Consider the following 57,671-nt stretch of genomic DNA (forward strand, 5'->3'; position numbering starts at 1 on the left):
ATGAAAAGAAACAACTATACCTGTCTGACCATTTAATAGCTCTGATACTTTTGTACTTAATGGAAAGCCTACAAAACCGTCGGTATCATCATCACAAACCTGTAGCGCTGAGACAGGAATTAGTGTTGGTAAAGCGTTTATGATTAAATCAAAACTTGTAGTACTGTAACAATCTGGATATATTGGATTTTCTACACGTACATAAATCGTCTCTTGATTTGGTGTCGTATTGGTGTAACTTGATGGCAAAGCATCTACATTAGCATCTGCTGCTGCTTGTGTACTATGAAATGTTACGGTATAAATTGTCGGATCTTGAGAACCTAATATAGAGGCTTCTTGACTACTTAAATCAAATGTAGCAAAACCGTCATTGCTAGGGTCGTCACAGACAACCATATCTTCTGGTGTTGTTGCTATTGCTCTTGTATTTACAACTAAATTAAAAACTGCTGTAGCTGAAGCATTATAACAATCTGAATCCCCTGAGTTTTCTACCCTTACAAAAATAGGCTGAGAATTTTCAGTGTTCGTGTAAGACATTGGTAAAGCGTCTTCACCTAAATCTGCAGCTTCAAAACTTAAATGATAACTAACATTGAAATCATCAGATGGTTGAGATCCTAATATAACTGCTGTTTGAACGCTTAAATCAAACTGTTCAAAACCATCATTACTTAAATCATCACATAATTCTAAATCTAGTGCTGGGTTGATGGTTGGTTGGCCGGCTACATTTAAAGAGAATGGTAATATTTCATAACACCCAGAATTTAGATATTCTACTCTAATAAATATAATTTCCTCATCTGTTCCCGAATAATTACTCAAATCAGCTATAGCATTAACATCAGCTTCAGCATCAATAAGTGAATTATGGTAGGTAACTATTAACTCACTAGGGTTAGGTGCGCTTGCTAGAACTACTGGAGTATTAGAATCTAATTCAAAAATATAAGGAGGAGCACCAGTATCACAAACAAATAAATCATCAGGCGCTTCCGTAATTACCTCTGGTAATACCTCAACACAAACTTCCTGCGTATATTCACAACCAAAATCATCTGTAACTCTATAAGTATAACAATACAAACCAGCTGTTGGTGGCTGAACTGTTATTATGTTTCCTGCAGTACCTGTTATTGTAGCATCTGCATCCCATGCTTCAGTCTCAATTACAGGTGTAAAAGAAAGCTCTGGTGGTTGTAAATTAGGATCAAACTCAATACTCCAAGCAAAAATATGTCCGTTATCTGCTCCAATATTATCAACAACTCTAATCGTCCAATCTCCATTTAAAGGCGAACCAAGAAGCCCCTCTAAAGAGTTTATAGAACTATAAGTTCCTGCTGGAACATAAGAATCATTGTAAGTTCCAGGCCCATCTCCGTTAGGAAACGTACCGCCAGTTTGAATACCTCCAACCAAAGTTGGAAATCCACCAACAGGTACAAAACAATACTGACGACCTTCTCCGGGTGTTGTATTATTACTATTTCCATCAACTGTTCCCGTTGCCCATGGAATACCTAAATTTGCAGTAGAACCACCTTGATCATGCATTCTAACAACTTGTCCGTTAGGCGATATTATCTCTATATCTAAATCTCCTAAATACGAATGCTCCATGGTTACACAAATACTAATCAATTGACTAATATCTGTTAAAGCTTGTGCAGAATCATAACAATCTACAGTTATAGATGTCTCGTAAACCGCTCCACTTCCATCTGGTAAAAATGTAATACCACTCACAGGAGGTGTACAGTTATTAATAAATTCAACAGCTTCAACTTCACCTGTTATATCAGTACTCTCTCCATAACAAAGCACAGAGTTTGCTGCGCCTGTTCCTGAAAAATCAGGTTCAGTAGCAACTTGAATAACTTGGTTAATTAAATTGTTATTATCACATCCAAGTGGATCAATTGAAGTATTTGCATCACGTATATTTAGATTTACAATATATACGCCTGGATCAGGATACGAAAAAGTTACGCTTTGGCCAGATGCTGTATTACCATCACCTAAATCCCACTCATAAGTAGCACCAGCTCCATCAACAGAAAACACACCACTTCCATTTAAAGTAATATCTTCATTAGGACATACTCTTATATAGCCATCTCCGTTTGGAGCAGGAGATGTAGAATCAATCTGAGAATTAATAGTTTGGCATGGTGTTAAACAAGCGATATTCGCTTCCCAACCATTTATATTACCAGCTGCATTTGAAACGAATTGAATTGTTATACACCCCGAAGTATTATCCTCAGTAGGCTGTACTAAACCAGGACTATTAGAACCTGAAAAATCACCAAAAGAGGTTGCCGCAACACTATCTCCATCAAAAATAGACATAATATCTTGGTTTACCTGTGTTACAAATTCGGTAAAATTTAATTGTATTTTCTGACCTGGATTTTCAGGACATATGGTTAAGATAAAATTTTCACCATCTCCATAGTTGCCAAATTCACCTCCTGAATCGTAAAAAACCCCACCACATTGACTAACTGTTGCTGTTTGCATATTTACATCCTGAGCCAACATTAGCGATGTAAATAATATAGAAATTATAGTAATTATATACTTCATGTTTATAATTTTATTGATATTGAGACTTAATAATGATATAATAATTTGTACCATCTACCTGATACATCGCTGCTGCTCTAGAATGAAATTCAAAATTATACTTTAGTGGATTAAAAGTATTAGGATTAAAGTTTTCATCTCGTTTTAGTTCCGAAACAAAACCATCAAAAACGGACACCTCAGATAATTTAGGACACGCTTTTTTGTTTTTTTCATCAGTTACTAATTTAATCTCTACTCTATTTCTAAGAATATGTTTAATACTCCTAAGTCTATGTGGATTGTTAAAAACATATTTATCAGCAAATTCACCATAAACCTCTATAATCTGAGCACGCTCATTAGCTGTTAATGGCAACTTTACATTGTCATTAAATTTTGCCAAAGGAACTGGATTTTTTTGTTTGGACTGCTGGCTAAACATACATAAAGGCATGAGTATCAGAGTAAGAATAATCATTAGTTTTTTCATTGTTCAAATGGATTTTTTAAAGTTTCGAAAATTAAGAAAATTTTAATAAAACCTATGTTAATTCACCAAGGATAATGACATTTTAACGGTTTTTATTATATAACAGTTATATAATTAATTTCCCTACCTATATGATGCTATTTTTATTGCTTATCTTTGCCACTTGCTTTTAAAAACTGAAAACCAATTTATTTTACAATGAAAATCAATAGTGATTTTAACGATATAGATGCTTTAGGTGATAATCACATAGGATCATCTAGCGACACACCATTAAGAGCTGATGCTTTTAAACTTTCTAACAATGACAAAATTGACATTATTAAAAGTGATGTTAAACATATTTTAGAAACTCTAGGTTTAGATTTAAATGATGATAGTCTTAAAGGCACTCCAAACAGAGTTGCCAAAATGTTTGTTAATGAGATTTTTGGAGGTCTAAATCCGGATAAAAAACCAAACGCCTCAACATTTGACAATAAGTATAAATACGGCGAAATGCTTGTTGAAAAAAACATCACAGTTTACTCAACCTGCGAACACCACCTATTACCTATTGTTGGACGAGCACATGTTGCGTATATATCTAACGGGACTGTTGTTGGCTTATCTAAAATGAACAGAATAGTAGATTATTTTGCCAAACGACCACAGGTACAAGAGCGACTAACGATTCAAATTGTTAAAGAGCTTCAAAGTGTTTTAAATACAGAAGATGTGGCTTGTGTTATTGACGCAAAACATTTATGTGTTAATTCTCGTGGCATAAGAGATATTGAAAGTAGCACTGTTACTTCAGAATTTGGAGGTCAATTTAAATCTAAAGAAACAAGACGAGAGTTTTTAGACTACATTAAATTAGACACACAATTTTAATTTTTTCACTCAACACACTAATTCAATTTATTGATTCATTTTTCAAAATCGCATCATGTCATTATATAATACAAATCAAATAAAATTATACAATACACTTTCTGGTGAAAAAGAAATTCTTCAACCTATAACTGATGGCTATGTTGGAATGTATGTTTGCGGTCCAACAGTATACAGTAATGTGCATTTAGGTAATGTGAGAACATTTATGTCTTTCGATATGATTTTTCGCTACCTTAAACATTTAGGTTATAAAGTGCGTTATGTTCGAAACATCACAGATGCTGGTCATTTAGAAAATGATGCAGATGTAGGTGAAGATAAAATTACAAAAAAAGCCAGATTAGAAGCTATTGAACCTATGGAAATAGTACAGCGTTATACTGTAGATTTTCATAATGTACTCAACACTTTTAACTTTTTACCTCCAAGTATTGAACCTACTGCTACAGGTCACATTATTGAACAGATAGAGTTAATTCAATCTATAATTGATAATGGTTTTGGCTATGTTGTTAATGGTTCGGTTTATTTTGATGTGCATAAATACAATGAATCTAATGAATATGGTATTTTAAGCAAACGTAAATTAGAAGACTTAATACATAACACCCGAGCACTTGACGGTCAGAGCGATAAGAAAAACCCACAAGACTTTGCCCTTTGGAAAAAAGCAGAACCAACACATATAATGCGCTGGCCTTCACCTTGGAGTGATGGTTTTCCTGGTTGGCATTTAGAATGTACTGCTATGAGTACTAAATATCTTGGTGAGTATTTTGATATTCATGGAGGCGGAATGGATTTAAAGTTTCCGCATCACGAATGTGAAATTGCCCAAAATCAAGCCGCAAAAGGTCAAGATCCCGTAAAATATTGGATGCATGCCAATATGCTTGAATTGAATGGAGCTCGTATGAGTAAATCTACTGGAAATTATATAAATCCAGCTGAATTACTTTCAGGAGACAATGATATTATGTCTAAAGCATACAATCCAAGCGTCATTCGATTTTTTATGATGCAAGCATCTTACAGAAGTATTTTAGATTTAACAGATGATGGTTTGGCAGCTGCCGAAAAAGGATTTCACAGACTTATGGATGCGATTTCCTTAATTGATAATTTAAAAACAAGTTCTACATCTTCATTTAATGTTGCTGAATGGAAGCAAAAATGCTACGATGCGATGAATGATGATTTTAATACTCCTATTTTAATTGCCACACTTTTTGAAGCTGTAAAATTTATTAATCAAATTAAAGATGGAAGTGCTAGCATAACATCTACAGATTTAGAATCTTTAAAAAGCACCATTAACATTTTTGTGTTTGACGTGCTTGGCTTGGTAAATATTTCTAAAACAAATACTGGTAGCGACAAACTAGCGAGTGCAGTAGAAATTCTAATTAACCTTAGAAAAGAAGCCCGATTAAACAAAGATTTTGCACTGTCTGATAAAATTAGAGACGAATTGGCTGAAGCAGGTATTAAACTTAATGATAGTAGAGAAGGCACAACTTTTACGACAAACTAATCGTGAAGAAACTTTTAACATATCCTTTTTTATTACTGATTAAATTATACCAAATATTTATTTCACCAATGACTCCTGCGACTTGCAGGTACCAACCAACATGTTCTCACTATGCAAAAGAAGCACTTGAAGTACATGGTTTTTTTAAAGGCGGTTGGTTGGCTTTAAAACGGATTTTTAGTTGTCATCCCTGGGGAGGTAGTGGTTTTGATCCAGTTCCGAGAAAGGATGACAACTAAAAATTCGCCAACGCGCCTGCTCGCCCGTTCTCTAAAAATGTACCCCGTACATTTTTTTTACGTTCCGTCGCCCTGGGGAGGTAGTGGTTTTGATCCAGTTCCGAAAAAAGATGACAACTAAAAACTTATCTAGAACTACAGTTATCTCAATCACTAAAAAAGATGCTTCATCTATTTTTTACCCACTACAATCTTTGATAAAAAGAGGATTTATTCAAGTTCCTTCAAAAGAAGACTAATTTTACGTTAATCTCATTTTCAATCCCTTTCAAAATATTATCTTTACCTCATAAAATAGAATATTTATGTTTTTATTACAAATTGATTGGGATCCTATTAAGTTTATAGATTTAGGATTTTTTAAACTTCACTTTTATAGTCTTATGTGGATTACAGCCTTTATTTTAGGCTTTCAAATCACTAAGCGTATCTATAAAAACGAAGGTCAATCTGAGGAATCATTAGACTCCTTATTTATTTATTCTGTTTTAGGAATTATGCTTGGTGCAAGATTAGGCCACGTTATATTTTACCAACCAGAACTCATTACAGAAGATTTCTTTAGCATCTTTTTACCTTTTAAATTTAAAGGAGGATTTGAGTTTACTGGCTTTCAAGGCTTAGCTAGTCATGGCGCAGCAATTGCAATGATTATTTCTATGTACTTATACAATAAAAAAGTATTACACAAAACAGTACTTTGGATTTTAGATCGCGTGGTAATCCCTGTTGCTTTAGGAGCTGTATTTGTTAGAATTGGGAACTTTATTAATTCTGAAATTATAGGTAAATATACCGGAAGTGATTTTGGAGTTGTGTTTAAACAATTAGGCGAAACACAACCTAGACATCCGGCACAATTGTATGAAGCATTCTGTTATGTTTTTGTATTTCTAATTCTCTTTTACTTCTATTGGAAAACAAAAAAATCTGAACAACAAGGCTTTTTATTTGGCTTGTTTTTAGTCTTATTATGGACTGTAAGATTCTTTGTAGAGTTTGTAAAAGAAGCTCAAAATCCAGAACGTGCAGATTGGCTTCTTAATACAGGACAGTTGTTAAGTATTCCGTTTGTATTAATTGGACTATACTTCATGTTTATCTATAAACCAAAAACCAAATTGAGCTAATGAAAGTTCAACTCTATTTAAAATCTGTATTTATTGTTTTAATTTGTACTTTGTTTGCATCTTGTAAAGAAGAAAAGACAACCAAATCTGAAGACAAAGTTGTTGTGAGTTTCAAAAAAGAAGGTGTTTTAATGCTAAAAAAAGCAGATTCCGACTCTGTAATAAAGACCTTAGATATTGAAATTGCAGATGACGAATATACCACCCAAACAGGCTTAATGTATAGAACGAAACTTGAAACCAATCAAGGTATGTTATTTGTATTTCCTAATATGCAAATGCGAAGTTTCTATATGAAAAACACTAAAATCCCTTTAGATATTATTTATATAGATGACGATTTATCTATCGTTAGTTTTCAAAAAAATGCAAAGCCTATGGATGAAACCTCTCTTCCATCAGAAGCTCCTGCTAAATATGTTTTAGAAATTAATGCTGGGCTTTCTGACGCATGGCAATTGGCTATTGGTGACAAAATAAGTTTTACCTCAACAAACGAGTAACACAATAGATTACTTATACATCAACATATCTTTAGGGTATAATAAAAGAGAACAAATTCTCAAAACAGGTTAAACCTATTCATCAGTAAACTTTCTGATATCTATACACGCAACTATATTATAGCTAATGATAGCCAAGTTTAGTCACGACTAAAACAACACAAAACATTGCTATTATTGCATACAATAATCTCAATTTAATATTGTTGCACAAAAACAAGCCAGAAATGGCAAGCAGGGCCATAAAACCTGTTTCTAATCGCGTACAAAGTATACCTATAATCATCATTATAAAAAGCAAATGCGTCCACCTACTTTTAGGTTTCCATAAAATAGCAATTGCAACAATAAATTCCATAGCAATAGTCAGGATTGCAAATACTTGACTAATTACACCAAGATTTGGAAATACATCTTTTAAAACAATGCTTTCACCAATATTGGGATCTGTAGCTTGCAAGGCTATTAAACTTTCCGTATTGCTTTTTGTTACCTCTGAAATTTCAGGAAAAAATCCTAAAAAAGGGTCAAACAGAAAACCTCTATTCAACATATAATAATAGAAGTTTCCACTTATAAACTGATTAGATATTAGTTTTTGCAAAACCGACGCCAATATAACAATAACCAAAAGTATCTGAATGTTTTTTAAAAGTATATCACTGCGTTTATGATAGCGATAACATAAAACAGAAAGCGTCATAAATGTTAACACAAAATGATGATTTGCCACTCTCAAATACATGAGATAAAGATCAAAAACCAGTAGTGCAGAAAAGACCATCCAAATAATAGGATGCTTTGTCTTGTGACGAAAGAAAAACCAACAAAATAAGCCTAGAAAAAGCACTGGAGTTTTCCATATACCATATTTTTCAGACATAATAGAAATATAGATTCCAAGCATTAAAAGCAGCAACTGACTTGCAAGCTCAATGTGATTATTTAATTTCTCTTTTATACCTATCCAATATATCACAGGCTTGTTTTTTTAAAATAGATCTCATTGACCAAAGCTCTCGAATAGACACCATTTTTTGAATTAACGGATGGTTTCCATATCTGAATATGAATACTGTCTTTGTGAGTTTTTTTTACTACAAATTCTGCAGCGCTCATTAAATTATCATCATTAGGCATTAGTTTTAAATGCTTAAAAACCCTTTCCATTTCATTATTATTTGCAATCAGAGAATCCACTGACATGCCTGGAATATATATCTGATTGTAGTAATAATGGATTCCTGTGTACATACCATAACCTCCACCTTTCCATTTATTAAGACTTTGTGTATTTACAAAAAAGAACTGCACAGCAATTACTATAACAGCAAGGCTAGGAATTCCGTACTTCAACAAAAGCACTTTTATTGTGTTAGACATGAATTACAATTGGATTATAAAATAAATATATGCTATTAAAGATTTAGAAACAAAAAAATGCCTCTCTATTAAGAAAGGCATTTTTTAAACTCTGAATTAATTCAGAATATTATTTGTTGTAAGCTTAAGCTTCTTCAACGTCTTCTTTCACTTTGTTTTTAAGTGCATCAGTTACGTTACCTTTTTTAGCTGTATCATACATAATTGGTGTTGCAATAAATACTGAAGAATATGTACCAACAATTACACCAACGATTAATGCAAATAATAAATCTTTAAGTGAATCTGCACCAAATAAGAACATTGCTAATAACACCACTAATGTTGTTAACGAGGTATTTAATGTTCTACTAATAGTACTGTTTATAGATTTGTTAATAGTTGTATCAAAATTCCAACCTAAGTTTTCATTAAAGTACTCTCTAATTCTATCAAATACTACAACCGTATCATTTAAAGAGTAACCAATTACTGTTAAGATTGCCGCAATAAACGTTTGGTCAATCTCCATACTAAATGGCATAAATCTCCATGTTAATGAATAGATACCTAACAAGATTAAAACATCATGGAAAACAGCAGCTACAGCTCCAAGAGAGAATTGCCATTTCTTAAATCTTAATAAGATGTATAAGAAAACCACTACTAAAGATCCTAAAATAGCCCAAATAGACGATTTCTTAATATCATCGGCAATTGTTGGACTTACTTTACTAGATAACATTTTACCTATTTTCTTATCTCCTGATCCATCTAAAAATTCTTCATATGTAATTCCTTCTGGAAGGTATTTTTGAAGCGCAGTAAACAACATAGATTGTACTTTTTCATCGGCTTCAACAGACGTATCTTCTACTAAATATTTGGTAGAAATCTTTAATTGATTTGGTCCACCAATGGTTTTTACTTCTGCACTTTCAAATACATTATGTAGGTCGTTTTTCACTTCCTCAACACTCATATCCTGATCAAAACGTATTTGATAAGTTCTACCTCCAACAAAGTCAATACCTTGATCTAATCCTGTTGTAAAAAGAGACCCTAAACTAGCTACAATAAATACCGCAGAAATAGCATATGCAATCTTACGTTTCTTTAAGAAATCAATATTTACATTGGTAAATAAGTTCTTCGTTAAACCAGTAGAGAAATCTAATTTACCACCTCTATTTATATACCAGTCTACTAATAGACGAGTTATAAAAATCGCTGTAAATAAAGACGTTAAAATACCAATGATTAATGTTGTTGCAAATCCTTTAATTGGACCAGTACCAAATACAAATAATATTAAAGCGGTTAAACCGGTTGTAATATTCGCATCTAAAATTGAAGATAAGGCGTTAGAGAAACCATCTTTAATAGATTCTTTTTGCGATTTACCTTTTGCTAATTCTTCTCGTATCCTTTCAAAAATAAGCACGTTTGCATCGACCGAAATACCAATAGTTAATACAATACCTGCAATACCCGGTAAAGTTAATACAGCTCCTAAACTTGCTAATACACCAAAGATTAATAAGATGTTTAATAATAAAGCGATATCTGCAAAACCACCTGCTTTACCATAGTAAAATAACATCCAAAGTAAAACAAATGCTAAAGCGATAACGAATGACTTCATACCACTGTCAATAGCCTCTTGACCTAATGAAGGTCCAACCTCATCTGCTTGTACAATTTGAGCAGAAGCAGGTAATTTACCAGCTCTTAAAACGTTAGCTAAATCGACAGCTTCTGTTAGCGAAAATGCTCCAGAAATTTGTGAATTACCACCTGCAATTGGACCTGTAGATACACTTGGCGCAGAATACACAATATTATCTAAAACAATAGCAATATAACCTTGAGTTTCGTATGCTTTTTTGGTCATTTCTTCCCAAATCTTAGCCCCTTTAGCATTCATCTGCATACTTACAGCTGGTCTGCTTACTTGGTCATAGTCTTGTCTAGCATCTGTAATTACAGCACCACTTAATTCTGGTACACCATCTCTGTTTCCTTTAATTGCATAAAGTTCTGAATACTCAGAATCTTCTGTTTGTATTCCCCAAACAAATTTTACATAACGCATTTCTGCAGGAAGTGAAGCTCTATTTTTTGGTGCATTTAAATGCGCCATAACTTTTTCTTTGTCCTTAGCTAAGAACATACCAACTACAGAGCCACCATTTCCGTACCCCTGAATACCTAATGGGTTTAAATCGGCTACATTAGTTGAGTCTGATTCTATCTGACCCGTTAAGTCATCAATAGCGCTTGAAGTTGAATCTTGATCTACTGTTGTTTCTGCAATAGCATCGTTTTTAGATTCTTTTGCTTCTTTTGCCTTATTTTCTTCAACCAAAGTTTGGTTAACCTGCATTAAATAAGGTAAAACTTCTTGAGTCTTATACGTCTCCCAAAACTGTAATTGTGCTGTCTTAGTTACTAAATCTTTAACACGCTCAATATCTTTAGCTCCTGGTAATTCTAAAAGAATACGACCTGAGTTCCCTAAACGTTGAATATTTGGAGATGTTACACCAAACTTATCAATACGCTTACGTAATACTTCGAAAGCAGAAACGATAGACTCATCAATTTTTGTTTCAATGATACTTTTAACTTCGTTATCTGACATATCGAATTTAATCTCATCACTTAACGTACGATTTGCAAAAATGTCTGGAGATGCTAATTTAGTATCACCTTTAATAGCATCAAATGCTCTAAAGAAAGATTCTAAGTAAGATTCTTGTGCATCTTTTTGTAACTCTTCTGCATCATCTAAAGCTTTATTAAAAATAGGGTCTTTACTATTATTAGCTAATCCCTTTAAAATGTCTCTAACCGAAATTTGAAGGATAACATTAATACCACCTTTAAGGTCTAAACCAAGGTTCATGGCATTATTTTCAACTTCAGTATATGAATATTTTGCAAACCCTAAATTATAAACTTCAATAGGTTCAAACTTATCACCTACCTTAATTTTAGTGGTTTTTAATGAATCTAAATAGCGAACCTCTTCTATGTTCCTTTTAGATTGGTAATCGTCTTCTGTGTCTGCGATTTTAGCAATTGCGGCTTCTTTTGCAGTATCTTCTAGCTGGTTTGCTTTGAATGTAAATGATAATTGGTAAATACTTACCAAACCAAATAAAAGCGCAAAAAGCTTAATTATTCCTTTGTTTTGCATTGTAATTATTTATTTAATGTCGAATTTTTTGAACGCGCAAATATAGAGTATACACTATAATTCAACAATGTTTTTTATGATTTTGATTTTTAGTCTTTTCTATTGAATAAGAAAGACTTGGAATGAAGTAAAAATTCTTTTAGAAAGAACAGTTTTTTAAACGGTTGGCCCTGCTCTAACCTCTGGAATTTTATAGGATATATTATCTATTGCATTGGCAATAGCCGTATTTACTATAACAGCAACATTAATAGTGTTGTTACTTTGTTTTGTATTATTCAGTTCGCTTGAATAATTAACTTTTAGTGGTTTGGAGTGGTCTGTCTTTTGATTTATCTCTGCAACTTGAGTTCCTTCAAAACTCCAATCAATATCACTACCTGTCTTAATTTCAGAAATATTAAGCTCATAGTTTTTTGCACCTTTCTTCTCTGGAAAATTATTTGAATGGTTTTGAGAGGAATTGTAAGCTAACTTTAACTCTTCAACGTTAAAAAGTGTCTTCTGAATATAAGCCACATTTGCATCACTATGATAGGTAATTCTAAGCTGACCTTTATTATTTTGACCAATCTGAATTTGAGTAACACCAATACTTTGTAATTTGCCTTGAATGGCTTCAATAGCATTTTCAGTATCTTCAGCTGTAATAGACGTATCTGAAAACTGAATTACAATCTGTTGATTTGGTAGCGTTGTATGCTCTATAAACGTTCCTAAAAACGCTAAGAGTAAAGCTAATATTCCAAATTTTAGTTTGGTTTTCATGCGCCAAATATAGACAAAAAAATAAAGACTGTATTTCTACCGTCTTTATTCTAAATATTTTGAAATTTATGACCTACAAACCTTCTATTTTGGTCACATCTTCGGGTGAAATCTCATAAACTTACCTTAATTAAAACAAAAACCTCACCAACTGATGAGTTAGCAAGGTTATTGTGAAATAATTAATCTATTGATATAATTAAAGTTCTAATAATCCATTAGTCTTTTTTACACCTTCTGCACTTTCTACCATATGTGCTTTTTCAGCAGCACTTAAAGGTACGTCTACAATCTTTTCAATTCCTTTTCTACCTAAAATTACTGGTACACCAATACATAAATCGCTTAAACCATATTCACCATCTAACAAGGCTGAACATGGAAATATTTTCTTTTGGTCACAAGCAATAGCCTGAACTAAGCCACTTACTGCAGCACCTGGAGCATACCAAGCTGAAGTACCTAATAATTTTGTTAGTGTTGCTCCGCCAACTTTAGTATCTTCTTTCACTTGGTTTAAGCGTTCTTCTGATAAAAATTCAGAAACTTTAATACTGTTTCTAGTTGCATGAGACGTTAATGGTACCATACCTTTATCACTATGACCACCGATTACCATACCATCTACATCACTAATAGGTGCTTCTAATGCTTCAGCTAATCTGTATTTAAAACGTGCAGAATCTAACGCTCCACCCATTCCTATAATTCTGTGTTTTGGTAAACCTGTAGTTTTGTGTACCAAATACGTCATTGTATCCATTGGATTACTTACAACAATAATAATTGTATTTGGAGAATGCTCTACTAAACTTGTTGATACTGTTTTTACAATACCTGCATTAATACCTATTAATTCTTCACGTGTCATACCTGGTTTACGAGGAATACCAGAAGTAATTACACAAATATCACTATTTGCTGTTTTAGAATAATCGTTTGTACTTCCTGTAATTTTAGTATCAAACCCATTTAAAGATGCACATTGCATTAAGTCCATTGCCTTACCTTCTGCATAGCCTTCTTTAATATCTAAAATTACAACTTCTGAAGCAAAGTTTTTAATTGCAATATACTCTGCACAACTTGCCCCTACAGCTCCTGCGCCAACTACGGTTACTTTCATTTGTTTTATATGTTTTATTATGTGAAACTAATTGTTTTAAATGATTGTAAAATTACGAATAAAATTGCTTTAAACGAAGAAAGCACAAGAGTAAATCTTGTGCTTTAGTCTCTTGTTTTAAGATCTAATCTTATCTGAAGCTCAACGCTATACCAACTGTAGCTGTATTATATTTTTGAAACGTATAATCGCCAAATATTTTAAAGAATCCTAAATTTAATCTTGTGCCTAATGTTGCTCTCATTCCATTTGCCTCAAAATTCAAATTTATAGGGTCGCTTATCTCTTCTTGAACCGTCCCCATTTGGTTTCCATTACTATCTTCTACATCGTAAGTTAGTGTATAATCCCCTTTCATTTTAGCTGTTGTCTTCCCGTTGTTATAACCAAGACTTCCGTAGAATGTAATTAATTTAAAATCTAAAGAAGCTAATGCCTGAACCGTCCATGTATTCATTTTAAATTCTGCTTCGCCATTTGTAACAAAAACGTTATCAGAATTATCGGTATCTGACATTGCATAAGTGACACTCATACTCGTAAATGCACCTAAAACAGATACACTAAGTGGCAATTTATCTAAGGGGCCTAAATATTGTGTTAAGTCGTGCTGCAATCCAAAACCAAGCAGCTTAGCTTCAACATCATCATAATTTTGAGTTGGCACAAAACGCGCCTTAATATCTGTTTTAAATGGTAATCCAAACCCAATTTGCACTGTTGGAGCAGGCACTGCATTTACAGGTAAATCTTCAGTAATACCTCCAGGCATATCAAAACTTATTACTCTAGAGGTGCCATCTCCATTTGGTATTGAAACATCTATAGTCGCTTCTGTATCATCCTCGCTCATTACGGTTGGTAACTTGTTTTGCCCACTAGCTACAGATAAAAAAGGGTAATCTGCTGGATTAAATGCAAATGTTTTAGCTGCATCTGGTACAAAAGAGGCATTAACACCAATAGTAATATCAAAGCCAAACTTTTTATGAACTTTTGCTGTTGTTGCCCAACCACCATTCATACTATACATTAATCCCACCATTGCTGGATTTAAATAATTCTGCGTAAGCAAACTAGCATCCTCTGATGCAAGCAAAATAGTTTCTAAATCTTGGGCTTTAGTTAATTGCACACTAGCAATAACAATAATTAAAGTGATAAATTTTCTCATAGCAATAGTGGTTTTTACATAGGCCTAATTTATAAAAATAATCACAGAAATGGTTTATTTTCATCACATACATGGATAATTAGCCTCCGAACCTTTTACTAAATAAGCTTAAAAGCAATGATTTTTTATTACTTGATATTATAAAAATCAAAAAAATAAAGGCACAAAAAAACACCCAAAAATGGGTGTTTTTTTTTTATATATTAAATCATTAATACTTAGGCGTCAATATTTGCATAAATAGCATTTTTCTCTATAAATTCTCTACGAGGTGGTACTTCGTCGCCCATTAACATAGAGAACACTCTATCAGCTTCTACACCATTTTCTATATGAATTTGACGCAAAGTTCTAAACTCAGGATTCATAGTTGTATCCCAAAGTTGACTTGCGTTCATTTCTCCAAGACCTTTATAACGCTGAATTTTTGCTCCATCACCATAGCGCTCCATCAAAGCTAAACGCTCTTCATCATTCCATGCATACTCCTTTTTTGCTCCTTTTTTCACTAAAAATAAAGGTGGAGTTGCGATATAAATGTGTCCATTTTCAATCAATTCTCTCATGTAACGGAAGAAGAACGTTAAAATTAGTGTTTCAATATGTGAACCATCAATATCGGCATCACACATAATCACAATTTTATGATATCTTAATTTTGAAAGGTTTAATGCTTTACTATCTTCCTCTGTTCCAATGGTTACACCTAAAGCTGTAAAGATATTTTTAATTTCTTCGTTTTCGAAAACCTTATGTGTCATTGCTTTTTCAACATTAAGAATCTTACCTCTTAATGGTAAAATGGCTTGAAATGCTCTATCACGACCCATTTTTGCTGTTCCACCTGCAGAATCTCCCTCTACTAAGTAGATTTCACATACTTCTGGATTTTGCTCAGAACAATCTGATAATTTACCAGGTAAACCTCCAATACTCATTACGGTTTTACGCTGCACCATTTCACGTGCCTTTTGAGCTGCGTGACGTGCTTGAGCTGCAAGAATTACTTTTTGAACAATCGTTTTTGCATCATCTGGATTTTCTTCTAAATAGTCTGTAAGCATTTCTGAAACAGCTTGAGAAACAGATGCAGAAACTTCACGGTTTCCTAATTTGGTTTTTGTTTGTCCTTCAAATTGAGGTTCTTGTACTTTTACAGATACAATTGCCGTTAAACCTTCACGAAAATCATCACCTGCGATATCAAACTTTAACTTGTCTAACATCCCTGATTCATCGGCGTACTTTTTAAGCGTATGTGTAAGTCCACGACGGAACCCAGAAAGGTGTGTTCCTCCTTCGTGTGTATTAATATTATTTACATATGAGTGTAAGTTTTCAGCATAAGAAGTATTATATACCATTGCTACTTCAACAGGCACTCCATTTTTTTCACCTTCAAAAGCAATAACATCTTTCATTAAAGGCTCACGATTTCCGTCTAAGAATTTAATAAATTCACTTAATCCTTCTTTAGAGTGAAATGTTTCTCCTTCAAACTCACCATCTTCTTTTTTATGACGTCTATCAACTAAATGAATGGTAATACCTTTATTAAGATATGCTAATTCTCGTAAACGACTTGCTAACGTATCATAACTATATTCTAAAGTTTGTGTAAAAATTGTTGGATCTGGTTTAAAAGTTACAATCGTACCTCTTTTTTCAGTTTCACCAACTCTTTTTACAGGATACGTAGCCTTACCTCTTTCGTACTCTTGCTCCCAAATTTCTCCTTTTCTGTAAACGGTTGCCTTAAGATGCTCAGATAGCGCATTTACACAACTTACACCAACACCATGCAATCCACCAGACACTTTATAAGAGTCTTTATCGAATTTACCACCTGCACCAATTTTAGTCATAACAACCTCTAATGCAGAAACTCCTTCTTTTTTATGTAAATCTACAGGAATACCACGACCATCATCTTCTGTGGTAATAGAATTATCCTCGTTGATAATTACAGTAATATTATCACAATGACCAGCTAAAGCCTCATCAATAGAGTTATCAACTACCTCATAAACTAAATGGTGTAAACCACGGACACCTACATCTCCAATATACATGGATGGACGCATACGTACATGCTCCATACCTTCTAAAGCCTGAATACTATCTGCAGAATAATTATCCTTATTAAATTCTTCTCTTTTCTCGCTCATTATTTTGAATAAATTTTAGTTCGAATCTTTATTAAAAAAGTTCCGTTTATTTTTTTAAACGGAAGCAATCCAGCTATCCTAATTTCCTTCAATTTCATTTTAAAAATTAAGACCGCTTTGACATAAAAAAAATGACACAGTTGTATCATTTTTGAATACTAACAAATATACGATTTTAAAACACTTTATAAAAGCTTTTTATGGATTGAAACCGATAATTATCAACATTTGTTAATTACTTAATAATGCCTTAAAAAGGCTAAAAAGCGCCTTAAATTTGATTTAACTAATTTTAAGGCTAACTCAGAATCGCCAAAAACCAAAAAGGCTTTACAAGTCGAATTTCGAAGTTTGAATGAGCGTTAAAATTGATGAATTTCTTCGTTTTTAAGTGCGACATCCTGACAAATTTATCGTACAAAAGGAGAAAAAGTCAGCTTTAAAACTGACTTTTTATAAATCGATTTATAAAAAATAGATTAGACTTCAACCTCATCTATTAAGGTTTCCATTTTTTTGTCTGGCATTAACCAAATTAAAGCTACAATCGCATAACAGACAATAGCGAGCCACGTGTACACAAAAGCTAAAGGAATAGCTATAATATACAATGCTGTGGAGACATAATCTTTTACTTTATATATAATTAAACGCGCCAATAAATAATCTTTATCGTGATTTTTAATTAGCGTACGTTCTAAAATAAAGTAAGCTACAGCACTCATCAATAACACAAAACCGTAAGTGGCTACTGGTAACGCTTCATAATAATGTTCATTTTCTCCCAACCAACTTGTAGTAAAAGGAATTAAAGACAACCAAAACAGCAAATGTAAGTTTGCCCAAAGAACGCTTCCGTTTACCTTATGAGAAATCTGAAATAAGTGATGATGGTTGTTCCAATAAATTCCGATGTAAATAAAACTTAACACATAGCTTATAAATACTGGTGCCACAGATAATAAACTTTGAAAAGTAGTGTCTTCTGGAGCTTTCAGTTCTAAAACCATAATGGTAATTACAATAGCTAAAACACCATCGCTAAACGCTTCTAATCTTCCTGTTCTCATAACTTAATTTTAATCAATGTGATTCTACTAAATTCTAAATTAACCACCAAAGCGTTTTGGAGTTGGTAATGGAATACGTACAGTCTCATTAATCACTTTTGGGAATTTATCAGCTTTCCAATCGTTTTTAGCTTTCGCAATAAGAGCTTTATCTGATGCGACAAAGTTCCATTCTATAAACCGTTCTTCGGGGAATGCATTTCCGCCAAAAATATAAATAGTTGAATTGGCTTCAATTTCAAACGCACATAAAGTACTGTCTTTAGCCACTAATAACTGTTTTGTTTCGTAAGTATATCCATCACTTTTAATACTACCTTCTAAAATATATAATGCGCTTTCACCAAATAAATGTTCGCCTATTGAAATGGTTTTCGTTTCGCTTGATTTTATTTCTATAAAATAAAGAGGACTATATACTGGAACAGGAGATTGCTTTCCAAAGGCTTTTCCTGCTATGAGTTTAAAATGCACATTGTTATCTTCCCAACTCGGAACTTCATCTGCAGAAACATGTGTAAACGACGGATCGCATTGCTCGTCTGCTTTGGGCAAGGCCACCCATATTTGTAAGCCATGAAGCATTTTTTTTGAGTGACGTAAATATTCTGGTGTACGCTCTGTATGCACAACACCTTTTCCTGCTGTCATCCAATTTACCGCTCCTGGTTTTATTTCTACTTCTGTTCCTAAGCTATCGCGATGCATAATAGCTCCTTCAAACAAATATGTTAAAGTAGACAAACCAATATGCGGATGCATTGCAATATCCAAGTTTTCAGCATCACTTAGACAAGCAGGTCCCATATGGTCTATAAAAATAAATGGTCCCACCATACGTTTTTGTCGAAATGGCAACAAGCGACCTACCATAAAATTGCCAATATTGGCAGCGCGTTCCTCTATAATTAATTTTGTATTTGACATATTTATAATTTATCGTAACCGTTAAAACTTGGATCCACTAAGGATTTATATTCTGGATGCTTCTTTATATATGCGAAAACATAAGGACAAAATGGTAATAGTCTCTTGCCTTGGATTTCAATATAATTTAGCGTTTTCTCAACCACAGCACTTGCAGCTCCTTTACCACTTAAAGCAGATTGAACTTCCGTATGAATTAAAGCTATTTGATCGCTCATCTCCTTATATTGGATAAAAGCAAAACTATCATCGATTTCTATTTCGAAACACTTTTTATCTTCGTTTTTACGAAGTGGAATATTTTTAAACTCGTCCCTCATGTCTTAAAGATATAAAAAAGTAGTTCAAAAAAATGAACTACTTTTTAAAATTACTAATCCTCTAAATAACCGAATTTTCCGGTATTAAAATCCTGAAATGCTTCAATGAGTTCCTCTTGTGTATTCATCACAAAAGGTCCATGCGCTGCAATTGGTTCATTAATTGGCTCACCACTTAGCACTAAAATTATAGCATCATTTAAGGCTTCTACGATAAACGACTCTCCATCGTTGCTAAACATCACAAAATGGTCTTGCGGCGCATCTGTATTTTCGTTTACTATTGCATCACCTTCAACCATTAAAAGTGCTGTTGTATAGTTTGCTGGAAACGACAATTGCGTTTTAGCTCCTTTTTTTAATTTCAAATTAAACATATTCACTGGCGAAAATGTAGAGGCAGCACCTTTGTGCCCTTGATAATCGCCTGCTATTACCTCTATTTCTCCTGCTTTATTTGGCAAGTCAATTTTTGTAATTTCAGAATTAGAGATAGCCTGATATTTTGGAGTACTCATTTTATCCTTTGCAGGTAAATTCACCCAAAGTTGTACCATTTGAAACTCACCTCCTGTTTTACTCCATTCGGTTTCATGAAACTCTTTGTGTAAAACACCAGAAGCAGCTGTCATCCATTGCACGTCTCCTTCACCAATTACGCCTCCACCACCCGCACTATCACTATGTTCTACACATCCTTTATAGGCGATGGTTACCGTTTCAAAACCTCTGTGAGGATGCACTCCTACACCTTTTGGCTTATTTGTTGCAGGAAAATTATACTTGGAATTATAATCTAACATTATAAAGGGATCCATACGTTGCATGGTTGATGTCCCTGGAATAAAATTGTGAACTCTAAATCCATCACCTACAAAATGAGGTGTTCCTGGTTGGGTTACTTTTTCTATACGTCTTAGTTTATTAGTTTTCATGTTATTTTATTTGTTTAAGTTGATACGGTTTGCCAATGTAATTTCAAATGAATTGTCTAAATAATTGCTTTGACTACTTGGCTTGTTTGCTCTCCAATAGGCCGCTTTTACGGTTTCTGCTAAAATTTTATTATCAGTATACTCTACTAAAATTGCATTGTCATACAATACCGATACAACCTGACTTAACTTGACTTTGTCTGTTAGATTAAATTTGTTAGAAATAGCAACGACATTATAAGGTCGCTGTTGTATTTTTTCTATAGCCATCTCTATAGTATCTACTGTAGAAACCTTCCAATTTAAGATTCTTGGAATTGTAGTGTCTTTACTGACAACTAATACTTCTAAATGTCTCATAATATATTTCCTTTCTTTTATTACTGTAAAATTACAGGAACAAAAAAAGGTGTGCATTGACATTTGATAAGAAGCAAAAAACTAGACATTAATAGGATTAAAATATCACTTGAGTTTAAAATTTTCTTTAGCTAATGCTTTTCGCACTCTACTTAAACTCTCTGGAGTAATACCCAAATAAGAAGCAATCATCCATTGTGGTACACGCAACATGATATCTGGATACATATTGACAAATTCTAGGTATCTTACTTTTGCAGAAGCTCCTATTAACAAACTGATACGTTTGTATAAATGTCGAATGTGATTCTGTAATAGTTTTTCGTTTTGAATTCTAAAATTTGAATTGACTTTGACCACCTCATTAACAAATTCTTCATCTAACATTACAGTTAATGTATCCTCAATAGCATCTATATAGTAAGTTGAAGGCTCTTGAAAAAAAACACTTCCACGATCACTAAGAATCCAATTTTCGGTCGCAAACTGAAGGACGTGTTCTTTACCTTCTTCATTTAAGGCATAAAATCGAAGCACACCTTGTTCTACAAAAAAAGAATGCGAACAAACCTCGCCTGATTTTAATAAGAACTCGTGATTAGCAACTCTTTTCGTTTTTATAAAAGGGGTTATTTGGGCGAATTCCTCTTCAGATAATCCGCCTTTTTCAATAAGAAATTTTTTAAAATTTGGTAATAACATTGTTACAATTAAGATTATGAAATTACAACAATGCTACATATAAAAAAAGACCAATCTTTTTTGATTGGTCTTTTTACTTCGTTATTTAATTCCTATTTAAGCTTTGACATAAGAATCTGAATGCACCTTAGCTACTGCTCTACCCGATGGGTCATTCATGTTTTTAAAGGCTTCATCCCATTCTAAAGCTGTTGCTGTACTACAGGCCACACTTGCCTCTTGTGGCACACTTAATGCAGCGGCATCACTTGGAAAATGTCCTTCAAAAATAGTTCTGTAGTAATATTCTTCTTTGTTTAAAGGTGTGTTTATTGGAAAACGGAATGATGCATTTTCTATTTGTTCATCTGTAATTTCATTTTCAACAAGTGCTTTCAAGGTATCAATCCAACTGTAACCTACTCCATCAGAAAATTGTTCTTTTTGTCTCCAAGCTACGCTTTCTGGAATCATATCTTCAAACGCTTTACGAACGACCCATTTTTCCATACGTTCTCCATTAATCATTTTATCACTTGGGTTAATGCGCATAGCTACATCCATAAATTCTTTATCTAAAAATGGTACACGACCTTCTATTCCCCAAGCGGCCAAACTTTTGTTTGCTCTTAAACAATCATACATGTGCAATTTATCTAATTTACGAACCGTTTCTTCATGAAATTCTTGTGCACTTGGTGCTTTATGAAAATATAAATACCCTCCAAATAACTCATCTGCTCCTTCACCAGATAATACCATTTTAATTCCCATCGATTTAATCACTCTTGCCATTAAATACATTGGTGTAGATGAACGTATTGTAGTAATATCGTATGTTTCAATATTGTAAATCACATCTTTAATTGCATCTAAACCTTCTTGGATGGTGAATTTAATTTCGTGATGCACAGTTCCTATATGGTCTGCCACTTTTTTAGCTGCCGCCAAATCAGGTGAACCTTCTAATCCAACTGAAAACGAATGTAATTGAGGGTACCATGCTTTTTCTTTATCATCCGCTTCGATACGTCTTTCTGAATATTTTTTAGCAATAGCAGAGGTTACCGATGAATCCAAACCACCAGACAACAATACACCATACGGCACATCACTCATTAGTTGTCTATGTACAGCATCTTCTAAGGCCTGCTTTACTTCTTCTATACTTGTTTCGTTATCTTTTACAGCATCATAATCCGTCCAATCGCGTTTATACCATTTTACAAATTCGCCATCTTTACTAGACATGTAGTGTCCTGGAGGAAATAGTTCAATTTTAGTACAAATACCTTCTAGTGCTTTTAATTCTGAAGCGACATAAAAAGTTCCGTTTTTATCCCAACCTATATATAAAGGAATAATTCCCATATGATCTCTAGCGATAAAATACTCATCTTTTTCTACGTCGTATATAGCAAAACCAAAGATACCGTTCATTTCATCTACGAAATCCACTCCTTTTTCTTGGTATAAAGCTAAAATCACTTCACAATCACTTTGAGTTTGGAAATCGTATTTTCCTTCAAATTGTTGTCGCAAAGCTCTATGGTTATATATTTCTCCATTAGCTGCAAGAATTAGTTTTTGGTCAGGACTCAACAAAGGTTGCTTCCCTGAGGCTGGATCAACAATGGCTAAACGTTCGTGTGCCATGATCACTTTATCATCACTATAAATTCCACTCCAGTCTGGTCCACGATGACGAATGGTTTTTGCCATTTCTAAAACCTGAGGTCTTAAATCTTCAACTTTCTGTTTTATATCGAACGCACATACTATTCCGCACATAACTTTTACTTTTTATTTGAATTTGGCTTCAATTAAGCTTAGCCCTTATATTATTAATTATAGGACAAATATGAAATTAAACTTTCATATTTAAAACGCAATACAACTAAATGGCTTCAATTTAAAACTTTAAATACATAATAGATGTTGTTTTAAAACTAACTCATCTCGAAATTATTAGTTTTACTATGAATATGTAAATTTTAATATTTAATTGCGACTATTCATAGAATTAAAAACTATTTTTAACAAAATCTAAAACACAGTATTACTTATGAAAAAATCAAATTTAATGACTTCAATCGCTTTTGCGTTTTTAATGTTATTTACATTTAATGTTGATGCACAAGAATTTAAAGGCTTAGATAAGAGTCCTATGGATGTTGCAGCTTTCCCTTCTAATTACAAAGATTCAAACAAAATAATTAAAATCGCCTATAGTCGTCCACAGTTAAATAATCGCTCGGTAGGTGAATTAGTAAAAAACGGGGAAGTATGGAGAACAGGAGCAAATGAAGCTGCCGAAATTACACTTTATAAAGACCTGATGTTTGGAAATAAAGAGATAAAAGCAGGAACTTATACTTTTTATGTCATTCCTGGAAAAGAAGAATGGACAGCAATTATTAGCACAGACTTAAATGTTTGGGGAAGTTATTCTTATAATGAAAAAAATGATGTTGCACGTCTAAAAGTACCCGTTACAGAAGCAAAAGAATCTTTAGAAGCATTTTCTATTGCATTTAATAAATCTGACAACGGAATTAATATGCATTTAGGCTGGGGAACTGTGAGAGTTGCTGTGCCTTTTAAAGGTTAAATCTATCTGGTATATACAATACAAAACGCCCTGATTTCTCAAGGCGTTTTTTTTGTTTCATATATACTCTAATAAAATCTTACATCTTTTGTTGCCATTGTACCTGCTCTACCACCTACTCCAGCCGTTAACGCTACCGTTTCTGTATTAGAATAAGTAACATAATTACCTATTGTTTTATCCAAAGGATTAAAAGAGAAATATTGTGTTTGTGCTATTACTTCTCTAAGTTTAACAAATATAATACTATTGTATACGTAATAGTTTACAGGACAAATGCAATAACTGTCTATTTGAATTTTAAGGGATATTCAAATACTTATGTGTTTGAAGTGACACTTTCCATTTGGGGTTTGCCATAACGTACTCTACAATTAACGGCATCATTTTATCGCGTTTACTCCACTCTGGTTGTAAATACAAAATACAGTCCTCATTTACCTTAGTAGCCTGTTCTTCTGCAAACTTAAAATCGTCTTTATTATATATGATACATTTCAGTTCGTTTGCTTTTTTAGAAACGTCTTCTGTTGGTAATTTCATTTTTTTAGGCGACAGACAAATCCAATCCCATTCTCCTGATAATTTGTAAGCCCCTGAGGTTTCGATATGTGTTTGCACTCCTTTAGCTTTTAACTGAGCTGTTAAAGGTCCCATATCCCACATTAATGGCTCACCACCTGTTACAATAATGGTGTCGCTATATTTAACCGCATTTTCAACAATCTTTTCTGTTTCTGTAGGCGGATGTAATTCTGCTAACCAACTTTCTTTAACATCGCACCAATGACAACCTACATCACAGCCTCCAATTCTCACAAAATAAGCAGCAGTACCTTTGTGAAATCCTTCGCCTTGAATGGTGTAAAATTCTTCCATTAAAGGCAATAATAACCCTTTATCTATTAACTCTTGTCGTTCTCTTCTTGTCATAAGGCTGCAAATATATTAATAAGTAAGCAGTAGGCAGTAAACTCTGAGTAATAATTAAACATTCTTATACTATCAAAACAAGATTAGGTATTAATTGCTGATAAATACTAAGACTGCAATCTAAAACTATTTCATACTTGATTAAAATTACATTATTTTTATCCAAATTTTCTGACTCATGAAGAATTCTGAAGCTTTCATAAAAGACATCAACGACGGAAACACGTTTAAAGGTGATTATATTACCTTAGGTTCTGCTATGCTAGATGGTAAAACCATGACTAACACTTTTGTAAACGTACCATTAAAAACCATGAACAGACATGGTCTTATTGCTGGTGCAACAGGTACTGGAAAGACAAAAACATTACAAGTTTTAGCAGAAAATCTTTCTGAAAAAGGAGTTCCTGTTTTACTTATGGACATCAAAGGAGATTTAAGTGGTTTAGCAAAACCTAGTCCTGGACATGCAAAGATTGATGAACGCCATGCGCAAATAGGTTTACCCTTTGAGCCAAAAGCTTTTCCCGTAGAAGTAATGACCTTGTCTGAACAAGATGGAGTTCGATTAAGAGCAACTATAAGTGAATTTGGACCTGTTTTAATTTCGAGAATATTAGACGTTACAGAAACCCAAGCCGGAATCATTTCCGTAATTTTCAAATATTGTGACGACAACCATTTACCGTTATTAGACCTCAAAGATTTCAAGAAAATTTTACAATATGCTACTAATGAAGGTAAAAAAGAATTTGAAGAATCTTATGGGCGTATTTCTACCGCTTCAACAGGTGCTATTCTTAGAAAATTAATAGAAATAGAACAACAAGGTGGCGATTTGTTCTTTGGCGAAACCTCATTTGACACACAAGATTTATTGCGCATTGATGAGAATGGACGCGGTTATATTAACATTATTAGATTAACTGATATTCAAGATAAGCCAAAATTATTCTCCACGTTTATGTTGAGTTTATTAGCTGAAATCTATTCTACTTTTCCTGAACAAGGAGATAGTGGCCGACCAGAACTTATCATGTTTATTGATGAGGCACATTTAATTTTTAATGAAGCTTCGGACGCGCTATTAAATCAAATTGAAAGTATTGTAAAGCTTATTAGAAGTAAAGGAGTTGGATTATATTTTGTTACTCAGAATCCAACCGACGTCCCTGAAGCTGTTTTAGGGCAGCTGGGTTTAAAAGTACAACACGCTTTAAGAGCGTTTACTGCAAAAGACAGAAAAGCCATAAAATTAACAGCTCAAAATTATCCTGATACGGATTATTACGATACAGCAGAAGTTTTAACATCATTAGGAATTGGTGAAGCCTTAGTCTCTGCTTTAGATGAAAAAGGAAAACCAACACCTCTGGCCGCTACAATGTTGCGTGCACCAATGAGTAGAATGGATATTTTAACAGAGTCTGAATTGGCCAGTTTATTAGCACAATCAAAACTCGCTAAAAAGTATAATCAAGAAATTGATAGGGATAGTGCTTATGAAATGTTAAATAAAAAAATTAAAGAAGCCGAGGCTGAAGAGGTAAAACAAAAAGCAAAAGAAGAAAAAGAAGCCTTAAAACGTGCCGAAAGTAAAAGAAAAACAAGCTCAACTAGAAGACAAAGTACACGAATGAATCCTATAGTAAAGGTTCTAACCAGTGCAACAGTAATCCGTGGAGTCTTGGGAATATTAAGTAAAATGATAAAATAATAAATGCCTAAATCTAACATGAAAAACACTTTATTAATGGCACTAATTTGTGCTCTTATTATTACTAGTTGCGCAAAAGAAAAAGTTGTAAATCCATTTACAATTACTAAGAATCATATTGGTTTACTAACAGACTCTACGCAAGTAAAAGAATTAGATGCCATTTTTAGCAATGATTCGGTTGTGCGTTATATTGCCGGAGATGAATTTATGGGAGCTGTAAACAGCATTGAAATTTTTGAAAAAGGTGGCAAAAAACTATTAGACTTATCTCCAAAAGAAGCTTTAGATTCAACATCTGTAATTTCTAGCGTAAACATTATTGATTCACGTTATAAAACAGAGAAAAACATCTCAACTTTAAGTACATTTAAAGATATAAAAGAAGCTTATAAAATTTCAAAAATAGACAACCTCATTAATGTAATTGTCGTTTCTGTTAATGAAATAAACGCCTCTTTTACTATTGACAAAAAAGAGCTTCCTGCAAGCATGCGCTTTGACATGGATATGACTATTGACCCAATTCAAGTTCCTGAAAAAGCTAAGATTAAATATTTCATGATTCATTGGTAAAAGCAATAAACAAAATGAAAAAATATAAAATTCAAAACTCGCCATTTGTAGTTCCAACAGAAGATGGTAAAATTATAAAAGAACATTTTGGAAATGCAACAGATGGTAATTCAGAAATTAGTATTGCACACATGGTTGCTCCTGCTGGTTGGTCCGAGCCTTTTCAAACACCAGAATTTGATGAATATACGTTTATCATTAAAGGAAAAAAACAATTCATTATCGATGGAGAAACCATAGTTTTAGAAGCTGGCCAATCTATTAAAGTAGAAAAAAATACTCGGTTACAATACTCTAATCCTTTTACAGAACCATGTGAATATCTAGCGGTATGCTTGCCTGCATTTTCAGTTGAAGCCGTAAATAGAGAAGACCAATAAGTATGAGTAGTTTTGTTATTAAATCAATTGGTAGAGCTCTTAACGCAACCAGTCTAATCTCGTCTAAATACGCCGCAAAAAAAGCTATAAATTTATTTGCTTCACCTAGAAAAGGAAGTTACAACGAACAGCAAAAACGTGTAATCGAATCTGCTTTTTATGAAGAAATAAACTATAAAAATCTAGATATAGCAACCTACCGTTGGGTGGGCAAGGGCAAAACTATTTTACTAGCCCACGGTTGGGAAAGTAATGCATCACGTTGGGAGTATATTTTAAAAGATTTAAAAGCACAAGACTATAATATTATTGCCTTAGATGCTCCTGCTCATGGGAGGTCTGACGGAAAACAATTTAATGCCATTTTATATTCTGAATTTATAAATGTAGTCGCCAAAAAGTTTCAGCCAGATGTACTAATTGGACATTCAGTTGGTGCAATGTCAAGTGTTTTTTGTTTATACAAACATCAATTACCAAGTATACATAAAATGGTTTTACTAGGAGCACCAGCACATTTTACTGGAGTTTTTGATAGATACAAAACCATGATGGGTTTTAACAATAAAGTTTCAAATGGCTTAGACAATATTATTGTTGAACGTTTTGGACAGCCTGTTTCATACTTTTCAACTGCAAATTTTACCAAGTCAATTGAAGCCAAAGGTTTAATTATCCATGATAAAAAAGACCGTATTATTCCTTATGAAGACGGACTATTAATTGCTAACCGTTATAAAAATTCTGAATTTATTTCTACTTCAGGATTTGGTCATGGATTAAAGGATATTTCTTTAACACCAAAGATTATTGAGTTTATTAATAACTAATCTTTATTGTACTTTTACAGCATGTCACAAGAACTAAAACGCCTTAACAAATACCTCAGCGAAGCTGGTTATTGCTCTCGTAGAGCTGCAGACCGTTTAATCGAAGCAGGAAGAGTAACTATTAACGATGTTGTTCCTGAAATGGGAACTAAAGTCGCATCCGAAGATGTTGTTAAAGTTGATGGCGAAATCATTGGAGAACGCAAACAAGACTTTGTGTACTTAGCTTTTAACAAACCTGTAGGTATCGTTTGTACTACAGACACTCGAGTAGAAAAAGACAATATTATTGACTATATCAACTATCCAAAACGCATATTTCCCATAGGAAGATTAGACAAGCCAAGTGAAGGTTTAATTCTTCTCACTGACGACGGAGATATTGTAAACAAAATATTAAGAGCCAGTAATAATCACGAAAAAGAATACATCGTAACTGTTGACCAACCAATTTCTCAAACCTTTATTGAGCGTATGTCTGGAGGAATTTATTTAGAAGATTTAGACAAACACACTAATAAATGTAAGGTTAAAAAGATTGACAAATACACGTTCAGTATCATTTTAACTCAAGGATTAAATAGACAAATCCGTAGAATGTGTGAATATTGTAATTATGAAGTACAAGCGTTAAAGCGTATTCGAATAATGAATATAATGCTTGATGTACCTGTTGGAAAATATAGAGAATTGACTAAAGCCGAATTTAAAACGCTAAACGAATTAATAAGCGATTCTACAAAAACGTATGAGGCAAGTCAAAACAATACAATAAGAAAAAACAGACGCTAATTATGGCTTTATCTCCGTTTCACCTTGCTATTCCTGTTCATAATTTAGAAACCTGTAGAAATTTCTACACTAATACATTACAACTTGAAGAAGGTAGAAGTAGCGACCATTGGGTAGATTATAATTTCTTTGGACACCAATTAGTTATTCATTTTAAAGACAAAACAGAAGCAGATACGCACACAAATCAAGTAGACGGCAAAGCTGTTCCCGTTCCGCACTTTGGTGTTGTTTTAGAATGGGAAGCATTTCAAGAGTTTTCTAAATTATTAAAATCTAAAAACATAGCCTTTATTATTGAGCCATACATTAGATTTAAAGGGCAAGTTGGAGAACAAGCTACCATGTTTTTTAAAGATCCTTCAGGAAATGCATTAGAGTTTAAAGCCTTTAAAGATATGACTCAGTTATTTGCTAAGTAATGTTTCGTTTGCTGAAAAGGTAAAATGGCCCATAAATTAACAAAAACAGAGGAATTATTATTAGCTGACCTACCAAAATATAATACGGCCATTCTCCAAAATAATCTAACAGTGAAGCCGACTTTGGCTTTTCATTTAAGTAAAAATAATTAGCATCTAACAGGTAATTCAAAAGCATCATTAAAGCAACATAACCTTGAAGTGCAAAGAAGGATTTAAATACACTTTTAAGTGTTGGTCTCATTTTTAATTCAAATATGAAATAGAAAATGATGGATAACAATCCCAAATGGATTATCCAATATCTAAAATAATCAAAACTTGGAAATCCTGTAGTAATGTCTGGTGTTATAACAGCTTGTAATGTGCCTCCAATAATCCAAAACACTAGTATTTCAAACATCCAATATTTACGATAATACGTAAACACAGGAATTAATAAAGCCATTAAACTACAGAGGTAAAGTGGTAAATCGGTTTTAAAATTATAGTTATCAAAAAGCATTCGGTATACATGAAACCCAATAAGCGTCAGGGAAACAAACCAAGCTAAATAATGAACTGCTTTTTGTTTTTGAAATGCATTGAAATTCTTGCTAGAATAACTTACAAGACAAACAGTAAATGCTATTGCAAATAGAATAGGAATGATATGTTGAAAACTACCTAACGTGACTTTTGCCTGCACGATACATAGTAACCACGATTCCATTTAAAAAATTATCTGTAATTTTTTCTGTGTTGTTCTCTTGCCAACAATGTGTTTTTTAGCAACATGGCAATTGTCATTGGACCTACTCCACCAGGAACTGGTGTAATAAAACTTGCCTTTTTGCTTACGTTTTCAAAATCTACATCACCAGTAATATAATAGCCTTTTTCTGAATCGTCTGGTACTCTTGTGATTCCAACATCAATAATTACAGCATCATCTTTTACCATTTCGGCTTTTAAAAACTTAGGCACTCCTAAGGCTGAAATAATAACATCTGCTTGTGAAGTAATCTGCGTAATATTTTTAGTGTGACTATGAGTTAAAGTTACTGTTGAATTTCCAGGAAAACCTTTTCTTCCCATTAGAATACTCATGGGGCGACCAACAATATGTGAACGACCGATAACAACTGTATGTTTACCTTTAGTTTCTACTTCATAACGGTCTAGCAATTCTAAAATACCAAATGGTGTTGCCGGAATAAATGTAGACATATCTAATGCCATTTTCCCGAAGTTCATAGGATGAAATCCATCGACATCTTTATCAGGATTTACAGCCATTAATACTTTTTGCGTATTAATTTGTGGAGGCAATGGTAATTGAATTATAAAGCCATCTATATTATCGTCATTGTTTAATTCTTCAATTTTATCGAGCAACTCAACTTCACTTGTTGTATTTGACAAACGCACCATTGTAGATTCGAAACCAACACGTTCGCATGCTCTAACTTTGCTACCTACATAAGTTAAACTAGCCCCATCGTTACCGACAATAACAGCAGCTAAATGAGGCACTTTTTCACCATTAGCTTTCATCTTATCGACTTCGGCTTTGATTTCGTTTTTAATGTCGTTACTTACTTTTTTTCCGTCTAAAATTGTCATGCTTTTGGTTATTGTTTTCTTGCAAAGACGCTATGGCGCAAATCTCTTATTGATTAATTTATTATTTTTAAAAGCCAACTGAAGACTGAATTTTGTAACGGTCAACTGAGGACTAAATACTGTAAACTTTACTTTGGCATATTCTGCATAGCTTGCATCATACGTTTTCCGCCTCCACCTTGCATCATCTTCATCATTTTACTCATTTGCGTAAATTGCTTTAAGAGTTGATTTACTTCTTGTACTGAAGTTCCAGACCCTTTACCTATACGCTTTTTACGGCTTGCATTTATTACTGATGGATTAGCACGTTCTTCTGGTGTCATAGAATGAATAATCGCTTCGATACCTTTAAAAGCATCGTCATCGATATCAATATCTTTCATCATTTTTCCTGCTCCAGGAATCATTCCGATAAGATCCTTCATGTTCCCCATTTTCTTGATTTGCTGAATCTGTTTTAAGAAATCATCAAACCCAAATTGATTTTTGGCAATCTTCTTCTGAAGTTTTCTTGCTTCCTCTTCATCAAACTGTTCTTGAGCACGTTCAACTAAAGACACCACATCACCCATGCCTAAAATACGATCTGCCATACGTGATGGATAGAAGACATCAATTGCTTCCATCTTTTCACCTGTACCAATAAATTTAATTGGCTTATTAACTACAGATTTAATAGAAATTGCAGCACCACCTCGTGTATCACCATCTAATTTGGTAAGGATAACACCATCAAAATTCAAAATATCGTTAAAGGCTTTTGCAGTATTTACCGCATCTTGACCTGTCATAGAATCTACAACAAACAAGGTTTCTTGTGGCTGAATCGCTTTATGGATGTTAGAGATTTCAGTCATCATGGCTTCATCTACAGCCAAACGACCAGCGGTATCAATAATCACAACATTATGACCATTGGCTTTTGCATGCGCAATACCTGCTTGCGAAATGGCAACAGGATCTGTATTGCCTCTATCACTAAAAACCTCAACACCTATTTGATCACCGACAACATGTAACTGATCAATTGCAGCAGGACGATAAACATCACAAGCTACTAATAAAGGTTTCTTCGTTTTTTTATTTTTTAAATAATTGGCAAGCTTACCAGAAAAAGTGGTTTTACCAGATCCTTGAAGACCTGACATTAAAATCACACTAGGGTTTCCAGAAAGATTAATACCTTCTACATCGCCTCCCATTAATTCGGTTAATTCGTCTTTAACGATTTTAACCATTAATTGGCCTGGCTGTAATGTTGTTAATACATCTTGACCAAGTGCTTTTTCTTTTACACGTACGGTAAATTCCTTTGCAATTTTAAAGTTAACATCGGCATCTAAAAGCGCACGTCTTACTTCTTTAAGCGTCTCAGCAACATTTACTTCTGTAATGCTACCATGACCTTTTAATACGTGTAACGCTTTATCTAACTTATCACTTAAATTATTGAACATGTTTCTAGTATTCTGTTTGCAGTCTGCAACAAAGCAGCCTGTAATTATTTAATAAGCTGCAAATTTAAGAATTTATGAGGGAATTACTAATGTGTTTAAGAATTAGTTTTTTAGTTATAAATGAAGGTTTAAGAAGAAGGAACATTAAACAAATTGATAAATTACTATCAAATAAAAAGAGCTGCTCATGGCGAGCAACTCTTTTTTATCAACTTAACTAACTTACTAAAATTACTAACTTTCAGCATTTTCTTTATTCACAGGTTCTATCTAGAACTATTTCATTATTGCTATCATTTATGGCATGCAATACTAATTGCTCTGTGGTACATTCTACAACTAACCAACTTCCGTTTATGGCTTGGATATTTGGTCCTGAAACGTTTGTAAACTCTATTACTACACCATCACTAGTTTGTGCTGTAGACCAATAAGCATCTATTACTATTGTATCGGTATATATCACTACAATTCCTGAATTTTCTTCGAAATTAAAATTATAACTATCAAGGTTATCACTACCATTATAACTTGTGATATTCCATTCACATTCAGTTAAAATACTATCAATATCTCCTTCCGTACAGCTGCCTGTACTACAATCGATAACATTTAGTTGAATTGGGAATACTTGATATTCATTACCAATATCTACTCTTACATATACCGTTTGCTGAGATGCTACAAAATTGGTAAAACTCTGTGGATTTAAAATAGGACTTATATTAGCATCAGCTTCAGATTGTGTTAGATGATAAGATATATTATAATCTGGATTGCTTGTACAATTTGAGAAAGCAATTGTTAAATCAAAAGTTGCGGAAGTATTATTATCTTCTTCACACCGTTCTAAAACGGCATCAAAACCTTGAAAACATTCAAAATAATTACACTCTTCTGTATTTAAATAAACATTAAATATTTGAAAATTTCCGCTTTCAGCTTCAATTCTTAAATAAACTTCAGTAGCTAAAGTACCATAAGCTTCTGTGTTTGCTATTGGATTAATATTGTTCTCTGCATCGGATAATGTTTCGTGAAATGAAGGTGTAAAAGGATATTGGCAATCTACTAACCCAATAGTGTTAGCACTTAGATTATAAACAGGCACATTATTAGGTTGATTACATTCTACAATTTCAAAATCTCCAAAACAATTAAACACATCATCATTACAAGCTTCAACTATTAGCTCTAATTCTTGTACCGCAAATTCTTGTGTTTCTTGATTAAAAACTCTAAAATATATTGTTTGAGATGTTAATTCTGTTGGTGTAGTTAATTGAATATTTAAATGATTCGTAGAAATTATAGCATCGTCATAAGTAGGATGATAACTGCCAGATATTGGATAAAGCTCAATACATTCTGAACTTTGTAAACTATTAGTTTCAAAAACAAATGTGGCTATACCATCATTATTATCATCACATTCTTGAGACAAAACATATAAACTATAACAATTTAAAAGATCTTGGTTATTTACTTCACATCTTTGCTCTAGAGTAATAAAATTATCTCCATTGATTAAGTATAGACTTCCTTCTTCACATTCTACAACTTGCCACTGCCCGTTTAAAGATTCGTAACCTTGTTGTAAAGATAAATTAACAAAAACATCTGTAGCAATGGTAACAATTTCCCAAGTCCCAATTTGCGATTCTAAATTATTGACATCCTCAATTAAAACGTCGCCATCTAAATTGAAATGCATAAAAATAGGTACAAACGAATCTAAAAGATTGGTTTCTAATTTCCATACACACTCGCTAATATTAGCATTAATTTCTAACGCAGAACAGCCTTCAGTTTGCGGACAATCTTGAACTAATTCAAGCACTGTATTAGCACGCGTAATTGTGATAGAACCTGCATTATTACACGATACAATTAACCAATCTCCTTCTAAATCATCTTGAAATGCTGTTAATTCTGATAAGCTTAAGAGAACACCATTATCTGTAGTAGACAAGCTCCAAGCCCCACCAATTGCAGAAGTTGCTACACCTTCAGAAATAAGCAACTCTCCATTATCATTAAAAATTAACTGGTAATTATCATAAGTATCTGTTCCATTACTAAAATTCCATGGACACTCAACTAAATTCAATGCAATTTCATCTTCAAGACAATCATCATCGATAACATTACAAAACTGCTCTGCAGCTTCAATAGCATCTGTTAATTCTTGATTTGTATTAACATCTACAGTTTCTCCGTTAGCATATTGTATAGTTATAGGAAAGTTTAAACTCACTATTAAAACGCTTTCGTCTTCTTCTAATTCATTAAGAAAAACATATAAAGCTTCGTCATTTTGAATAACAACTGTATCAATTAAATTAAACCCTGAATTAAATACTGAAAATGAAATTGGATATACAAAATCTGCACATTCAATTACAGCGTTCTCATTATAGACGCATTCATTAACAAAAGTTTGAAGCTCGTCTTCATTTTCAATAAAAATTTCGCTGTAATCGTTAAATATAATTGTAATTGGAAAAACAAAATCTAAAATATCTTCATCAATTACTACGTCACTTAACATATCTTCAAGCGCTTCTAAATCGGCTTCTGTTTCAATTATAGTAGTAATATCATTAACAACAACTGTTACTGGTAATTCTACAGAGAAGCAACTTGCACCATCTAAAATATCATCAGCAGCTCCAAAGTTCGCTGCCGTTCTTCCCATAAGATTTACCAAGGTAGAATTAGGTACAATGGCTTCTTGATCGTTTGGGTTTTCTATTTCATTAATCTCATCTTGACAAGATGTAAAACAAAAAAGGACAAAAAGTAAACTTATAACTATACTGTTGATTCTAAAACTCATAACTCAGATAAATTTAACGATTTATTATAGAACAGTTTAATTGTAAAAAGTCCTACTCTCAATTATTAAAAATTTATTTATAATTTGTGCAACCTATAAAAACCTATGAGCAAACCTTTACAAGATAATATTTGCGAGTCACAATTATTTGAGCGCTTGTATAATAAACATGCTAAAAATCTTCATGATTTTCTGTATTACAAGTTTGGACAACAATTGAATCCGCAAGATAAAGTGCAAGAAGCTTTCATTAAATTATGGCAAAATTGCGGCAAAATTACTCCTGACAAAGCAAAAAGCTATTTGTTTACAACGGCAAATAACCTAATGCTCAATGCCGTAGCTCATCAAAAAGTAGTTTTAAAATATAATAAACAACCTCAAAAACACGCTACTAATGAAACACCTGAGTTTGTACTACAAGAAAAAGAATACCATCAAAAATTACAAAACGCAATAAATAATTTAACCGAAGCGCAACGCACCGCTTTTTTAATGAACCGAGTTGAAGGGAAACGTTTTAAAGAAATAGCAAAGCTTTTAGATATATCTGTAAAAGCCGTTGAAAAACGAATTTATGGAGCTTTAAAAAAGTTAAGAGAAGAAATTAACGAACTTTAAAACTAAAAAAGTAGGGATTTTTAAACCTAAGCTGTTATATACTTGAAATTACATTTATGAAACGAGAGGAACTCATAAAAAAATGGTTAGATCATAACCTAAATACTGAAGAGCTAAAAGCTTTTAAGCAGCTAGAAGATTATAATGATCTTATTAAAATGGATACTGCTTTAAAATCTTTTAAAGCACCCGAATTTGCTATAGATACATCTTACAAAACATTAAAGCAACATCTTAAACCTAAACCTACAAAAACGAAGCAATGGCTAAAACCACTGCTTAGAATTGCGGCTATTTTAGCCATAGGATTTAGTATTTATTATTACACTTCAACTCTAGACACTGAAGTTGGAACACTTATAGCACAACAAAGTACTATTGAGCTACCAGATAATTCTATTGTAGATTTAAATGCCAATTCTACAATCACTTTTAATAAGAGTCACTGGAGCAACAATAGAGAGGTAAAACTACAAGGTGAGGCATTTTTTAAAGTTGCCAAAGGTCAAAAATTTGATGTTATTACTTCTGAAGGAGTAGTTAGCGTCTTAGGAACACAATTTAATGTAAAGCAACGTAAATCTTATTTTGAAGTAACTTGTTACGAAGGTTTAGTTGGTGTAACACATAAAGACAAAACGGTAAAATTAAAACCAGGCGACACTTTCCAGATTATAGATGGAAAATTACTAACAACTGAAAGAGAAAACACAACTCAACCACAATGGTTACAAGGCGAAAGCAGCTTTAACAGCATTCCTCTTAAACACGTCATTGCTGAGTTTGAAAATCAATACAAACAGAAAATAATTACAGAAAATATTGACACATCTCGTCTATTTACAGGAAGTTTTACTCATAATAATTTAGATTTAGCATTAAAGTCTGTTACAATACCATTAAATTTAAGCTACAGCAAATCAGAAAAATCTATTTTATTAAAGCGTGAATAAAAAATTACTTTGTTTAATTTTCTTTTTTTCATCTTTTACCTTTTACAACCTTGCCTATAGCCAAGAGTTAAAGGAAAAACAGACGCTTGCACAAATACTTTTAGAACTTGAAAAACAGTACGATGTTAAATTTTCTTTTGAAACCAAGACAATTGAAGGCATCTCAATCACTCCTTTACGCCATGGACTTTCTTTAACACAAGCTGTTAACCAACTAAAACTTGACACCAACCTTAATTTTGAAATTCTAAGTAATCGTTTTATTGCTATTACACCGCAAAAAGTCACTGAAGTACAAAACAGTATTCAGCACCTAGAAGAGGTTGTTGTTACGAATTATCTAACTAAAGGTATTTCTAAAACAAACAACGGAACCATTGAGGCAGACACCAAAGCCTTTCAAATTTTACCCGGATTGATTGAACCAGATGTATTACAAATAGTACAAAACTTACCAGGAATAATTAGTGTAGACGAACGCATTTCTAATATCAATGTTCGTGGTGGTACAAACGATCAAAATCTTATTTTATACGAAGGAATAAGAATGTATCAAACAGGTCATTTTTTTGGGTTAATATCTACTTTCAATCCTTATTTATCTAATGATGTTACAGTTTCTAAAAACGGAACTAGCGCCAAATTTGGCAATGCTGTCTCTAGTACTATTGCGATTCAAAACACAGACAATTTAAGCGAAAAAACAAGTGGTGGAATTGGAGGCAACCTGCTAAGCGTTGATGGATTTGCAAAAATCCCATTATCTAAAAAAACAGAATTACAATTAGCCGCTAGACGTTCTTATACAGATTTTATAGTTTCAAAAACTTATGACTCCTATTTTGACCGTATTTTTTCAGACTCAGAATTAAATACTTCAAATGCTATTAATACACAATTGGCATTAGACGAGCGTTTTATTTTTTATGATTTTAATGCTAAATTTTTATATAACATCAACGACTCCTCTAAGTTACGCGTTAATGTCATGAACATGTATAACAACTTAGATTACAAACAGGTATACACAACAACAAATAACGATTTCCAAGAGACAAAAAGTGAATTAAACCAAATAAGTTTTGGAACAAGTGCTACCTATTCTAAACGATTAAAGGATGGAACAAATCTTTCTGCTCAAGCTTATTATTCTAATTATGATTTAGATGCTACAAATAACAATATTTCTAACAATCAATTCTTAAAGCAAGAAAATAAAGTTGAAGATTATGGTTTACGGTTTGATATTTCAAAAGTATTAAGTCCTTCCTTAAAAATAAATTTGGGCTATCAGTTTAACGAAGTTGGTGTTACCAATTTTGAAGATGTAACCAATCCTAATTTTACGAGTTTAACAAAAGAAATTATAAGAACACATGCTATATTTGGTGAAGTTGTACGCTATTCGCAATCTCGTAATACATATTTACGTTTAGGTTCAAGAATTAGCTACTTTGGGAAACTGCAAAAGCTTATTATTGAACCTCGGTTTGCATTCAACCAAAAACTATCGGACTATTTTAGGTTAGAAATATTAGGCGAATTAAAGAGTCAATCTATTACTCAGGTTATAGATTTACAGCAAGATTTTTTAGGCATAGAAAAAAGACGTTGGCAATTAGCAAATACGAATAACATTCCTTTAATCAAAAGCCAACAAGTATCAGCAGGTGTTAGCTATAACCAAAATAACTTATTAGTATCTCTAGAAGGGTATTACAAAAATGTAAATAACATTACCGCTCTTAGTCAAGGGTTTCAAAACCAGTTTCAGTTTACAAACGATATTGGTTCTTATACCGTAAAAGGTATTGATTTTTTAATTAACAAACGCTTTAATAATTTTAGCTCTTGGCTAAGTTATACCTTTAGTAAAAACGATTATCATTTTGAAAATCTAAATAATGGCAATTCTTTCTCAAACACGTTAGATTTGCAACATGTTGCCAACGCTTCTTTAACTTATAATATTGATAATTTTAAAATTGGCCTTGGACTTAATTGGCATTCAGGAAGGCCATACACAACACCTTCAACAACACAAGACAACAGTAACAATATTATAGAATACGCGTCTCCAAATAATGCACGTTTACCCGATTATTTTAGAACAGATATCTCTGTAATTTATAATTTTAAATTTTCAAAAGGTGTAAAAGCCGATATTGGAGCTTCTGTCTGGAACATCTTTAATCAAACCAACATTATCAATCGGTATTACACCTTTAATTCTGATGATTCTATGGTTGAAATTAATAATAGGTCTTTAAAATTTACACCAAATCTTAGTTTTAGAATCAATTTTTAGTTGTTTATTGTAACACCAACCAACCAGTTATTAATGCGCTTCAAAAATTATTTAAGCTTATCTTTAGCTATTACTATATTCTTTTTTCTTCAAAATTGTTTGGCCCAAACAACTACTACCACCTCTAAGACATCACTCTTTTTTACACCCGAAATTATTGTTGGAAAAACACAAGAAGCCAATACTGATTTCCCTAAAACCAAGCTACAAAAAAACGTATTTTTAAGTATTGGCCAATACAACTATAACTCTAATAAAGAATGGGCTGCGAGATTAAACTATCCTAAAACTGGTATTTCATTGGGTTATACAGATTTTGGTAATTCTACCAAAGTTGGGCATGCTTATAGTATATTGCCATTTATTGAATTTTCAATATTAAAAAAACAATTAAACGGTTTAAACCTCCAAATAGGTTTTGGTAGTTCTTATATGGACACTCAATACGATATAATTACCAATGCATTCAACAGAGCAATCACCACAAAAATTAACTGGTCGTTTAGATCTTTTTTCTATTACGATGTTTTTAAAACCCATGCTACAGACTGGCGATTTGGCTTGGGATACTTACACCATTCTAATGGCCATACGAACTTACCAAACCAAGGCTTAAATTCTTTTACAGCAAGTGTTTCTGCTAAAATTGACAAAAACTCTAATAGTAATAACGATTTTAAAAAACCTACTTTCTCCTCTAAATCTCAAACGTATATGGCTTTTCGGTTGGGTTTAGGTCAAAATGTATTATCTGAAAAGTTTAATACCAAAAAAGAAGTTTTTACAGTTTCTGCTTCTGCTGGAAAAATCCTAAATAATACATTTAAATTTGGTGGTGGTTTTTATTACAGGTTCTATGAGCACTACTACGATTACATAAAAAACAATGAAGCTTTAATTGAAGAACAATTTCCTCACTTTAAAGATAACCCTTATGGTTACGCAACTAGTTTTGGGATTTTTGCAAGCTCTGAATTATTAATAGACCATATTGGTTTTGAATTTGATTTAGGTTTAAACATACACAAACCTTTTTACAAAATAGATTGGCAACTTAACCAAGGGTTTACTTATGAAAACGCAAATGGAGAAACCATAGAAGTTTTAGGTGAATTAGATTGGTATTATGAAATAAAACGAACTATTTCTGCTAGAATGGGATTAAAATATTATTTATGGACAACCAACAAAGCTCCAAAGCACAATATTTTTCTTGGTGCACATATTAATGCAAATCTTGGTCAGGCAGATTTCACAGAATTAAGCTGTGGTTATGTATACCGTTTTAATTTAAAAGAGAAATCCATATAGTAAGAATTAATAGTGATTTTAGACTTTAATAACGTCCTCTTATAGCATTAAATAAATGCTTATTCTAAATCTACTTATATAACGCATTTATAGTTGTGCTTAGCTACTCTTCTTTTTTTTATCCTGTTTTTCTTTTTCGATATTCTTTTTAATTTTAGCTATTGCAGACTCTATAGACTTATCTGGTTCTATTAGATTATATTTTCCCCAAAAATTAGGATCTGAAAACCCAAAAATCGCGTCAGTAATAACCATAGTTGGTTTTAATCTATCCTTAATTTTAATTCTTTTATCAGTAGAATTAACTTCCCAATCTGTTACAGCCATTTCACTAGCCAAAGTATAAACCTTATTAAATAACTGCTTCTTTTTATTAATTTTAAATTTCAGATTCAAATTAGAATAATTGTAATACCATGTTTTACCATTAACTTTATATGCCACTTTATAACTTGCTTCTAAAGGGTAAACAACAATATCCTTAGGCTTTTTTTTAACTAATAAATTTTTGGTTCTTTTTTTATCACTTAAATCTAAAGCATAGTCTGCACCTGCCAAAGCCAATAATTCTACATCTATAAATAATTTACCAATATAGTTTACTCCAACAACGTTAGCCTTTGGAATAAAATTTACCACATAAACTGCTCTATTATTTATAACTGAAGGCTCATCAAAAGAGAAATTATATATTTTAATACTTTCTTCTGTAAAAATATGTTCAGGATACTTCATAATATCTAAATACAATGCCGAAAATGGACCGCCTTGTAACTTTACAGAAACGGTATCTAAACGTTTATAATCTGTACTTTTTCTTGCTTTACTTAGCTGAATAGCATCCCGAAGAGATGAGGAATTGGGCTGTTTAAGAATGTTAACAACCGCTTCAGTTAATGATACATTTCTATTACGACGCTTAATAGTTTCACGATAAAAAGCTGTCATAAACAAAGACTGATCGTCTAAGTGTTGCATTTTATCACGAAACACTTTTTGTACTAAACTTTCAGCATTTTTAAATGCAGAAATACTAACAGCAGATAATTCGGTTACAGCGACATATAATTTTATAACATTATCTGCTTTGGCCAATTGAGATAATGGAACGCTGTAAGTATCATAACCTAATAATGAAATCGTCACTTTAGAATCTAAGTAATCGCTAGCAACTTTTATTACAAACTCGCCTTCAGAATTTGTAATGGTACCAATATTGGTTTCATTGATATTTAAGCTAACTGCTTCTAAAGCTTTATTAGAACGCCCATCAATAATTTTACCACTATATTCTGTAAAAACAGCTTGAGCATTTAACGAAAACACCACTAAAACCATTAACAAAAACGTAATGGTATAGCGTTTTAAAGTGTGACATTTTTCCATAGCAGTAGTTTAAAGAACAATTGAGCTCTTACTAAATTACGAAAAAATACACAAATCACTCTCTTACAAAGTGTTAAACCTCACGAGAAATAATTACAAAAAAAATACAGATAGAAACGGCGTCTATTTAAAATAAGCTCTAAAACAAGTTCAGAATAACACATTTCATATGATAAAAATTAGATGTTATCTAAACTTACATACGTTCTGGTACCTCAATTCCTAAAACTTGAAATGCATTTTTAATTGTCTGACTTACCGATTTAGACAATGCTACTCTAAAGCTTTTTTCTTCTTCTGTATCTGCACCTAGAATAGATACATTTTGATAAAATGAATTAAAATCTTTTACCAAATCATAAGTGTAGTTTGCAATTAACGCAGGGCTATGCTGCTCTGCTGCATTTTGAATGACTTCAGGAAATAACTCTAACTGTTTGATAAGTTGTTTTTCTTTGTCGTGAAGCACTATGTTAGCATTATCAAGATCACTAAGCGAAGCTGTAGTAGCCTTTCTTAATATAGACTGAATCCTTGCATAGGTATATTGAATAAAAGGCCCTGTATTACCTTGAAAATCGATAGACTCTTTTGGGTCAAATAAAATTCGTTTTTTAGGATCTACTTTTAAGATGTAATATTTTAATGCTCCTAAACCAATGGTTTTGTAGAGTGCTTTTTTCTCTTCTTCCGAGTAATCTTCAAGCTTACCTAATTCTTTAGAAATTTCTTCTGCGGTATCTGCCATTTCTTGAATTAAATCATCTGCATCTACAACCGTTCCTTCTCTACTCTTCATTTTTCCGCTTGGTAAATCTACCATACCATAACTTAAGTGGAATAGATTTTTAGCCCAATCGAAGCCTAATTTTTTTAAGATTAAAAATAAAACTTTAAAGTGGTAATCCTGCTCGTTACCAACCGTATAAACCATACCTCCAACATCTGGGTAATCTTTTATACGTTGAATCGCTGTACCAATATCTTGAGTCATGTAAACTGCAGTTCCATCGCTACGTAATACAATTTTTTCGTCTAAACCATCTTCGGTTAAATCGCACCAAACAGATCCATCTGCTTTCTTAGTAAAGACTCCTGTTTTTAAACCTTCGGCAACAAACTCTTTCCCTAATAAATAGGTATTACTTTCGTAATAATAAGCATCAAAATCTACTCCTATATTTTTATAAGTCACATCAAAACCATCATAAACCCATTGGTTCATTTTTTTCCAGAGTGCTACAACATCCTCATCTCCAGCTTCCCATTTAATAAGCATTTCTTGTGCTTCTAATAATAATGGAGCGTTCTTTTTAGCCTCTTCTTCAGAATGACCTTGGGCTACTAATTCTGAAATTTCAGATTTATAAACCTGATCAAACTTTACGTAATAATTACCAACCAATTTATCTCCTTTCAAGTCTTTAGTAGGAGTTTCACCTTGACCAAATTTTTGATAAGCCAACATACTTTTGCAAATATGAATACCTCTATCGTTAATAATCTGCGTTTTATAAACGTTCTTACCAGAAGCTTTTAAAATTTCAGCAACACTATAACCTAAAAGCACATTTCTTACGTGACCTAAATGCAATGGTTTATTGGTATTTGGCGAAGAATACTCTACCATTACGGCTTTGTCTTCTTTTACCTCAACAAACCCAAACGTGTTATCGTCCTTTATAGACTGAAAGAAATCGAGGTAATATGCATCATCAATTTCAATGTTTAAAAAGCCTTTAACAACATTAAATCCTCTAACCAAATCCACATTATCGAGTAAATACTGACCAACTTGCTCACCAATTACAGCAGGATTTCCTTTTACTACACGCAACATCGGAAATACAACAACCGTAATATCTCCAGCAAACTCTTTGCGAGTCGCTTGAAATTCTACCGATTCTAATTCTGATTCAAACAATGCTTTAACAGCTGCTTTTACATGTAATTCTAAAGTTTCTTGAAGCTTCATCTTATCTTTATCTTTTGGCATTTTAAACGCTTGCAAATATAGAAGTTTTATTGTTTTATTTAAGATTCTAAATAGACATAATTACAGAACATTAAAGCTACAACGATATAAAAACCACCCTCCACTAACTATCTAAAAAAGAGACCACTAAGCCAATCGTGCATTTCGTCGATGAAACAGTAATACTCCCAAGATTTGTGCCGTTGGTCGATAAGTGATTTTTTAACAAAACTATATTGTACATTTCATCTAATTTATTCGTATTAAAACCTAATTATTAGCATATTTGTAATCATAATAGCACTTTTGGTAGGCTATTAATCAATGTCCCAAACATTAATGAGGCTTAATAATCAAACATTAACCATGTTGTTATTGTTTTGTGTTAACTTACTTTTTTATCCCTCTCTAAAAGTTATTCGCACCAAAACAGCGCAATACGTTATAAAGCTATTTTAAGATGAAACAGTTACTATTTTTAGCTGTTTGTCTTATGTCTTTATCTGTATTTTCTCAAAATGAAAAAATAGATGAACTGACAGTACAAATAGCCTTTAAAAAACCAGACTCTACAAAGGTGGACATGTCTCTGGTGCTCATTAACGAACTCTATAAAAAAGCAGATTACAACAAAGCTTTACTTTATGTTAATAAAACTTCTAAACTATCTGAGGAGCTTAATTACATAAAAGGTCTAGCAGAAAGCAGCTACTATAGAGCTTTAATCTATACCGAACGCAACGACTACTTGAATGCCATAGATAATTATAAAAAATCTAGAGATTTACACTTAAAAATTAGTGATACGCTTGGCGTAGCTAGAGTGAGCAATAGCATTGGTCTTATTGAAATTAAACGAGGTAATTATGCGATTGGATTACAGAACTCTTTATCTGCAATAAATATTTTTGAAAAGCAATACCTTAAAGATGAATTGAGTACTGCTTATAATAATTTAGCTGAAGCTTATTTTAAAACTAATCAAATTGATAAAGCTATAGAGTTTAACTACAAAGCTTTAGACGTTAGAAAGCAACTTAATGACACGGAAGGCATTAAAATTTCTACAAAAAATATCGCCGAATTATACTCGTTATTGAAAGAACACCGTAAAGCAATTGAATATTACGAAAAGGTATTAGACATTTTAAACCCTAAAACCGATCAGAATTTGCGAGGTGAAATTCTACCAAAATTAGGTAGTGAATATTTACGCTTTAAAGAATATGATAAAGCTTCTAAATATTTAGTAGAAGGTTTAAAATACAATAGAAAACAAGACAATAAAGAAGGACTTTTAAGAGCTTTAAATGCTATTGGGAACTTAAATCTTCAGAATAGAAAGGTAAAATTAGCAGAAAAGCAATTGAATGAAGCCTATGCTATTGCTCAAAAAATTGACAACAAAAAAGAGCTTTTAGAGAACTACAAACTTCATATTGCGTTAGATTCTACACGTGGTTATTTTCAAAATGCATTCTTTTGGCAGAATAAATTCTACGACTTAAAGGATTCGCTGTCTAAAGTAGACCAACCTGTATTCCCTACAGATATAAGTCCAATTGATCTTATTAAAACTGAAAACACCTCAGAAAATGACACTGTTACAGTTAAGGAAAACGAATTACCAGAAACCAAAGATTCTTGGCAGAATAATTCATTTTTACTGTATGCATTAATTGCGCTTTCAACTGTGTTATTGATACTTTTAATTTACAGTCTATCAAAAACAAAGTACCATAAAGACAATTTAAAAAAAGAAAAAGAAAAATTAACTCAGGAACAGGTTAGAACAGATGCCATCTTAGAACAAACACATCATTTAGAAGAAGTTAACCAAGTAAAAGACAAGCTTTTCTCTATTGTTTCTCACGATTTAAAAGATTCTATTTCTTCTATAAAAGCCTTTTTAGATTTACTAAAAGAAGACAGTATTTCTAAAGATGAATTTTATGAATTAATTCCAGAATTAAGTGAAAACGCGAATAATGCATCGTCACTTTTATTTAATTTATTAAACTGGTCTAAATCACAAATGCAGAATTTAGAACCAAAACCTGAGCTATTTAATATTCAAGATGTATTTCAGACTAAAATTGCCTTAGTTGAGCAAAAAGTTGAAGACAAACGCATTGTATTAATTGATGAGTCACAACGCGATTTTGTTTATGCAGATCGTAGTATGATAGAAATTGTTATTCAGAATTTAATTACAAACGCTGTTAAGTTTAGCAGAATAGGAGATGTAATTACGATTTCTAATGTAGATGCTAATGGTAAATCTTTAATCTGTGTAGAAGATTCTGGTGTTGGTATTGCCAAGGAGAATATTGACAAGTTATTTGCTGCACATAAAAACTTTACAACGGCAGGTACAAAAAACGAAAAAGGTACAGGTTTAGGATTAACTATTGCTAAAGATCTAGTGGAACTTAATAACGGTAGAATTTGGGTAGAAAGCACAGAAAATGTTGGTAGTAAATTCTTTGTCGAACTTCCTAAATCAGAAGCTAAGGCTTAATTTATTTTATCTATATTTAGCTTCTAAATTGAGGCTTTATGAAACATTTACTCCCTATTATTATCCTTTTATCTTTTTTCTACAATTGTAAAAACGAATCCAAATCCGAAATTAAAGAAGACAAGGAACTCAAAGAATTGTTTGCTTTGATGCAAGGTTCTTTTAATTCTGAAATTCAAGCCCAAATTGATTCTTCCTATTACAATATAGCATTACACATGTATCCTATTTGGGAAGATAAAGGAAACTTTCTATACGTAGAACAAGCTCTAAACAACAGACAGAACAAACCTTATCGCCAACGTATATACGAAGTAACAAGAGCTTCAGATAGTACATTCAGCTCCGCTATTTACGCGTTAAATGTAGACTCTCTTTGGATTGGCAAATGGAAAAACCCTAAAGCTTTTGACGCTATATCTTTAAATGATATTGCTTTAAAAGAAGGCTGTGAGGTTATCTTAAAACGCACAAAGCCAAATCAATTTATAGGTAAAACAGGAGATACCACATGTGTTAGCACAATGCGTGGAGCCTCATTTGCAAGAAGTGAAGTTGAAATTTTAGAAGACAAAATTATTTCTTGGGATCGTGGTTTTGATGCCAACGGAAACTATGTCTGGGGAGCAGAAAAAGCAGGTTATATTTTTAATAAAATAGACTAGCTTAAAACTCAGAATCACAAATTTCAAAAAAACGTTACCTTACTAAACATTAAAAAGAAGCACTAACAACCAAAAATGCTTAAAACCTTATGCTTTAGGTAAAAAGACCTCTGCCATCATACAGCGTGCACTTCCGCCACCACAGGTTTCAATTGTTTCTAAAGAACTCGATATAATAGGACAATGCTTTTCTATACTAGCAATCTGAGATTTCGTTAAACTTTTATGCGCAGCTTCACTCATAACCAAATAGCGTTGCTCATTTTCACCTCTAAGCTGTAACATATTACCCGCAAATTGATGCATTTGAGCTTCTGTAATAGAAATAATTTCTTTACCATCTTGCTTTAAATGTTTAACAACATTTTTTCGCTCTTTTTTATCATCAATGGTGTCTAAACAAATTACAGCAAAGTTTTCTGCTAAACACATCATGACATTAGTATGATAAATTTCTAAACGTTTTCCATCAACAGTTTGATTAGCCGTAAAAATTACAGGAGTATATTCAAAGTCTTCACAAAACTCTATAAACAACTCTTCATCTGCTCTTGGAGATAATGCACAATAAGCTTTTCTATTTACACGATCCATTAATATACTTCCTGTACCTTCTAAAAAAACACCTTCGTGCTCAGCAGACGTATAATCAATAATATTTTCAATCTTAAAGCCTTCTTGTTCTAATCTAATAAAAACTTCGTCTCTACGCTCTCGTCTTCTATTTTCTGCAAACATTGGATACTTAGCAATATCACCATTGGCGTGAAAACTCACCCAATTGTTAGGAAAAATTGAATCTGGTGTATCCAATAGTATATCATCTTGTTCAACAATCACATTAACACCAACAGACCTTAGTTTTGCAACAAAAGCATCAAATTCTTCTTGTGCTTTAATATTAATTTCGGCATTTTTTATATCTAAATCTTCCTGAAAATAATTATTAACTGCTGTTTGCTCATTCATCCTAAAGTTTACAGGACGAATCATTAAAATAGTATTTGTAGTTTGTTGCATAAAATAAAAAATAGAGTGATAAATTTTGTGCAAAGTTATTGTTTTTTAAGACGAAAACAATCATAAAATTACACATGATTTTCTAACCAAATCATCGCCTCTGTTCTTAACCTAAACGTCTTAATATTCCACTTTTTTTCTTTATTCATTCCTATTAGAAAATTGGTAGACAATTTGGCGTTAAACCCCTCAAAAACAACAGCCATAGCTTTAATTTCTTTTAAAGTAGCAATTGTTTTTTGAGCTTTATAGGTATAAGCATATGCAAACTTTTTATTTACAAGAAGAGAAAATGGAGCTTCTAAATGTGTTAATAAAAATGAATGATATTCTTCAACCATTTTTATATCCATTAAAACTCCCTCATTAATTATAACTTCTGCGAGATTTCTTTTTAAGATAGTTATTTCGCCAAAGCTCAACCGATGTGTTTTCATATCAATAAATATAAGTAAATTTAAAGCAAAATTGTAATAATGAAAAAACTCATCCTACTTTTCTTAATTATTTATTCTTGCGCTGACAAAGCAGAGAAGCAAGATTCCGAGCATAAAAAAGTTAAATTAGATTTTACAACGGTTTTCGAAAAAAGCGACGGTTTAGAAACAGCTACATATCAAGAAACTATAAAATACTATAAAGATTTAGCAAACAGTTATCCTGAAATTTCAATTCAAGACATTGGTGAAACAGATTCAGGAAAACCGTTACATATAGTCACTTTAAATATGAATGGCTCTGGTGATAATTTTGAAACACTTAGACAAAACAATAGAATTCTATTAATTAATAATGGTATTCATCCTGGAGAATCTGATGGTATTGATGCCACCATGATGCTATTTAGAGATTTGGTTCAAGGTAAAATAGAGGCACCTAAAAATACAATTGTGGTTACCATCCCAATTTATAATGTTGGTGGTAGTTTAAATAGAAACGCTACTACACGAACCAATCAAAACGGCCCAAAAGCTTATGGATTTAGAGGAAATGCTAGAAATTATGATTTGAATAGAGATTTTATAAAAGCCGACACCAAAAATGCCAAAGCTTTTACTCAAATATTTCATTTGGTACAGCCCGATGTTTTTATCGATAATCACGTAAGTAATGGAGCTGATTATCAATACACACTGACCCATTTATTTACCCAACACAATAAATTAGGAGGTCAATTAGGAAAATTTATACATACTGAGATAATGCCGTCGCTAGAACAAAAACTAGAAGCAAAATCTTGGGACATTACTCCTTATGTTAATGTCTTTAACCGTACACCAGATTCTGGATTTACACAATTTTTAGATACTCCAAGATATTCTACAGGTTACACATCCTTGTTTAACACTCTTGGAATGATGGTAGAAACTCATATGCTTAAACCATACAAACAACGTGTAGAAGGCACATACGAATTAATGAAAAGCATGATTGAAATCACCGAAGAACAAGGAGATAAAATCACAAAACTCAGAAAAGCACAAACCAAAATATGGTCCGCAGGTGATAACTACACATTAACTTGGGCTGTAGATACAACGCTAACCTCTACTTTAAAATTTAAAGGTTATGAAGGCGAAATGATTCCAAGTGAATTTACGGGCGCAAAACGTTTAAAATATGACAGATCTAAACCATTTACTAAGGATGTAGTCTATCAAAATTATTTTAAAGCAACCGACTCTATACGTATTCCTAAAGCTTATATTATTCCGCAAGGTTGGCATAATATCATGGATTTATTGAAGCTAAACAACGTTACATATACCCAATTTAAAAACGACACCACACTAACTGTTGAGTCTTATAAAATTGGAAGCTACGAAACTCGCAAGTCCCCTTATGAAGGTCATTACGCACATTTCAAAACCAACATTAATACCGCTGTAGAGAAAGTAACGTTTAAAAAAGGAGATTATCTCATTTCTACAAATCAAAAAGCTATGCGTTATCTATTAGAAACATTAGAACCTTCTGCGACAGATTCATTTTTTAATTGGAATTTCTTCGATACAATTTTACAACAAAAAGAAGGCTTTTCTCCTTATGTATGGGAAGACAAAGCAGAACAACTTTTAAAGAACAACCCAAAGCTTCAAATAGAGTACAATGTAAAAATTAGCTACGACGAAGATTTTGCGAATAACTGGTACGCTCAATTAGATTGGTTACATAAACAGAGTAAACATTATGAAAAAGCGCATTTACAATACCCTGTATATCGCATAAAATAAGTTTTAATTTATAAAATTTGCTAGAACAAATTCGTTTAACATAACATAAAATACCCGTATTAAACGAGTCTAAACATTAAAATAAAGCTTCTTAGAACAGCATTAAAACAACCTAAAAAAGGCAATAAAAATATTTTTTTACCCCTGTAAAACCAATCAAAAAATAATATACATTTGTTTAAAATTATAATAGCGTAACGCGCTCTAAATGAACAAATACATTGTTGTTAATCAACCTGAAAAATGGAACTTTTCAATTGATAATATAACCGTAATTTCCTCTCAAGATTACCTAACAAACCCTAAGTTTTCCTTATTAAAAAATGCACGAATTTTCAATTTATGCAAGGACTACTCATACCAATCCAAAGGCTATTACGTATCACTTTTGGCAGAAGCCAGAGGCCATTTACCAATACCAACTACAAAAAATATTGTAGATCTTAAAGCTTTAAAATTAGTTAGAATCGTTTCTGACGAATTTGATGATGTTATCCAACAAAGCTTAAAAAACATAAAGTCACAAGATTTTACCTTGAGCATTTACTTTGGTCAAAATGTGGCTCAAAAATACAAGGCGCTAAGTGCACTTTTTTATAAGCATTTTCAAGTCCCATTTTTACGTGTAAATTTTAATCACACCACCAAATGGAATATTCAAAGTATAAAAGCGATATCAGAAGCTGAAATTCCTGCAGAACATATCTCAAGTGTTCATGAGTTTGCAAATCAGTATTTTGCAAAAAAGCGTTATGATACGGCAAAAATTACGAATTACAATTTTGACTTGGCCATATTAGTACATCCAAACGACCCAGCACCTCCTAGCAACCCTAGAGCTTTAAAAAAGTTTATAGAAATTGCTGAAAAGATGAATATCTATGCCGAAATTATTGAACCTAAAGACTTGTCCCGCCTCTCGTCTTTTGATGCGCTCTTTTTAAGACAAAGTACAGAAGTCAATAATGAAGCTTACACCTTTGCTAGAAAAGCACAACAAGAAGGTATTGCGATAATTGATTACCCAGATGCGATTTTAAAATGCTGTAATAAAGTATATATGGCAGAAGCATTAAATAATGCTAACATTAGCACACCAAAGACAGTCATTGTACATAGCAATAATCGCAATTCTGTATTAGAACAAACCGGTTTACCTTGTGTCCTAAAAGCACCTGATTCTACCTTTTCTTTTGGAGTAAAAAAAGCAAAAACTAAAGAAGAATACAATGCTTTGGTTACCGAAATGCTGAAAGAGTCTGATTTAATTATTGCTCAAGAGTTTTGCCCTTCGGATTACGATTGGCGCATTGGTATCATTGACAACAAACCATTCTACGCTTGTAAATATTATATGGCAAAAGGCCACTGGCAAATTTACAACTGGAAAGCCACAGACAAAAACGAACAAGATGGAGATGCCGATTGTTTACCTATTGAAGACGTTCCAAAAAACGTAATTGACATCGCATTAAAATCAGCCAAATTAATGGGATTAGGTCTTTACGGCATTGACATTAAAGTTGTAGACGGCAAACTGATGGTTATAGAAATTAATGATAACCCAAATATAGATTTTGGTGTAGAAGATGCGCATTATGGCGATTTGGTCTATACGGAAATTCTTTCAGCATTAAAAAAACGATTAGAGTAATACATGAAAACAAAATATCACTTATTCGACGTTTACGGCATAGAACTCGAATATATGCTTGTTAACAACAACAACTTTAAAGTTGCTCCACAAGTAGATGAGCTACTTACCTTAAAAGCAGGCAAATTAGTATCAGATATTGAAAATGGTAGCATTGCATGGAGCAATGAACTTGTGGCACATGTTATTGAACTAAAAACTAATGGACCTGCAAAAAGTACAGATGATTTGGCTGATAAATTTCACGCCAACATTATGGAAATCGCTGCGCTTTTACACCCTTTAGACTTAAAGCTTTTAGGCTCGGCATCACATCCATTAATGAATCCTAATACAGACACGCAACTTTGGAAACATAGTTATAGTAAAGTCTATGCACTGTACAATACTATTTTTAACTGTAAAGGTCATGGCTGGAGTAACGTACAAAGCACACATATTAATTTACCGTTTTATGACGATAAGGAGTTTGAACAACTACATGCTGCTATTCGAATTTTGTTGCCATTACTACCAGGACTTTGTGCAAGTTCTCCGATTCTCGAAGGGCAAATCACAGGTTTTAAAGACACGCGTTTAGAGTTTTATAAAACCAACCAAAAGGAAATACCCGAGTTAACAGGTGTAGTTATTCCTGAGCGTACTTTTTCAAAATTAGATTATTATGCAACAGTTTTCGAACCAATAAAACGAGCGATTCAACCTTATGATAAAGACAAAATTTTAGATCAGCATTTTTTGAATTCACGTGGAGCTATTGCACGTTTTGATCGCAATGCTATCGAGATTCGTTTGATGGACATTCAAGAATGTCCTAAAGCAGATATCGCTATTTGTGCATTAGTTATTGAGGTTTTAAAAGCCTTGGTAAATAAAAATTTCTGTTCATTAAAAGAACAAAAACTGTGGGTAAAAGAAGATCTATTTGACATTTTAAACGATGCTATAAGACATGCTGAAAACTCTAAAATTGAAAATCTAGCGTATTTACATTTATTTGGAATAAACAAGAGTTCTACAATTAACGACGTATGGAAATATTTGTATAATGCTGTAAAACAAAAATTACATAAATCGCATCACAAGGCTATTGAGCTAATTTTAAAAGAAGGCACATTAGCAACACGATTATTAAAAGCCATTGGAAATGATACTTCTGAAACACATATTATTTCGGTTTATCGAGATATGCAAAAGTGTTTAAAAACGAACACCTTGTTTCAACCGTGAAACACCTCCATCTAGATTTTGGTATAGAAGTGTATGATTATAAAAATGAACCATGTGACTTAAAAAAACAATACGAATAAACACATGAAACTCATTCTAACATGCGAACATGCAGGAAATAACATTCCTGATACGTACAAAAAACACTTTAACCATAAAGCGGTTTTAAAAACTCATCGCGGTTATGATTTAGGTGCTTTAGATATATTTCAATATTTACAACCATTGGCCGATGCCTCCTATTTTAGTGAGACGAGTCGTTTATTGGTAGAGTTAAATCGGTCCTTGTTTAACAAGCAACTTTTTTCAGAGTTTAGTAACAGCCTATCTAAAAATGAGCAATCAGAAATTCTTAATACGTATTATTTTCCTTATAGAACTGAAATTGAATATAAAATAGCGGCATATATTAAAAGTAAACAGCAAGTGCTACATTTATCTATTCATAGTTTTACTCCAAATCTAAATGGTAACGAACGTAAAGCTGATATTGGATTACTATATGATTCACGCCGTAAAAAAGAACAAGAGTTTTGTAAACAATTTAAAGCAGAGCTTCTAAAACAAGATCCCAATCTTAACGTAAGGTTTAACTATCCTTATTTAGGAAAAGCAGATGGATTCACTACGTTTTTAAGAAAACAATTTTCAACAAATTATTTAGGGATTGAGATTGAAGTTAATCAGAAATTTGTAGTCAATAACAGCACAAACATACATCACGCACTTTTTAACACTATAACAATCTTAAAATCACTGAATCACCATTTTTAATCACTTGAGTTTATAGAATTAAAAGCTTAAATTCGTCTAAAACTTGATAACAACAAACCATGTCTGCAGCCGAAATTATAAGCAATATATTTTTACCCTTATCATTAGCTATTATTATGCTCGGTATGGGAATGACTTTAATTCCTGCAGATTTTACGAGATTAGTAAAATATCCTAAAGCTATTTTAATTGGCCTAACTAATCAACTGATATTACTTCCTGCTGTTGGTTTTACTTTAGCAATAGCTTTTAATTTAAGTCCAATAATGGCTGTTGGCTTAATTATTTTAGCCACATGTCCTGGTGGCCCAACAAGTAATTTAATCACTCAAATTTGTAAAGGAAACATTGCTTTATCAGTTACATTAACTGCTATTACGAGTTTTCTAAGCATTATAACGATCCCCTTTATTTTAGCTTTTGCATTAGATTATTTTGGCACAGCTACAGGAGTCACTATCAAATTACCCATATTAGACACCATACTACAAATAATGGTCATCACGGTAATACCTATTTCCATAGGTATGCTTATACGTAAGTACAAAATTAAATTTGCATTACGAATGAAAAAACCAATGCGTATAGCTTCTACTGCAATTTTTATTTTAGTTTTTATAGCCGTTATTGTAGCTAATTTTGAAATACTAAGTACTGCAATGAGAGAAGTAGGTTTAGTAACTCTACTCTTAAATTTAATAACAATGGGATTAGGTTATGTAACCGCTCGGTTATTTAAGTTACAATTAAAGAATGTTATTTCAATTACAGTTGAGAGTGGCATACAAAATGGCACATTGGCATTTGTAATTGCGACATCAATACTACATAATGTAGAAATGGGAATTCCTACTGGTGCTTATGCGATATGGATGTTTATCACTGGTGGCATTTTAATGTGGCAACTTGGAAAAAAACCAGAAATCGATTCTAAATAAAAAAGGCTAAGTCATAAAACATTTACAAAATGACAAAACGCACCTAAACCAAAATCCGAATATTAGCATAACTATTCTCTAAAGCTTTTTGAGAGGCTTTAGCGTCTAACCATTCAACTTTAGTGATGCCTTCATTTTCTTGCGGAAATAATTCCCCATCAAAATCGGTTGTCATTTCAAACCAATACGTCACTTTAATTTTATGTTTACCATGTCGTTTAAAAATATGATATGTTGTTGGTAATGGTTTGGTAATTTTTAAACCTTCAACACCTGTCTCCTCTTCTACTTCACGTATAGCGGTTTCTTCAATTGTCTCTTTACGTTCCGCTTTTCCTTTTGGTAAATCCCATTTATTATTTCGGTAAATAAAGAGTATCTCATTTTTAGAATTGTAAGCTTTTCCACCACCTGCAACTACATTAGGCAAAAGCTTTAAAAACTTTTTGAGTAACTTATCTTCATTTTTATGAATTAAGTGTACGGCTTTCAAATCTGTATTATTTAAAGTTTTTATCACTTTACCAATATTTACAGATTTTAAAAGAAAGGATTTAAAATCAGTTTCTTTTTTTACTTCAGTAGTTAAAATTATAGGTTTATCACCTACATAAATAGTGTACATCGTTTGAGTTTGTTTCAACTTTCCTTTTGTAAATTTATTATTTTTTCTGAGAAACCATTTGAAATGAAATTTATTTTCGTTTAAAATTTTCTAACCTCGAAAAATCATTATTTTTGTACCATGATTTTTAACAAAGATACTGCCAAAAAAACAGCAGAAGTTTTATTGCAAATTAATGCTATAAAATTACAACCTAACGATCCTTTTACTTGGGCTTCTGGCTGGAAATCACCTATATATTGCGATAACAGAATTGTACTATCGTTCCCACCTATTAGAAACTATATTAGAGCAACAATTGCCAAGAACATTGAAGAAATCTATGGAAAACCAGATGTTATTGCAGGTGTTGCCACAGGAGCTATTGGTATTGGAGCTTTGGTAGCAGAGTATTTAAACCTACCTTTTGTATATGTAAGACCAGAGGCCAAAAAGCACGGTCGCCAAAATCAAATTGAAGGTTATATTGAAAAAGGACAAACCGTAGTTGTTGTTGAAGATTTAATTAGCACCGGAATGAGCAGTCTAAATGCTGTACAAGCATTAAAAGAAGCTGAAGTAAACGTAAAAGGAATGGTGGCTATTTTCTCTTACGGCTTTGATATTGCTAAAAAGAATTTTGAAGACGCTAATGTCGAATTGCATACACTTGGTAATTACGAAAACTTGCTAGAACAAGCTGTTGAAACGTTTTATATAACCAAAGACCAACAAGACATTTTAGCACAATGGAATGCCAATCCTAGTGAGTGGAACGCTAATTGATATAGCATTATAGTAAAATTGTTGAGCCGTTTAACTAACACGTTAAAACTTAACAACAAATAAAAACAACATAACACAATACTTATGAAATTAGAATCCCCAAAAGTAACCTTAGATAAATCAGCAGAAGAAACTTTTAATTTTCTTTCAGATGTTAAAAACTTTGAAAGTTTAATGCCTGAAAACATTAGTAAGTTTGAAGTTTTAGAAAATGATAAATTTCTATTCGCTTTAAAAGGAATGCCCGAAATTATATTAAAGAAAAAGGAAGCTGTTCCTTACAATAAAATCGTTTTAGGTGCTGCAGGCGGAAAATTAGACTTTGCTTTAATTGCTGATATTACAGAAATTGAGTCAAACAAAACCGATGTAAAATTAAATTTTGAAGGTGAATTTAATGCTATGATGGCAATGATGATTAAAGGCCCAATAAGTAAATTTATTGAGACTTTAACAACGAATATGAAGACTGAGATCTAATACAATAGTTTCACATCTTTAAGATCAAAGGTTCTAATAATCTCATCTTCTGTCCAAACTTGCAATTGACCACTTTTGGTCACTCCTTGTATAATTCCAGAGAAGCTATTATTGTTAGAACTTCTAAAAGTTGATGGTTTATCTTTTCTAAAAAGGAAGCTTTCATATTCCTCTTTGATTTTAGAATGATTATTAGACTCTAATATATTGAAATAGAATTTCATCTGTTTTAATATTTCAGAAAGCACTTCATCTTTATTATAAATTACTCCTGTTAATAAACTCATAGAGGAGGCTTGTGGTAAATTATCAAAATATTTCTGATTCACATTAAGACCAAATCCAATTATAGAGCCTTGTAAATTATTGTTTTTTATGACATTCTCTATTAAAATACCACATATTTTAGTGTCTGCTGACAAAATGTCGTTAGGCCATTTAATGCGTAATTGTGGTATTTTAAAAACGCTTAACGCTTTAAAAATGGCTAAAGAAACAGCCATACTAATATAAAATTGCTCTTTAATATCAAAAGACTCTAAGCTCTTAAACACACTTACCGTAAGGCTCTTACCACTTTCCGCTTGCCATTCTGCTC

The 57,671-nt window shown here is 32.5% G+C and carries 52 protein-coding genes (1 of these 52 running past the window's edge); 25 read left to right on the forward strand and 27 right to left on the reverse strand.

Annotated features, from left to right (window positions below):
- Both VDP25_RS12525 and VDP25_RS12530 read right to left on the reverse strand, forming a co-directional pair.
- On the reverse strand, window positions 1–2,598 hold a 2,598-nt coding region (locus VDP25_RS12525; RefSeq protein ID WP_334470278.1), incomplete at its 3' end, for a PKD domain-containing protein.
- A 10-nt stretch (window positions 2,599–2,608) separates the two neighbouring features.
- The gene (locus VDP25_RS12530) at window positions 2,609–3,070 is read right to left on the reverse strand and encodes a hypothetical protein (protein WP_215927791.1); all 462 of its coding nucleotides are present in this window, start codon (window positions 3,068–3,070) and stop codon (window positions 2,609–2,611) included.
- Between the two features lie 198 nt (window positions 3,071–3,268).
- Here VDP25_RS12530 and folE point away from each other — a divergent pair, with 198 nt between their 5' ends.
- From folE to VDP25_RS12555, 5 genes are all read left to right on the forward strand, one after another.
- On the forward strand, window positions 3,269–3,946 hold the full coding sequence (folE, locus tag VDP25_RS12535; RefSeq protein WP_215927789.1) for a GTP cyclohydrolase I FolE: 678 nt from the start codon (window positions 3,269–3,271) through the stop codon (window positions 3,944–3,946).
- Between the two features lie 55 nt (window positions 3,947–4,001).
- Window positions 4,002–5,483, forward strand: coding sequence for a cysteine--tRNA ligase (gene cysS / locus VDP25_RS12540; RefSeq protein WP_334470281.1), 1,482 nt, complete (start codon window positions 4,002–4,004; stop codon window positions 5,481–5,483).
- A 2-nt stretch (window positions 5,484–5,485) separates the two neighbouring features.
- Window positions 5,486–5,722, forward strand: a complete 237-nt coding sequence (gene yidD / locus VDP25_RS12545; RefSeq protein WP_215927785.1) for a membrane protein insertion efficiency factor YidD — start codon at window positions 5,486–5,488, stop codon at window positions 5,720–5,722.
- Between the two features lie 305 nt (window positions 5,723–6,027).
- A complete protein-coding gene (gene lgt, locus VDP25_RS12550) occupies window positions 6,028–6,852 on the forward strand; it encodes a prolipoprotein diacylglyceryl transferase (RefSeq protein WP_334470284.1) in 825 nt (274 codons plus the stop codon).
- Window positions 6,852–7,355, forward strand: coding sequence for a DUF192 domain-containing protein (locus tag VDP25_RS12555; RefSeq protein WP_334470286.1), 504 nt, complete (start codon window positions 6,852–6,854; stop codon window positions 7,353–7,355). The genes lgt and VDP25_RS12555 overlap by 1 nt, the downstream gene beginning before the upstream one ends.
- A 124-nt stretch (window positions 7,356–7,479) precedes the next feature.
- On the opposite strand, the gene VDP25_RS12560 is transcribed toward VDP25_RS12555, so the two are convergent.
- The 14 genes from VDP25_RS12560 to asnB all read right to left on the reverse strand — a co-directional run bounded on the left by VDP25_RS12560 (window position 7,480) and on the right by asnB (window position 23,239).
- Window positions 7,480–8,334, reverse strand: a complete 855-nt coding sequence (locus VDP25_RS12560; RefSeq protein WP_334470288.1) for a hypothetical protein — start codon at window positions 8,332–8,334, stop codon at window positions 7,480–7,482.
- Window positions 8,331–8,738 carry a hypothetical protein gene (locus VDP25_RS12565; RefSeq protein ID WP_334470290.1) on the reverse strand — a complete coding sequence of 136 codons (408 nt, stop codon included), beginning with the start codon at window positions 8,736–8,738 and terminating at the stop codon, window positions 8,331–8,333. The genes VDP25_RS12560 and VDP25_RS12565 overlap by 4 nt, the downstream gene beginning before the upstream one ends.
- Window positions 8,739–8,862: 124 nt before the next feature.
- Entirely contained in the window at window positions 8,863–11,919 is a 3,057-nt protein-coding gene (gene secDF, locus VDP25_RS12570; protein ID WP_334470292.1) for a protein translocase subunit SecDF, read from the reverse strand.
- A 156-nt stretch (window positions 11,920–12,075) separates the two neighbouring features.
- Entirely contained in the window at window positions 12,076–12,687 is a 612-nt protein-coding gene (locus VDP25_RS12575) for a hypothetical protein (protein WP_334470294.1), read from the reverse strand.
- Between the two features lie 199 nt (window positions 12,688–12,886).
- Window positions 12,887–13,813, reverse strand: a complete 927-nt coding sequence (mdh, locus tag VDP25_RS12580) for a malate dehydrogenase (protein ID WP_334470296.1) — start codon at window positions 13,811–13,813, stop codon at window positions 12,887–12,889.
- Between the two features lie 130 nt (window positions 13,814–13,943).
- Window positions 13,944–14,987 (reverse strand): DUF6588 family protein, encoded by a 1,044-nt coding sequence (locus VDP25_RS12585; protein WP_334470297.1) that lies wholly within the window; start codon window positions 14,985–14,987, stop codon window positions 13,944–13,946.
- A gap of 218 nt (window positions 14,988–15,205) precedes the next feature.
- Window positions 15,206–17,155 (reverse strand): DNA topoisomerase (ATP-hydrolyzing) subunit B, encoded by a 1,950-nt coding sequence (gyrB, locus tag VDP25_RS12590; protein ID WP_334470299.1) that lies wholly within the window; start codon window positions 17,153–17,155, stop codon window positions 15,206–15,208.
- Window positions 17,156–17,634: 479 nt separating this feature from the next.
- Window positions 17,635–18,225, reverse strand: a complete 591-nt coding sequence (locus tag VDP25_RS12595; RefSeq protein WP_334470301.1) for a TMEM175 family protein — start codon at window positions 18,223–18,225, stop codon at window positions 17,635–17,637.
- Between the two features lie 39 nt (window positions 18,226–18,264).
- On the reverse strand, window positions 18,265–19,152 hold the full coding sequence (locus VDP25_RS12600; protein WP_334470303.1) for a pirin family protein: 888 nt from the start codon (window positions 19,150–19,152) through the stop codon (window positions 18,265–18,267).
- 2 nt (window positions 19,153–19,154) lie between these two features.
- Window positions 19,155–19,472, reverse strand: coding sequence for a GNAT family N-acetyltransferase (locus VDP25_RS12605; protein ID WP_334470305.1), 318 nt, complete (start codon window positions 19,470–19,472; stop codon window positions 19,155–19,157).
- A gap of 53 nt (window positions 19,473–19,525) precedes the next feature.
- Window positions 19,526–20,407 carry a pirin family protein gene (locus VDP25_RS12610; RefSeq protein ID WP_334470307.1) on the reverse strand — a complete coding sequence of 294 codons (882 nt, stop codon included), beginning with the start codon at window positions 20,405–20,407 and terminating at the stop codon, window positions 19,526–19,528.
- A 6-nt stretch (window positions 20,408–20,413) separates the two neighbouring features.
- Window positions 20,414–20,767: a hypothetical protein gene (locus VDP25_RS12615; RefSeq protein ID WP_334470309.1), complete on the reverse strand. Its 354-nt coding sequence runs from the start codon at window positions 20,765–20,767 to the stop codon at window positions 20,414–20,416.
- 105 nt (window positions 20,768–20,872) lie between these two features.
- A complete protein-coding gene (locus tag VDP25_RS12620) occupies window positions 20,873–21,469 on the reverse strand; it encodes a Crp/Fnr family transcriptional regulator (protein WP_334470311.1) in 597 nt (198 codons plus the stop codon).
- A gap of 96 nt (window positions 21,470–21,565) precedes the next feature.
- Window positions 21,566–23,239 carry an asparagine synthase B gene (asnB, locus tag VDP25_RS12625; protein WP_334470313.1) on the reverse strand — a complete coding sequence of 558 codons (1,674 nt, stop codon included), beginning with the start codon at window positions 23,237–23,239 and terminating at the stop codon, window positions 21,566–21,568.
- 274 nt (window positions 23,240–23,513) lie between these two features.
- Here asnB and VDP25_RS12630 point away from each other — a divergent pair, with 274 nt between their 5' ends.
- Window positions 23,514–24,059, forward strand: coding sequence for a DUF2911 domain-containing protein (locus VDP25_RS12630; protein ID WP_334470315.1), 546 nt, complete (start codon window positions 23,514–23,516; stop codon window positions 24,057–24,059).
- 300 nt (window positions 24,060–24,359) lie between these two features.
- On the opposite strand, the gene VDP25_RS12635 is transcribed toward VDP25_RS12630, so the two are convergent.
- A complete protein-coding gene (locus VDP25_RS12635; protein ID WP_334470317.1) occupies window positions 24,360–24,992 on the reverse strand; it encodes a 7-carboxy-7-deazaguanine synthase QueE in 633 nt (210 codons plus the stop codon).
- A 178-nt stretch (window positions 24,993–25,170) separates the two neighbouring features.
- Here VDP25_RS12635 and VDP25_RS12640 point away from each other — a divergent pair, with 178 nt between their 5' ends.
- Genes VDP25_RS12640 through VDP25_RS12665 form a run of 6 tightly spaced genes read left to right on the forward strand, consistent with a single transcriptional unit; the run spans window position 25,171 to window position 29,709 of the window.
- Window positions 25,171–26,709 (forward strand): helicase HerA-like domain-containing protein, encoded by a 1,539-nt coding sequence (locus tag VDP25_RS12640; protein ID WP_334470319.1) that lies wholly within the window; start codon window positions 25,171–25,173, stop codon window positions 26,707–26,709.
- 18 nt (window positions 26,710–26,727) lie between these two features.
- Window positions 26,728–27,285 carry a hypothetical protein gene (locus VDP25_RS12645; RefSeq protein ID WP_334470321.1) on the forward strand — a complete coding sequence of 186 codons (558 nt, stop codon included), beginning with the start codon at window positions 26,728–26,730 and terminating at the stop codon, window positions 27,283–27,285.
- 14 nt (window positions 27,286–27,299) lie between these two features.
- Entirely contained in the window at window positions 27,300–27,665 is a 366-nt protein-coding gene (locus VDP25_RS12650) for a cupin domain-containing protein (RefSeq protein ID WP_334470323.1), read from the forward strand.
- A gap of 2 nt (window positions 27,666–27,667) precedes the next feature.
- Window positions 27,668–28,495: an alpha/beta fold hydrolase gene (locus VDP25_RS12655; protein ID WP_215927760.1), complete on the forward strand. Its 828-nt coding sequence runs from the start codon at window positions 27,668–27,670 to the stop codon at window positions 28,493–28,495.
- A 21-nt stretch (window positions 28,496–28,516) separates the two neighbouring features.
- Entirely contained in the window at window positions 28,517–29,287 is a 771-nt protein-coding gene (locus VDP25_RS12660; RefSeq protein ID WP_334470325.1) for a pseudouridine synthase, read from the forward strand.
- A gap of 2 nt (window positions 29,288–29,289) precedes the next feature.
- Entirely contained in the window at window positions 29,290–29,709 is a 420-nt protein-coding gene (locus VDP25_RS12665) for a VOC family protein (protein WP_344711918.1), read from the forward strand.
- Here VDP25_RS12665 and VDP25_RS12670 read toward each other — a convergent pair.
- From VDP25_RS12670 to VDP25_RS12685, 4 genes are all read right to left on the reverse strand, one after another.
- Window positions 29,702–30,421, reverse strand: coding sequence for a YwaF family protein (locus tag VDP25_RS12670; protein WP_334470327.1), 720 nt, complete (start codon window positions 30,419–30,421; stop codon window positions 29,702–29,704). The genes VDP25_RS12665 and VDP25_RS12670 overlap by 8 nt on opposite strands.
- A gap of 8 nt (window positions 30,422–30,429) precedes the next feature.
- The gene (locus tag VDP25_RS12675; protein ID WP_215927756.1) at window positions 30,430–31,314 is read right to left on the reverse strand and encodes a bifunctional 5,10-methylenetetrahydrofolate dehydrogenase/5,10-methenyltetrahydrofolate cyclohydrolase; all 885 of its coding nucleotides are present in this window, start codon (window positions 31,312–31,314) and stop codon (window positions 30,430–30,432) included.
- Between the two features lie 128 nt (window positions 31,315–31,442).
- A complete protein-coding gene (gene ffh, locus VDP25_RS12680) occupies window positions 31,443–32,774 on the reverse strand; it encodes a signal recognition particle protein (protein ID WP_215927754.1) in 1,332 nt (443 codons plus the stop codon).
- A 253-nt stretch (window positions 32,775–33,027) separates the two neighbouring features.
- Complete coding sequence (locus tag VDP25_RS12685; RefSeq protein ID WP_334470331.1) at window positions 33,028–35,613, reverse strand: hypothetical protein; 2,586 nt, start codon at window positions 35,611–35,613, stop codon at window positions 33,028–33,030.
- 105 nt (window positions 35,614–35,718) lie between these two features.
- Here VDP25_RS12685 and VDP25_RS12690 point away from each other — a divergent pair, with 105 nt between their 5' ends.
- Genes VDP25_RS12690 through VDP25_RS12705 form a run of 4 tightly spaced genes read left to right on the forward strand, consistent with a single transcriptional unit; the run spans window position 35,719 to window position 40,806 of the window.
- A complete protein-coding gene (locus VDP25_RS12690) occupies window positions 35,719–36,234 on the forward strand; it encodes an RNA polymerase sigma factor (RefSeq protein ID WP_334470333.1) in 516 nt (171 codons plus the stop codon).
- A gap of 56 nt (window positions 36,235–36,290) precedes the next feature.
- Window positions 36,291–37,187, forward strand: a complete 897-nt coding sequence (locus VDP25_RS12695; RefSeq protein ID WP_334470335.1) for a FecR family protein — start codon at window positions 36,291–36,293, stop codon at window positions 37,185–37,187.
- The gene (locus VDP25_RS12700) at window positions 37,180–39,495 is read left to right on the forward strand and encodes a TonB-dependent receptor domain-containing protein (RefSeq protein ID WP_334470337.1); all 2,316 of its coding nucleotides are present in this window, start codon (window positions 37,180–37,182) and stop codon (window positions 39,493–39,495) included. Before VDP25_RS12695 ends, VDP25_RS12700 begins: the two co-directional genes overlap by 8 nt.
- Window positions 39,496–39,528: 33 nt before the next feature.
- Window positions 39,529–40,806, forward strand: coding sequence for an acyloxyacyl hydrolase (locus tag VDP25_RS12705; RefSeq protein WP_334470339.1), 1,278 nt, complete (start codon window positions 39,529–39,531; stop codon window positions 40,804–40,806).
- 99 nt (window positions 40,807–40,905) lie between these two features.
- Here VDP25_RS12705 and VDP25_RS12710 read toward each other — a convergent pair whose 3' ends face one another.
- Both VDP25_RS12710 and argS read right to left on the reverse strand, forming a co-directional pair.
- Window positions 40,906–42,192, reverse strand: a complete 1,287-nt coding sequence (locus VDP25_RS12710; RefSeq protein WP_334470341.1) for a carboxypeptidase-like regulatory domain-containing protein — start codon at window positions 42,190–42,192, stop codon at window positions 40,906–40,908.
- 196 nt (window positions 42,193–42,388) lie between these two features.
- Window positions 42,389–44,167, reverse strand: a complete 1,779-nt coding sequence (argS, locus tag VDP25_RS12715; RefSeq protein WP_334470596.1) for an arginine--tRNA ligase — start codon at window positions 44,165–44,167, stop codon at window positions 42,389–42,391.
- Window positions 44,168–44,627: 460 nt separating this feature from the next.
- On the opposite strand from argS, the gene VDP25_RS12720 reads away from it, so the two are divergent.
- A complete protein-coding gene (locus VDP25_RS12720) occupies window positions 44,628–46,688 on the forward strand; it encodes a tetratricopeptide repeat-containing sensor histidine kinase (protein WP_334470343.1) in 2,061 nt (686 codons plus the stop codon).
- 38 nt (window positions 46,689–46,726) lie between these two features.
- Window positions 46,727–47,353, forward strand: coding sequence for a chromophore lyase CpcT/CpeT (locus VDP25_RS12725; RefSeq protein WP_334470344.1), 627 nt, complete (start codon window positions 46,727–46,729; stop codon window positions 47,351–47,353).
- An 87-nt stretch (window positions 47,354–47,440) separates the two neighbouring features.
- Here the strand turns inward: VDP25_RS12725 and ctlX are convergent, their stop codons facing one another.
- Window positions 47,441–48,373, reverse strand: a complete 933-nt coding sequence (ctlX, locus tag VDP25_RS12730; RefSeq protein ID WP_334470346.1) for a citrulline utilization hydrolase CtlX — start codon at window positions 48,371–48,373, stop codon at window positions 47,441–47,443.
- Between the two features lie 68 nt (window positions 48,374–48,441).
- Window positions 48,442–48,810, reverse strand: a complete 369-nt coding sequence (locus VDP25_RS12735; protein ID WP_334470348.1) for a hypothetical protein — start codon at window positions 48,808–48,810, stop codon at window positions 48,442–48,444.
- A 39-nt stretch (window positions 48,811–48,849) separates the two neighbouring features.
- On the opposite strand from VDP25_RS12735, the gene VDP25_RS12740 reads away from it, so the two are divergent.
- From VDP25_RS12740 to VDP25_RS12760, 5 genes are all read left to right on the forward strand, one after another.
- On the forward strand, window positions 48,850–50,607 hold the full coding sequence (locus VDP25_RS12740) for a M14 family metallopeptidase (RefSeq protein ID WP_334470350.1): 1,758 nt from the start codon (window positions 48,850–48,852) through the stop codon (window positions 50,605–50,607).
- Between the two features lie 208 nt (window positions 50,608–50,815).
- Window positions 50,816–52,261: a RimK family protein gene (locus VDP25_RS12745; protein ID WP_334470352.1), complete on the forward strand. Its 1,446-nt coding sequence runs from the start codon at window positions 50,816–50,818 to the stop codon at window positions 52,259–52,261.
- A gap of 3 nt (window positions 52,262–52,264) precedes the next feature.
- Complete coding sequence (locus VDP25_RS12750; protein ID WP_334470354.1) at window positions 52,265–53,491, forward strand: glutamate-cysteine ligase family protein; 1,227 nt, start codon at window positions 52,265–52,267, stop codon at window positions 53,489–53,491.
- An 84-nt stretch (window positions 53,492–53,575) separates the two neighbouring features.
- Window positions 53,576–54,265: an N-formylglutamate amidohydrolase gene (locus tag VDP25_RS12755; RefSeq protein WP_334470356.1), complete on the forward strand. Its 690-nt coding sequence runs from the start codon at window positions 53,576–53,578 to the stop codon at window positions 54,263–54,265.
- Window positions 54,266–54,324: 59 nt separating this feature from the next.
- Window positions 54,325–55,203 (forward strand): bile acid:sodium symporter family protein, encoded by an 879-nt coding sequence (locus VDP25_RS12760; protein WP_334470358.1) that lies wholly within the window; start codon window positions 54,325–54,327, stop codon window positions 55,201–55,203.
- A gap of 43 nt (window positions 55,204–55,246) precedes the next feature.
- On the opposite strand, the gene VDP25_RS12765 is transcribed toward VDP25_RS12760, so the two are convergent.
- Window positions 55,247–55,828, reverse strand: coding sequence for an NUDIX hydrolase (locus VDP25_RS12765; protein ID WP_334470597.1), 582 nt, complete (start codon window positions 55,826–55,828; stop codon window positions 55,247–55,249).
- 120 nt (window positions 55,829–55,948) lie between these two features.
- On the opposite strand from VDP25_RS12765, the gene pyrE reads away from it, so the two are divergent.
- Together pyrE and VDP25_RS12775 are read left to right on the forward strand one after the other, a co-directional pair.
- Entirely contained in the window at window positions 55,949–56,593 is a 645-nt protein-coding gene (gene pyrE / locus VDP25_RS12770) for an orotate phosphoribosyltransferase (RefSeq protein ID WP_334470360.1), read from the forward strand.
- 84 nt (window positions 56,594–56,677) lie between these two features.
- Entirely contained in the window at window positions 56,678–57,073 is a 396-nt protein-coding gene (locus tag VDP25_RS12775; RefSeq protein WP_215927727.1) for an SRPBCC family protein, read from the forward strand.
- On the opposite strand, the gene VDP25_RS12780 is transcribed toward VDP25_RS12775, so the two are convergent.
- Window positions 57,070–57,671, reverse strand: the 3' portion of a protein-coding gene (locus tag VDP25_RS12780) for a biotin--[acetyl-CoA-carboxylase] ligase (protein ID WP_334470363.1). The gene runs 130 nt beyond the window's last position; the window shows 602 of its 732 coding nt (coding positions 131–732); the start codon falls outside the window, past its right edge — the gene reads right to left on this strand; it ends in the stop codon at window positions 57,070–57,072. The two genes, VDP25_RS12775 and VDP25_RS12780, sit on opposite strands and share 4 nt — an antisense overlap.

It is taken from the genome of Winogradskyella sp. ECml5-4 (assembly GCF_036903175.1).
GTDB lineage: Bacteria > Bacteroidota > Bacteroidia > Flavobacteriales > Flavobacteriaceae > Winogradskyella > Winogradskyella damuponensis.

Coding starts and splice junctions, on each gene's coding strand:
- VDP25_RS12655 (WP_215927760.1), top strand. CDS start 27,668: ATGAGTAGTTTTGTTATTAAATCAATTGGTAGAGCTCTTAACGCAACC.
- VDP25_RS12710 (WP_334470341.1), bottom strand. CDS start 42,192: ATGGAAAAATGTCACACTTTAAAACGCTATACCATTACGTTTTTGTTA.
- VDP25_RS12695 (WP_334470335.1), top strand. CDS start 36,291: ATGAAACGAGAGGAACTCATAAAAAAATGGTTAGATCATAACCTAAAT.
- VDP25_RS12530 (WP_215927791.1), bottom strand. CDS start 3,070: ATGAAAAAACTAATGATTATTCTTACTCTGATACTCATGCCTTTATGT.
- VDP25_RS12745 (WP_334470352.1), top strand. CDS start 50,816: ATGAACAAATACATTGTTGTTAATCAACCTGAAAAATGGAACTTTTCA.
- VDP25_RS12765 (WP_334470597.1), bottom strand. CDS start 55,828: ATGTACACTATTTATGTAGGTGATAAACCTATAATTTTAACTACTGAA.
- ctlX (WP_334470346.1), bottom strand. CDS start 48,373: ATGCAACAAACTACAAATACTATTTTAATGATTCGTCCTGTAAACTTT.
- lgt (WP_334470284.1), top strand. CDS start 6,028: ATGTTTTTATTACAAATTGATTGGGATCCTATTAAGTTTATAGATTTA.
- ffh (WP_215927754.1), bottom strand. CDS start 32,774: ATGTTCAATAATTTAAGTGATAAGTTAGATAAAGCGTTACACGTATTA.
- VDP25_RS12775 (WP_215927727.1), top strand. CDS start 56,678: ATGAAATTAGAATCCCCAAAAGTAACCTTAGATAAATCAGCAGAAGAA.
- VDP25_RS12565 (WP_334470290.1), bottom strand. CDS start 8,738: ATGTCTAACACAATAAAAGTGCTTTTGTTGAAGTACGGAATTCCTAGC.
- VDP25_RS12600 (WP_334470303.1), bottom strand. CDS start 19,152: ATGTCAAATACAAAATTAATTATAGAGGAACGCGCTGCCAATATTGGC.
- VDP25_RS12725 (WP_334470344.1), top strand. CDS start 46,727: ATGAAACATTTACTCCCTATTATTATCCTTTTATCTTTTTTCTACAAT.
- VDP25_RS12610 (WP_334470307.1), bottom strand. CDS start 20,407: ATGAAAACTAATAAACTAAGACGTATAGAAAAAGTAACCCAACCAGGA.
- VDP25_RS12635 (WP_334470317.1), bottom strand. CDS start 24,992: ATGACAAGAAGAGAACGACAAGAGTTAATAGATAAAGGGTTATTATTG.
- VDP25_RS12690 (WP_334470333.1), top strand. CDS start 35,719: ATGAGCAAACCTTTACAAGATAATATTTGCGAGTCACAATTATTTGAG.
- VDP25_RS12670 (WP_334470327.1), bottom strand. CDS start 30,421: ATGGAATCGTGGTTACTATGTATCGTGCAGGCAAAAGTCACGTTAGGT.
- VDP25_RS12615 (WP_334470309.1), bottom strand. CDS start 20,767: ATGAGACATTTAGAAGTATTAGTTGTCAGTAAAGACACTACAATTCCA.
- VDP25_RS12645 (WP_334470321.1), top strand. CDS start 26,728: ATGAAAAACACTTTATTAATGGCACTAATTTGTGCTCTTATTATTACT.
- VDP25_RS12650 (WP_334470323.1), top strand. CDS start 27,300: ATGAAAAAATATAAAATTCAAAACTCGCCATTTGTAGTTCCAACAGAA.
- VDP25_RS12595 (WP_334470301.1), bottom strand. CDS start 18,225: ATGAGAACAGGAAGATTAGAAGCGTTTAGCGATGGTGTTTTAGCTATT.
- VDP25_RS12575 (WP_334470294.1), bottom strand. CDS start 12,687: ATGAAAACCAAACTAAAATTTGGAATATTAGCTTTACTCTTAGCGTTT.
- VDP25_RS12660 (WP_334470325.1), top strand. CDS start 28,517: ATGTCACAAGAACTAAAACGCCTTAACAAATACCTCAGCGAAGCTGGT.
- VDP25_RS12685 (WP_334470331.1), bottom strand. CDS start 35,613: ATGAGTTTTAGAATCAACAGTATAGTTATAAGTTTACTTTTTGTCCTT.
- argS (WP_334470596.1), bottom strand. CDS start 44,167: ATGAAGCTTCAAGAAACTTTAGAATTACATGTAAAAGCAGCTGTTAAA.
- pyrE (WP_334470360.1), top strand. CDS start 55,949: ATGATTTTTAACAAAGATACTGCCAAAAAAACAGCAGAAGTTTTATTG.
- VDP25_RS12755 (WP_334470356.1), top strand. CDS start 53,576: ATGAAACTCATTCTAACATGCGAACATGCAGGAAATAACATTCCTGAT.
- VDP25_RS12760 (WP_334470358.1), top strand. CDS start 54,325: ATGTCTGCAGCCGAAATTATAAGCAATATATTTTTACCCTTATCATTA.
- VDP25_RS12665 (WP_344711918.1), top strand. CDS start 29,290: ATGGCTTTATCTCCGTTTCACCTTGCTATTCCTGTTCATAATTTAGAA.
- VDP25_RS12735 (WP_334470348.1), bottom strand. CDS start 48,810: ATGAAAACACATCGGTTGAGCTTTGGCGAAATAACTATCTTAAAAAGA.
- mdh (WP_334470296.1), bottom strand. CDS start 13,813: ATGAAAGTAACCGTAGTTGGCGCAGGAGCTGTAGGGGCAAGTTGTGCA.
- VDP25_RS12620 (WP_334470311.1), bottom strand. CDS start 21,469: ATGTTATTACCAAATTTTAAAAAATTTCTTATTGAAAAAGGCGGATTA.
- cysS (WP_334470281.1), top strand. CDS start 4,002: ATGTCATTATATAATACAAATCAAATAAAATTATACAATACACTTTCT.
- VDP25_RS12705 (WP_334470339.1), top strand. CDS start 39,529: ATGCGCTTCAAAAATTATTTAAGCTTATCTTTAGCTATTACTATATTC.
- asnB (WP_334470313.1), bottom strand. CDS start 23,239: ATGTGCGGAATAGTATGTGCGTTCGATATAAAACAGAAAGTTGAAGAT.
- VDP25_RS12675 (WP_215927756.1), bottom strand. CDS start 31,314: ATGACAATTTTAGACGGAAAAAAAGTAAGTAACGACATTAAAAACGAA.
- folE (WP_215927789.1), top strand. CDS start 3,269: ATGAAAATCAATAGTGATTTTAACGATATAGATGCTTTAGGTGATAAT.
- VDP25_RS12740 (WP_334470350.1), top strand. CDS start 48,850: ATGAAAAAACTCATCCTACTTTTCTTAATTATTTATTCTTGCGCTGAC.
- gyrB (WP_334470299.1), bottom strand. CDS start 17,155: ATGAGCGAGAAAAGAGAAGAATTTAATAAGGATAATTATTCTGCAGAT.
- VDP25_RS12720 (WP_334470343.1), top strand. CDS start 44,628: ATGAAACAGTTACTATTTTTAGCTGTTTGTCTTATGTCTTTATCTGTA.
- VDP25_RS12605 (WP_334470305.1), bottom strand. CDS start 19,472: ATGAGGGACGAGTTTAAAAATATTCCACTTCGTAAAAACGAAGATAAA.
- VDP25_RS12555 (WP_334470286.1), top strand. CDS start 6,852: ATGAAAGTTCAACTCTATTTAAAATCTGTATTTATTGTTTTAATTTGT.
- VDP25_RS12630 (WP_334470315.1), top strand. CDS start 23,514: ATGAAAAAATCAAATTTAATGACTTCAATCGCTTTTGCGTTTTTAATG.
- VDP25_RS12585 (WP_334470297.1), bottom strand. CDS start 14,987: ATGAGAAAATTTATCACTTTAATTATTGTTATTGCTAGTGTGCAATTA.
- secDF (WP_334470292.1), bottom strand. CDS start 11,919: ATGCAAAACAAAGGAATAATTAAGCTTTTTGCGCTTTTATTTGGTTTG.
- VDP25_RS12750 (WP_334470354.1), top strand. CDS start 52,265: ATGAAAACAAAATATCACTTATTCGACGTTTACGGCATAGAACTCGAA.
- VDP25_RS12640 (WP_334470319.1), top strand. CDS start 25,171: ATGAAGAATTCTGAAGCTTTCATAAAAGACATCAACGACGGAAACACG.